This window comes from Photobacterium minamisatsumaniensis (genome assembly GCF_050336695.1).
In the GTDB taxonomy this organism is placed as follows: domain Bacteria; phylum Pseudomonadota; class Gammaproteobacteria; order Enterobacterales; family Vibrionaceae; genus Photobacterium; species Photobacterium minamisatsumaniensis.
The window spans coordinates 1-57671 of sequence record NZ_JAKJSI010000044.1; the positions used below are offsets into that span (position 1 = coordinate 1).

The 57671-nt window shown below is 42.1% G+C and carries 52 protein-coding genes and 3 pseudogenes (1 of these 55 running past the window's edge); 19 read left to right on the forward strand and 36 right to left on the reverse strand.

Annotated elements, in window-relative coordinates:
- Positions 1–132 precede the first annotated feature (132 nt).
- The 11 genes and pseudogenes from L4D78_RS21750 to L4D78_RS21800 form a co-directional block, all read right to left on the reverse strand.
- A complete protein-coding gene (locus L4D78_RS21750) occupies positions 133–636 on the reverse strand; it encodes a GNAT family N-acetyltransferase (protein WP_428468860.1) in 504 nt (167 codons plus the stop codon).
- Positions 637–736: 100 nt separating this feature from the next.
- A complete protein-coding gene (locus tag L4D78_RS21755; protein ID WP_428468861.1) occupies positions 737–1267 on the reverse strand; it encodes a GNAT family N-acetyltransferase in 531 nt (176 codons plus the stop codon).
- Positions 1268–1296: 29 nt separating this feature from the next.
- The gene (locus L4D78_RS21760) at positions 1297–1767 is read right to left on the reverse strand and encodes a GNAT family N-acetyltransferase (RefSeq protein ID WP_428468862.1); all 471 of its coding nucleotides are present in this window, start codon (positions 1765–1767) and stop codon (positions 1297–1299) included.
- A 252-nt stretch (positions 1768–2019) separates the two neighbouring features.
- Positions 2020–2646, reverse strand: coding sequence for a LysE family translocator (locus L4D78_RS21765; RefSeq protein ID WP_428468863.1), 627 nt, complete (start codon positions 2644–2646; stop codon positions 2020–2022).
- A 751-nt stretch (positions 2647–3397) separates the two neighbouring features.
- Positions 3398–3625, reverse strand: coding sequence for a DUF1330 domain-containing protein (locus tag L4D78_RS21770; RefSeq protein WP_428468864.1), 228 nt, complete (start codon positions 3623–3625; stop codon positions 3398–3400).
- A gap of 216 nt (positions 3626–3841) precedes the next feature.
- A complete protein-coding gene (locus L4D78_RS21775; protein WP_428468865.1) occupies positions 3842–4126 on the reverse strand; it encodes a carboxymuconolactone decarboxylase family protein in 285 nt (94 codons plus the stop codon).
- Between the two features lie 113 nt (positions 4127–4239).
- Positions 4240–4377, reverse strand: a pseudogene (locus tag L4D78_RS21780) (LysE family translocator); the annotation flags it as partial.
- A gap of 164 nt (positions 4378–4541) precedes the next feature.
- The gene (locus L4D78_RS21785) at positions 4542–5093 is read right to left on the reverse strand and encodes a P-loop NTPase family protein (protein WP_428468866.1); all 552 of its coding nucleotides are present in this window, start codon (positions 5091–5093) and stop codon (positions 4542–4544) included.
- A 248-nt stretch (positions 5094–5341) separates the two neighbouring features.
- Positions 5342–5839, reverse strand: coding sequence for a GNAT family N-acetyltransferase (locus tag L4D78_RS21790; RefSeq protein ID WP_428468914.1), 498 nt, complete (start codon positions 5837–5839; stop codon positions 5342–5344).
- A 370-nt stretch (positions 5840–6209) separates the two neighbouring features.
- Positions 6210–7256, reverse strand: coding sequence for a DUF2955 domain-containing protein (locus tag L4D78_RS21795; RefSeq protein ID WP_428468867.1), 1047 nt, complete (start codon positions 7254–7256; stop codon positions 6210–6212).
- A gap of 40 nt (positions 7257–7296) precedes the next feature.
- Positions 7297–8442 (reverse strand): HlyD family secretion protein, encoded by a 1146-nt coding sequence (locus tag L4D78_RS21800; RefSeq protein ID WP_428468868.1) that lies wholly within the window; start codon positions 8440–8442, stop codon positions 7297–7299.
- A 224-nt stretch (positions 8443–8666) separates the two neighbouring features.
- Between L4D78_RS21800 and L4D78_RS21805 the strand changes: the two genes are divergently transcribed.
- Entirely contained in the window at positions 8667–9866 is a 1200-nt protein-coding gene (locus L4D78_RS21805) for a cation:proton antiporter (RefSeq protein WP_428468869.1), read from the forward strand.
- Between the two features lie 29 nt (positions 9867–9895).
- Here L4D78_RS21805 and L4D78_RS21810 read toward each other — a convergent pair whose 3' ends face one another.
- The 4 genes from L4D78_RS21810 to L4D78_RS21825 form a co-directional block, all read right to left on the reverse strand.
- The gene (locus L4D78_RS21810; protein WP_428468870.1) at positions 9896–10264 is read right to left on the reverse strand and encodes a carboxymuconolactone decarboxylase family protein; all 369 of its coding nucleotides are present in this window, start codon (positions 10262–10264) and stop codon (positions 9896–9898) included.
- Between the two features lie 183 nt (positions 10265–10447).
- Positions 10448–10915 carry an OsmC family protein gene (locus L4D78_RS21815; protein WP_428468871.1) on the reverse strand — a complete coding sequence of 156 codons (468 nt, stop codon included), beginning with the start codon at positions 10913–10915 and terminating at the stop codon, positions 10448–10450.
- A gap of 166 nt (positions 10916–11081) precedes the next feature.
- Positions 11082–11414, reverse strand: a complete 333-nt coding sequence (locus tag L4D78_RS21820; protein ID WP_428468872.1) for a YnfA family protein — start codon at positions 11412–11414, stop codon at positions 11082–11084.
- Complete coding sequence (locus L4D78_RS21825; protein ID WP_428468873.1) at positions 11408–12019, reverse strand: DJ-1/PfpI family protein; 612 nt, start codon at positions 12017–12019, stop codon at positions 11408–11410. The genes L4D78_RS21820 and L4D78_RS21825 overlap by 7 nt, the downstream gene beginning before the upstream one ends.
- A 236-nt stretch (positions 12020–12255) precedes the next feature.
- Here L4D78_RS21825 and L4D78_RS21830 point away from each other — a divergent pair, with 236 nt between their 5' ends.
- A complete protein-coding gene (locus L4D78_RS21830) occupies positions 12256–12438 on the forward strand; it encodes a hypothetical protein (protein WP_428468874.1) in 183 nt (60 codons plus the stop codon).
- A gap of 61 nt (positions 12439–12499) precedes the next feature.
- Here the strand turns inward: L4D78_RS21830 and L4D78_RS21835 are convergent, their stop codons facing one another.
- The 3 genes from L4D78_RS21835 to L4D78_RS21845 all read right to left on the reverse strand — a co-directional run bounded on the left by L4D78_RS21835 (position 12500) and on the right by L4D78_RS21845 (position 14564).
- Positions 12500–12820 (reverse strand): DOPA 4,5-dioxygenase family protein, encoded by a 321-nt coding sequence (locus L4D78_RS21835; RefSeq protein ID WP_428468875.1) that lies wholly within the window; start codon positions 12818–12820, stop codon positions 12500–12502.
- A gap of 289 nt (positions 12821–13109) precedes the next feature.
- Positions 13110–13442: a Fis family transcriptional regulator gene (locus tag L4D78_RS21840; protein WP_428468876.1), complete on the reverse strand. Its 333-nt coding sequence runs from the start codon at positions 13440–13442 to the stop codon at positions 13110–13112.
- Positions 13443–13901: 459 nt separating this feature from the next.
- Positions 13902–14564: a chromosome segregation ATPase gene (locus L4D78_RS21845; protein WP_428468877.1), complete on the reverse strand. Its 663-nt coding sequence runs from the start codon at positions 14562–14564 to the stop codon at positions 13902–13904.
- A gap of 448 nt (positions 14565–15012) precedes the next feature.
- Here L4D78_RS21845 and L4D78_RS21850 point away from each other — a divergent pair, with 448 nt between their 5' ends.
- Positions 15013–15912, forward strand: a complete 900-nt coding sequence (locus L4D78_RS21850) for a DNA ligase (protein WP_428468878.1) — start codon at positions 15013–15015, stop codon at positions 15910–15912.
- 101 nt (positions 15913–16013) lie between these two features.
- Here L4D78_RS21850 and L4D78_RS21855 read toward each other — a convergent pair whose 3' ends face one another.
- The gene (locus L4D78_RS21855) at positions 16014–17903 is read right to left on the reverse strand and encodes a methyl-accepting chemotaxis protein (RefSeq protein WP_428468879.1); all 1890 of its coding nucleotides are present in this window, start codon (positions 17901–17903) and stop codon (positions 16014–16016) included.
- A 161-nt stretch (positions 17904–18064) separates the two neighbouring features.
- On the opposite strand from L4D78_RS21855, the gene L4D78_RS21860 reads away from it, so the two are divergent.
- Genes L4D78_RS21860 through L4D78_RS21870 form a run of 3 tightly spaced genes read left to right on the forward strand, consistent with a single transcriptional unit; the run spans position 18065 to position 20398 of the window.
- Positions 18065–18415, forward strand: a complete 351-nt coding sequence (locus L4D78_RS21860; RefSeq protein WP_428468880.1) for a PepSY domain-containing protein — start codon at positions 18065–18067, stop codon at positions 18413–18415.
- Complete coding sequence (locus tag L4D78_RS21865; protein ID WP_428468881.1) at positions 18412–19071, forward strand: response regulator transcription factor; 660 nt, start codon at positions 18412–18414, stop codon at positions 19069–19071. Before L4D78_RS21860 ends, L4D78_RS21865 begins: the two co-directional genes overlap by 4 nt.
- Positions 19061–20398: an ATP-binding protein gene (locus L4D78_RS21870; protein ID WP_428468882.1), complete on the forward strand. Its 1338-nt coding sequence runs from the start codon at positions 19061–19063 to the stop codon at positions 20396–20398. The genes L4D78_RS21865 and L4D78_RS21870 overlap by 11 nt, the downstream gene beginning before the upstream one ends.
- 79 nt (positions 20399–20477) lie before the next feature.
- Here the strand turns inward: L4D78_RS21870 and L4D78_RS21875 are convergent, their stop codons facing one another.
- On the reverse strand, positions 20478–20717 hold the full coding sequence (locus L4D78_RS21875) for a hypothetical protein (RefSeq protein ID WP_428468883.1): 240 nt from the start codon (positions 20715–20717) through the stop codon (positions 20478–20480).
- 221 nt (positions 20718–20938) lie between these two features.
- Between L4D78_RS21875 and L4D78_RS21880 the strand changes: the two genes are divergently transcribed.
- Positions 20939–22588, forward strand: coding sequence for a P-loop domain-containing protein (locus L4D78_RS21880; RefSeq protein ID WP_428468884.1), 1650 nt, complete (start codon positions 20939–20941; stop codon positions 22586–22588).
- 103 nt (positions 22589–22691) lie between these two features.
- On the opposite strand, the gene L4D78_RS21885 is transcribed toward L4D78_RS21880, so the two are convergent.
- From L4D78_RS21885 to L4D78_RS21900, 4 genes are all read right to left on the reverse strand, one after another.
- Positions 22692–23666, reverse strand: coding sequence for a patatin-like phospholipase family protein (locus L4D78_RS21885; RefSeq protein WP_428468885.1), 975 nt, complete (start codon positions 23664–23666; stop codon positions 22692–22694).
- The gene (locus L4D78_RS21890; protein WP_428468886.1) at positions 23659–24855 is read right to left on the reverse strand and encodes a DUF4056 domain-containing protein; all 1197 of its coding nucleotides are present in this window, start codon (positions 24853–24855) and stop codon (positions 23659–23661) included. Before L4D78_RS21890 ends, L4D78_RS21885 begins: the two co-directional genes overlap by 8 nt.
- 71 nt (positions 24856–24926) lie before the next feature.
- Entirely contained in the window at positions 24927–26084 is a 1158-nt protein-coding gene (locus L4D78_RS21895; protein WP_428468887.1) for a BamA/TamA family outer membrane protein, read from the reverse strand.
- A gap of 13 nt (positions 26085–26097) precedes the next feature.
- On the reverse strand, positions 26098–26997 hold the full coding sequence (locus L4D78_RS21900; protein ID WP_428468888.1) for a hypothetical protein: 900 nt from the start codon (positions 26995–26997) through the stop codon (positions 26098–26100).
- A gap of 591 nt (positions 26998–27588) precedes the next feature.
- On the opposite strand from L4D78_RS21900, the gene L4D78_RS21905 reads away from it, so the two are divergent.
- Complete coding sequence (locus L4D78_RS21905; RefSeq protein WP_489686023.1) at positions 27589–28749, forward strand: glycosyltransferase; 1161 nt, start codon at positions 27589–27591, stop codon at positions 28747–28749.
- Entirely contained in the window at positions 28749–29411 is a 663-nt protein-coding gene (locus tag L4D78_RS21910; RefSeq protein ID WP_428468890.1) for an START domain-containing protein, read from the forward strand. The genes L4D78_RS21905 and L4D78_RS21910 overlap by 1 nt, the downstream gene beginning before the upstream one ends.
- A gap of 133 nt (positions 29412–29544) precedes the next feature.
- Here L4D78_RS21910 and glgB read toward each other — a convergent pair whose 3' ends face one another.
- The 3 genes and pseudogenes from glgB to L4D78_RS21925 all read right to left on the reverse strand — a co-directional run bounded on the left by glgB (position 29545) and on the right by L4D78_RS21925 (position 36515).
- Positions 29545–31689, reverse strand: coding sequence for a 1,4-alpha-glucan branching protein GlgB (gene glgB, locus L4D78_RS21915; protein WP_428468915.1), 2145 nt, complete (start codon positions 31687–31689; stop codon positions 29545–29547).
- A gap of 55 nt (positions 31690–31744) precedes the next feature.
- A complete protein-coding gene (gene malQ, locus L4D78_RS21920) occupies positions 31745–33928 on the reverse strand; it encodes a 4-alpha-glucanotransferase (protein WP_428468891.1) in 2184 nt (727 codons plus the stop codon).
- Between the two features lie 127 nt (positions 33929–34055).
- Positions 34056–36515, reverse strand: a pseudogene (locus L4D78_RS21925) (glycogen/starch/alpha-glucan phosphorylase).
- Between the two features lie 491 nt (positions 36516–37006).
- On the opposite strand from L4D78_RS21925, the gene malT reads away from it, so the two are divergent.
- The 5 genes from malT to L4D78_RS21950 all read left to right on the forward strand — a co-directional run bounded on the left by malT (position 37007) and on the right by L4D78_RS21950 (position 43136).
- Positions 37007–39715 (forward strand): HTH-type transcriptional regulator MalT, encoded by a 2709-nt coding sequence (gene malT, locus L4D78_RS21930; RefSeq protein ID WP_428468892.1) that lies wholly within the window; start codon positions 37007–37009, stop codon positions 39713–39715.
- Positions 39716–39748: 33 nt separating this feature from the next.
- The gene (locus L4D78_RS21935; RefSeq protein ID WP_428468893.1) at positions 39749–40429 is read left to right on the forward strand and encodes a DUF4336 domain-containing protein; all 681 of its coding nucleotides are present in this window, start codon (positions 39749–39751) and stop codon (positions 40427–40429) included.
- A gap of 145 nt (positions 40430–40574) precedes the next feature.
- Positions 40575–40841 carry a D-fructose-6-phosphate amidotransferase gene (locus L4D78_RS21940; protein ID WP_428468894.1) on the forward strand — a complete coding sequence of 89 codons (267 nt, stop codon included), beginning with the start codon at positions 40575–40577 and terminating at the stop codon, positions 40839–40841.
- A 276-nt stretch (positions 40842–41117) separates the two neighbouring features.
- A complete protein-coding gene (locus tag L4D78_RS21945) occupies positions 41118–41849 on the forward strand; it encodes a glycosyltransferase (RefSeq protein WP_428468895.1) in 732 nt (243 codons plus the stop codon).
- Between the two features lie 3 nt (positions 41850–41852).
- Positions 41853–43136 carry an LssY C-terminal domain-containing protein gene (locus L4D78_RS21950; protein ID WP_428468896.1) on the forward strand — a complete coding sequence of 428 codons (1284 nt, stop codon included), beginning with the start codon at positions 41853–41855 and terminating at the stop codon, positions 43134–43136.
- Positions 43137–43200: 64 nt separating this feature from the next.
- On the opposite strand, the gene L4D78_RS21955 is transcribed toward L4D78_RS21950, so the two are convergent.
- Positions 43201–43833 (reverse strand): CAP domain-containing protein, encoded by a 633-nt coding sequence (locus L4D78_RS21955; RefSeq protein WP_428468897.1) that lies wholly within the window; start codon positions 43831–43833, stop codon positions 43201–43203.
- Positions 43834–44577: 744 nt separating this feature from the next.
- On the opposite strand from L4D78_RS21955, the gene L4D78_RS21960 reads away from it, so the two are divergent.
- Positions 44578–46488, forward strand: a complete 1911-nt coding sequence (locus L4D78_RS21960) for a bifunctional metallophosphatase/5'-nucleotidase (RefSeq protein WP_428468898.1) — start codon at positions 44578–44580, stop codon at positions 46486–46488.
- 58 nt (positions 46489–46546) lie between these two features.
- Here L4D78_RS21960 and modC read toward each other — a convergent pair whose 3' ends face one another.
- The 5 genes from modC to L4D78_RS21985 form a co-directional block, all read right to left on the reverse strand.
- The gene (gene modC, locus L4D78_RS21965; RefSeq protein WP_428468899.1) at positions 46547–47626 is read right to left on the reverse strand and encodes a molybdenum ABC transporter ATP-binding protein ModC; all 1080 of its coding nucleotides are present in this window, start codon (positions 47624–47626) and stop codon (positions 46547–46549) included.
- The gene (gene modB, locus L4D78_RS21970) at positions 47623–48312 is read right to left on the reverse strand and encodes a molybdate ABC transporter permease subunit (RefSeq protein WP_428468900.1); all 690 of its coding nucleotides are present in this window, start codon (positions 48310–48312) and stop codon (positions 47623–47625) included. Before modB ends, modC begins: the two co-directional genes overlap by 4 nt.
- A complete protein-coding gene (gene modA / locus L4D78_RS21975) occupies positions 48312–49079 on the reverse strand; it encodes a molybdate ABC transporter substrate-binding protein (RefSeq protein WP_428468901.1) in 768 nt (255 codons plus the stop codon). Before modA ends, modB begins: the two co-directional genes overlap by 1 nt.
- A 160-nt stretch (positions 49080–49239) precedes the next feature.
- Positions 49240–49761, reverse strand: a complete 522-nt coding sequence (locus tag L4D78_RS21980) for a YqhA family protein (protein ID WP_428468902.1) — start codon at positions 49759–49761, stop codon at positions 49240–49242.
- 196 nt (positions 49762–49957) lie between these two features.
- Positions 49958–51055, reverse strand: a complete 1098-nt coding sequence (locus tag L4D78_RS21985; protein WP_428468903.1) for an alcohol dehydrogenase family protein — start codon at positions 51053–51055, stop codon at positions 49958–49960.
- A 127-nt stretch (positions 51056–51182) separates the two neighbouring features.
- Here L4D78_RS21985 and L4D78_RS21990 point away from each other — a divergent pair, with 127 nt between their 5' ends.
- A complete protein-coding gene (locus L4D78_RS21990) occupies positions 51183–52076 on the forward strand; it encodes a LysR family transcriptional regulator (protein WP_428468904.1) in 894 nt (297 codons plus the stop codon).
- A 64-nt stretch (positions 52077–52140) separates the two neighbouring features.
- Here L4D78_RS21990 and L4D78_RS21995 read toward each other — a convergent pair whose 3' ends face one another.
- Positions 52141–52755: a glutathione S-transferase family protein gene (locus tag L4D78_RS21995; RefSeq protein WP_428468905.1), complete on the reverse strand. Its 615-nt coding sequence runs from the start codon at positions 52753–52755 to the stop codon at positions 52141–52143.
- Positions 52756–52914: 159 nt separating this feature from the next.
- On the opposite strand from L4D78_RS21995, the gene L4D78_RS22000 reads away from it, so the two are divergent.
- Together L4D78_RS22000 and L4D78_RS22005 are read left to right on the forward strand one after the other, a co-directional pair.
- On the forward strand, positions 52915–53505 hold the full coding sequence (locus L4D78_RS22000) for a TetR/AcrR family transcriptional regulator (RefSeq protein ID WP_428468906.1): 591 nt from the start codon (positions 52915–52917) through the stop codon (positions 53503–53505).
- Positions 53506–53623: 118 nt separating this feature from the next.
- On the forward strand, positions 53624–54970 hold the full coding sequence (locus L4D78_RS22005; protein WP_428468907.1) for a DEAD/DEAH box helicase: 1347 nt from the start codon (positions 53624–53626) through the stop codon (positions 54968–54970).
- Positions 54971–55163: 193 nt separating this feature from the next.
- On the opposite strand, the pseudogene L4D78_RS22010 reads toward L4D78_RS22005, so the two are convergent.
- Positions 55164–55310 (reverse strand): annotated as a pseudogene (locus L4D78_RS22010) (LysR family transcriptional regulator); the annotation flags it as partial.
- Between the two features lie 693 nt (positions 55311–56003).
- Between L4D78_RS22010 and L4D78_RS22015 the strand changes: the two are divergent.
- Positions 56004–56471, forward strand: coding sequence for a DUF302 domain-containing protein (locus L4D78_RS22015; RefSeq protein ID WP_428468908.1), 468 nt, complete (start codon positions 56004–56006; stop codon positions 56469–56471).
- A gap of 72 nt (positions 56472–56543) precedes the next feature.
- On the opposite strand, the gene L4D78_RS22020 is transcribed toward L4D78_RS22015, so the two are convergent.
- Positions 56544–57671 carry the 3' portion of a peptidase U32 family protein gene (locus L4D78_RS22020; protein WP_428468909.1) on the reverse strand. It continues 1119 nt past the right edge of the window, so the window shows 1128 of its 2247 coding nt (coding positions 1120–2247); its start codon lies off the right edge, out of view; its stop codon occupies positions 56544–56546.

A 57671-nucleotide genomic window follows, 5' to 3' on the forward strand; every position in this document is an offset into this window, starting at 1 on the left:
CTGCTGTAATGTAAGTAAAAATGTCCAATTATTGATAATCAAAATGACTAAAAGAGAAACATAACGCCTTCATGATATGTGCTCCGTAAAACCAACAGAGCACTTTATTATACGAATTTGTCAACGACGTTTTTATAACTCTAACTCCATTTTGTAATCATCCATGACATATCCATTACCGATATCAGCACAGACTTCACTAACAATTTTAAATCCCATTTTTTCATACGCAGCAATAGTTCCAGTATTTTCCTTATTAACAGTAAGGTAGATTAGGTTTTTATTGTTAATTTTAGCTAGTTGTATCATAAATCCTATTGCTTTCTTTCCTGCTCCTTTACCTCTTTCGCTTGATAAGACATATAATTTACTCAGAAATAGGGCATTATTTTCTAATCGTACGCCCGAATAACCAACTAAATTCCCACCACGCTCAATCACGTAATAATGTACTTTATTGTTTTTTAATTCATCTTTTAAAGCAGTATATGATTGAAATTTACCCAGCATATACTCAACCTGAGCAGAGCCAATTATGGGCGTATAGTGCTCCCCCCAAATAATACTCGCCAGTTCCACTATAGATTCTAATTGTCCATTGGTTTTTACTTCATCAAAGCTAATTTCTTCTGCCATCTAGTCAATCCTATCTGTTTCGTTAATCGCCTAACTAATGACATGTCCTCTCTCTCAATCGAATATAGAGAGGAAGACCAAGGTCAACCCACATCAATTGCTATAAGACAGTTTTCGCGTAAACCACCGTATTACTTAAATCACCAGATGGCATTCTGCGCTCATTGAGTAATGTACCTTCAAATGAATACCCACATCGCTCAGCTACAGCCCTACTTTTTGTATTTCCTTCAGCTGCTCTGATTTCTACACGATTTGCTTTAAGTTCTGTAAACGCATAGTTTTCAATAACGCTCACCGCTTCAGCTATATACCCAAAACCAACGCAAGTACTCCGTAACCAATAGCCAATTTCAAAATATGGTACATCTTTATCACGAATGATAAGACCTATTGCCCCAACAAATATGCCAGAGTTCTTATCAACTAGTGAGTAACGTAACTCACCTTCGAACGCCTCAAAATTTGATATTGCTTGCTTCATATTTTCGATTGATTCTTCTTCAGTCAAAGAAAACGGAACCCAAGGAAGAAACTCACTAAGCTCAGCCTCACTTTCCCTTATCGCTTCCAGCATTAAGGACTGAATCTCCATGGTAGGTGGTACTAATTGAAGTCTATCTGTTTCCATATATGCTGATCCCCTACTAAATACTTCTGTTATGAGGTTAAGCCCCATACCATTATCGTTGTTGTGATCTCAAGGTGACTTGCTTGGTGTAACTCTTTAAAACCATGTTTTTTATAAAGAGCTACATTGTGGCTTTCACATTGTAGATACAGCTGCTTAATGCCTAAGCTCACGGCTTTACTTTTAGCTTCTGAAACCAACAAGCTTGATATTCCACGACCTCTGTTCGAGGGGCTAACAAAAACGCCACCTAGCCAATGTTCATATTCTGGATAATTCCTGTTTTCACGATATTTAAGCTCTACAACTCCAACAAGTTCACTATTGTCATGAATAACTATTGCCAAAGGAATTTCATTACGATTAATCGACTTTTCAACAACCTTTTCACGCACTATTTCTTCAGTAACATTTGGGGCTATGTGAGCCCACTCATTGTAGTACCACTGAGCTATTTTATTTGCTTCATGCGGATGATCCGCAAGTAGAGTAACTTCCATATTTCCTCGCTGCCTAATAGCGTAATCCACCATGATATAATCAATTTATAGCATTGATTTAGGTAATGAAAGGTAAGATTCGGCCCTTTTTCGGGAAAGCCTGATACTGCGTGGGACGATAAAAACCGTCTAACAAATGAGGACCATGAATGACTAGTGTTCGTGATACCACCATGGTATGGCCACAAAACCATTAAACAGCCCGAAGTAGATAGGCTGCTCTAGAGGTAATTTGATGGCCTTATACATCCTTCACCGTTGTTTCATAAACGCAACGGCTAACCCCGATGTCACAAATGTAAACCCTGCACCAATGTTTAAACCAGAAACTATTTTTGGCTTACTCTTTAACCAGCTTGAAAGTTTTGAGGCGAAAACACCCATTAAACTAAAACCGACTGCTGTAAGTAATGCAAACCAAACACCATAAGCTAACATTTGGATTGAGACCGAGCCTAAACTTGGATTAACAAATTGAGGAATAAAAGCGAGAACAAACATACCCGGCTTCGGATTTAATGCTGCAGATAAAAAACCAGTAGAGAATATTGTTTTCAATGATTGTTTTTTAGCGGGTTCCAACGAAAATAAATTTCTAGACCTGAGAACTTTAACGCCAAGCCAAATCAAATAAGCAGCACCAATAAATTTAACAACATAAAATGCAACGGTTGATGTTTGAAGCAATAAGGTAAGCCCAAACGTTGCAGCTAGAACATGAAATAAGATTCCCGCCCCTGAAGATACACCCGATACAACTGCAGCCAACTTTCCTTGGCTGAGGCCACGGCCTACCGCGAGTAAATTATCTGGCCCCGGTGAGATAACCAACAGTAAACATGCAATGCTATAAGCTAACCAAACTTCTAATGGGAACATCATCCCTCCTTGTAAGGGTTAGAGCTACGCTACCGCCTAACCTAAATAATACACCGTGAACACGAAACCCAGCCTTGAACTTAAAATGCCGAGCATTGAGGTTCGCTCTTAAATATCTCGTTAGTTTACTAATACCCACTGACTTCCTAGTTCAAAACAATGATTGTCGTAATCTATGTATGGCAACAAGGAAGTGCTATTGTTGCCGCCTATTGTAAGCATGATGCAACGAACACTAAGGGCACAAATAAGCCAATTCATATCGAAATATCAATAACTTAAACCCCCTCACCCCCTTATTATAGTTTTTAGCTTCCTACTCTGGATAGTCCTTAACAAGCATTACATAAACTGTTAAGAAAAATGACAAAATAAACGTAATTTGCCAAAGTCCTCCGCTATAAAACGACATTTGATTGTCAGACCAAAACCTGAGTGCAAAGTTAAATAGCTCGCCTTTTATTCCAAGTACAAGAACCGTTGCACAATAGTATTTCATAAACTCCAAAAGTAGGTTCCTAGCTTGTAATAAATGGCCTGCACTCATACCTCACCCTTATGATTAAATTCAGCGAGTTAAACTTAAATTTGGACATAGACTTAATTCAATTTCAAGAATAAATATAAAAATTACAGCGGAGTTAAAATCTTTGATTAAACCCTATTAATTTAATCAAAGATTAATTAGAACCATGAACTTATGATAATTGACATAACGCTCAATTAAGTAGCTAACAGCACTACCCAAACACTAAGGTATCTTAGTTTCTATGTTCAACTGCCCTTCAAGACCTGCTTCACGGTGAACAGCTAGAGCTTTAAATTCTTCAGAGGACGTCATTTCAAGCAGTGCTTTACGAGATGGATATTTAACAATTACAAATGCATCCCAAAGTTCACCTACCTGACCAAGGATCAGACCAGTAACTTCAGAATAGAAAACAACTTCTGCACCGTACGTTTCGAGTACTTTGAGCATTGGTTGACCGTACAACTCATATGCATCTTTACCCGTTAAGTCCGACTCCCGACCATCAGCATAGACCGCTTTATCACGGAATTTAAAAAAGGTTTAGCAGATGAACCTCGCCCGAATCAGGTGAAGATTTTAGCCTCTCCATCTGTTCATGCGATGGGTGTAGCTTATTTAGAACTTCCATATTCACTCCTGCAGCATAGTATCGACATAACACACCTAATAGTTATCTATGTCGATTTTATATTTAGATAGTACTTCTTGCATTTGAAGTTTCTTTTGGCCTGCGGCTACAGCCATTACTTTAGCTGTGACATCAGATATTTCACCTTTAGTTATACCTGCCTTTTTAGATTCTTGTAAATAATATCGAATGCATGGTAAACAATTCATTGCCATTGCGGCAGATAAACCAACTAATAATTCAGTTCGAGTATCCAAGTGTTCATTGGTATGAGTTGAATGGTAAAACTCTTCATATGGTTTTTGATGCTTTCCTAGCATAAAATATCCTTATAAGTTATTTGGTGAATTCCATATTGTTGATGCAACAGTCGACTCCACATTACGCTGTCACCATAATGACTCTACGTAATAACGCTTTGCTAACGGGCGACAACGCAGATACCAGCAAGAAGAGGCAATGTTTTCTTCACAACAAAATTAACACCTGATGTCATTACCATAATATTATTTGGTCCAGGTGTAACTGAGGAGGAAACTGCAAACAAAGTAACTGCAAAAAGGTATTCCATATTATAACATCCATATCAAACCAATCCCTTATGGTTTCATAATGACGAATAATGCATTTTTATTCAAGAATGATTTGTAGCCTTCCAAACAACGAAAGAAATAAGTCACCATCATTGCACGTGTAAGAAAGATGGCGTTATGTGAAATAAGAATATCGCTAAAATTAGTTATTAACGCCATAGTCATTTGTTTTAGACGTGTTACTTACATGCTCTAAAACAAAATTATTCAGTTCAGTTACGGTTTTAATTACGTGAACATCTTTGCTATCAGATTTTTCTATTAACTTAGACATGAAATCATCATTCCAGAACTTTGGGCACAGTTTGAGCGTCTTATAGCTCGCCAGCGTACCTTTGAGTACTAAGCTTCCATCAGGCCAACCTTCTGGCTTTATAAACACCCCTTTTAAAAAGCGTTTCGTCACAAACCAATAGCTGACTGGATACGGGAGATCTATATAAACTAGGGTATCCGCAGCTTCTAAACGTTTATTGAATGAGCTGATAGGTCCGAACCCATCAATTATCCAGCTATCTGTGCACAATATATTGTCATGTGCTTTATCAAATACTTCTCGAGCTACAAGCTCACCGTTGGGCTTATAAACAATCGAGTCTAACTGATGAAGCGGCGTCCCTGTAGATAAAGCTAATGCTTTGCTTACAGTCGATTTTCCGCTACCTGGTTTGCCAAAAACTGCTACCTTTTTCATGTAACCTCCTCAAAGAGAATGTTTCCCCATAAGGTAGATATAGAAAACCCACCTTTACGGGTGGGTTCAATAATCTAAAGCCTATCAAAAATCCCACCATTCTTATGGAGTGATGATAATTCGTTTCGTAAGTTGCTTTAGATTCATTTTCATACAACCAGCATCATATAACGGAAGTAACTTGTCAATTGGATTTATGCGTAAATCAGCACAATCACAAAACCCAACCAAACTAAAATCGCCAAGTGCTAGCTGTAGATTTGAACTCTTTGTGAGGCGATTATATCCCAACGAAAATATGGTCGCCTGCCATCCATACGCTCAACTTCCGCACCAATCCTTTTATAGAACTGTTGGGCCTTATTGTTATGAGGGCTAGCTGTCCATGAAATATGAGAAACCAATGATTTTTGAGCCTGTTCTTTCAAAGCTTTCATAAGCTCTACACCATAACCTTTTGACCTTTGCCCCCCAATAACCAAGAGGTCATCAAGCCAGATTGATGGTTCTCCACTAAACGATGAATAACGATAATGATATAGAGCAAACCCGTATGATTCATTGTTAGACTCTAACAATAAAGCATGTGCAAATGGGTTATCACCAAATAACGTACGTTCTATTTTCTCTATTGATGTCGAGATTTCACCGTGAAATGCTTTCATGCTGCGGTCAAACTCAGCTTTGCGTTCAATAAGTTCTAGTAACTTACTTGAATCATGTTTTGTCGCACTCCTTACGAACATTCGTCCTCTCCATAGTTGAAATACTTGTTGGTGGCTAACGCCCGTTCCTACTAATCCCCACAAAAGACCTTTGTAGTTCAACAAGTAGACACGCACCTCACCTTCTGATCTAATGAATTCAGTACAAGCATTGTATTAAGCGCATTGGCCGTTTATTCGGCAAAAACCACCAAAAATACGTAAAGACCGACCAAAAGGTCGAGGTGTTTATCCGCTTAAGCCGTCTATAATAAGTCAGCAGAAGAGTCTTAGTTACTGGTGGTTTGGAGTTATTACAGAGCATAACGGTTGGCATCGCCATGTTCTGCCATTCATCAGGCTTGGAAAAGAAGTCTTCCGGCGACTGGAATACCACACCAGCTAATCAACACTATGGTTTTTTAGATAGTTTGAGTGAAAGACGTAACCAATAATAACGACACATATCGGTCACCTTAAACATAGCCCACACATACAGGCCAGCCAGAAAAATTTGCATCACACGCTTTAATAGGCTGACTCCAACATCACTGTCTACGTAGTACATCGCCCCACCAATAAGTACTAGAAACCCATTGATACCCGATGACCAATACAATGATGTTTTAGTCATTCTGAATATTTTCCCGCCCCAGAACAAAAGAAAACACATAGCGAATAACCCTAAGAATACCGGGTGAGGAAACATAACAATGAGCTCATAGAAAATTACCGCTCCGAACCCGGCCACAAACATATTGGCGACCACGCCAACTCGACCTTCACGGTATGCTCCAACACTACTCAGTTCCATCGCAAAAAATGTGGCCAAAATAGGTATCAGTAAATCGGTGACAGTAAAGGTAATAACAAAAGCAACAAGTGGCATCATGGTAACTGCCATTGTTAACGCTATCGAAGTGGTATCTCCCTCCGGGCCATGATGGCTATGGCTATCGCCTAACTCACCATTGTATTTCGGGGGTAAGGCCTTAAAAGCCAGTTGAGAGATAAGCAAAGCAACCAAGAAATTAAGCCAAAGGCCATTAGCCACTTTCCAAGCGGTGATAGGGTCTATCGTCACCACAACAGGAATCGCCGTTAAGCTTATTACCCCTGCAGCTAAAGCAAGGCCATGCACATCGCTTTCCAGTGCCCAACGGTAAAACCAGTACAATGCCAAACACACGTAAACAAGAAACAATATCGGGTACGGTGACAAAATAAAAAAAACGAGGCACTGACTGAATAGTAATACCGTCACCCACAGCATGATGGCAAAGGCTTGATACAGGGTTTGTGCTTTCGAGTCCTGCAATAAGATCGCTGTAATCAACGGGCAGACATAACCAAGCTTCCAATGCACGAATTGAGATATGAGCAATGCTAACGTCGTCCCCAAAGCTAGGCGCTTGGCTCTACGAGGCCAATACTCCGTCGATGGAACTATGCCTGCCATGCTCTGTTACCTGTCATAAATAAGCTGCCATAAAATCATGCTAATAGGCAAAAGACAACATGCTCATCAGGCGTAGCCAAAGATGTGCAAGTGAATTGAGGATTGAGCTATCACTGGTATAAACGACCACATCGGCTTGACCGTTATGGCGCAAGTTAACCAGCTGATCTTCTGGTAACTGATAATCTTTCAGCGATATGATGACTGAGAAAAATTGTGGACTACGCAGCCATCCCGTGGACTTAGGTGCAGCACTGAGTGCTCCCTGTGAATAAGGCTTTCCCGTCGATACCGCCACAGCTAGGCTTTTGACTTTGCCTTTAAAAATTCTACCGGGATAAGCGTCCAGTGAGATATCTACCGGATTACCCACACGTATATTGCCCAAATTGTTTTCTGACATATACGCTTCTATCCATAAATCCGTGGTAGAAATAAAACTCATGATCGGCTGACCGGCTGTCACATAATTACCGCGGTCCAGTTTAATCGAACCAATATAGCCGTCTGATGCTGTTCGTAATTCGGTACGGGACAAATTGAGCAAAGCTTGCTCTAGCCGAGTTTCGGCAAGCCGCAGTTTGGGATTGTTTTGCCCCTTATTACCCAGCTCCTGCCTCGCCCTTTCTAGTTGGGATTCGGCCGCTTTAACTTGTGATCGGAGCGCTTTTACTCTCGCTCTAGCCGAGTCCCCTTCCGCTTTGGGGTAGATCCCTTTTTTTTCCAATGCATAAACGCGAGCCGCTTGGGTTCTGGCTTCATCCAGCATGGTGTTAGCTTCACTCACCTTGGCTGCTGCCTCGGCAACCACCGCAGTATCTGAGCCAATTTTTTGCCCAGCAATGGCAAGCTGAGCCTTGGCCTCTTCAACTGCGAAGATAAAACGACGTTGCTCAATCTTAAAAAACATATCGCCAGCCTTCACTGCTTGGTTCTTTTTGACATAAACCGTATCGATATAGCCCGACACATCCGGTATCACCGGCACTTCATAGGCTTGAACACGAGCATTTGTTGTATAAGGGGTAAAGCGATCCGATATTAGGTAATAGATCATGAAAAGCATAGTAACCAGCACCACAATTAACGTGGCCTTATGGCCATGTTTAGGTTCCCCATGACTACTATTGTCATGGTGTGTTTCTATTGATTCTGAATCCGCATCTTCGCTTTCATTCTCTTGCATCGCGATCACTCAATTTACTGTTTAATGAACATCAGATTCTCATGCTGTCTAGGCCAACACAGTAAAAAACGGTTATGGTGATATAAAACCGTGGGCACTTTCCTGTCTAGCTATTTTAGTGAGGTGTCCGGATAACTGTTTTCTCAGCAATAGGACATTGGATAGTTCCTACGAGCTAAAATGATTGATAATCCATCGCCCCTCTCTGACATTCGTGGTTTCGTATGTACTACAACCTTGCTGTTCTTGCGTTATTCGCCTTCCTTTTTAGTGCCGTTGCCGGGCGTATTGAAAGAAGTATCATTTCTGGACCGATGATTTTCATTGGCTTTGGCCTCATCAGCGGGCCGATGATATTGGGCGTTTTGAATATTAAGGTTGATGCCGTCCAGCTCCGTATCATTGCCGATTTAGCGCTTGCCTTAGTTTTATTTATCGATGCCGCCAATGCGGATCTCTCGTTACTTCGAAAATTTTCCCATATTCCCAGCCGCATGCTGCTTATCGGTTTACCTTTAACAATTACGCTTGGCGTCATTATTGGTTGGTTGTTCTTTCCGCAGATACCGCTTTTCGAGCTTTGCATTTTATCGACCATGCTTGCCGCGACAGACGCTGCTCTGGGAAAAGGCGTAGTGAACAATAAAGCCGTTCCTGCCCGTCTTCGAGAAGGGCTCAATGCGGAAAGTGGCCTCAACGATGGGCTCTGTGTTCCTGTTCTATTCTTATTTATCGCCTTAGCGGTAAATAGCCAAACAGAAGGAACCACTTTGGCATTAACGCTTTTTGTCAAAGAGATTGGTATCGGCGCGCTTGTCGGGTTGATTTTAACGGGGGTTGGCGCCGCTATTATGCAGTTTTGTTATTCTAGGGGCTGGTTTACCCATATATGGCTGCAGATCCCTGTCATCGCGCTGGCATTCAGCTGCTTTGCCGTCGCGCAGACACTGCATGGCAGCGGTTATATCGCAGCTTTCGCGGGTGGACTGCTATTTGGTAGGTTAGCCAAGAAAGACACGCACGAGTTAGTCCTTGCCAGTGAAGGGATTGCAGAGCTAATCGTTATGCTAACTTGGGTGACATTTGGTGTCGCGGTTGTTGGCCAAGTCTGGCTTGGTATATCACTCAATGTATTACTCTATTCGCTGTTAAGCCTGACAGTTATTCGCATTATCCCCATCATTATATCTCTGCACGGCACTGATGAAAGCTGGGAGCATAAACTCTTTTTAGGCTGGTTCGGCCCAAGGGGGCTCGCCAGCATCGTGTTTCTACTCATCGCTATTAGCAACCCACTTCAAAGTAAATCAATCTTAATCGATGTTGTGGTCTGTACTGTTACCCTTTGCGTGATCACCCATGGGATCAGTGCCAATCTCTGGGCAAAGAGATTGGCACAACGATCACAGGGCAACAATATATAGCCATTAAAGGCAAAGGAAACCTTTGCTTTTTATCGCTCTTCAAATACTTCTTTGGCTATATTCATTCCGTTGATTGCAGCGGGAAAACCAGCATAAACTGACATTTGTAAGATGATCTCGGTGATTTCTTTTTGCGTGCAGCCAATATTGATTGCGCCTTTTATGTGCCCTTTGAGCTGAGGCTGGCAATTACCCATCGCAGTTAGCGCTGCAATCGTGGCCAATTCCCGGGTCTTGAAGTCTAATCCTTCTCGTTGTAGCACATCGCCAAACGGGTATTCGATGGTGTATCTGGCAAGATCTGGGCAAACCTCACTGAAGTGTTCTGTCATCGCTCCAACAGCATCAGGATCAAGTTCATTCAGTTTGTCCACGCCACTTAAATATCTGTTATTCATGTTCTTTATTTCGAGATAATGTTTATATTTTGATCAAATAAATCAATGTAATAGGTAAGCTTACATTAGCAATTCATGCAACTCAACTGCACAATTCTGTCAACAACGACAGTAAGCATAGAAATACTGACACAAGGGGTCACTTCACAATATAATCACTTGGGGCTTTCTTCAAGCTTGATACTAAGCAATTATCTCAGTCGTCACCTCTGTTTTGACTGAATTTGCTATAAAACAGTTCCTGTGGGACATATGATGCATTTTCTCTAGTTGCTCATAAGTTGGCTGTCGTTCACCGGAAAATACGATGTGAGGTCGTAAAGTTACTTTTGTTACTGATGTTTTTCCATCAGTATCTTCTTCCATTAAACCAAGAGCATTGTCGACATATTCTTCAATTACATACTTACGTTTGGCTGCAATTGAGAGAAATACCAACATGTGACAACTAGACAAGGCCGCTATAAAAGCTTCTTCTGGATCGACGTTGGCTTCAACTGAATATGGTAATGGAACAACATGAGGTGAAGATGATGCTAAAACAGTTGCACCACCATCAAACTCCCAAATATGACCGCGACTATATTGATTGTCGATAAAAATTTCATCTTTACTACGATTCCATCGAATTTCAGCAGTATATTCAGACATCGTTTTTCCTTACTGTCCATTTTCATGAATTGCCTAACGCCTGCCACTTAAGAATCCCCACAAAATACCTTTGTAGTTCAATAAGTAGACACGCACCTTACCTTAATCACTTAAATCAACGCATAGTAAAAATGCCACGCGTTTCGAACCCCTCTTGAGCAGTTTGTTATATGGTTCTGGGCGCGAACATTATGATTGCCATTCCTAACAGTGCAACTGATACGCCGACTACGTCCCATAAAGTAGGACGAATACCATCAACTACCCATAACCAAAGTATTGCTACAAAAATATAGACACCACCGTACGCGGCATAAACCCTACCCGCAGCAGTAGGATGAAGAGATAGCAGCCATGCAAATAGTACCAGGAAGAATGCTGCTGGTAGTAAAAGCCAAACCGACTTATCCTCTTTTAACCAGAGATAAGGTAAGTAACAACCCAATATTTCTGCGATTGCCGTGACAAAGAACAATCCGATTGTTTTCAATTCTAGCAACTGTTTTTATCCCGTTTAAGCAACTTGTATATGCATTTTTGCCAATGATATTCCATTTGATTGGCAGTCTTTTCAGCTAAATCTAAGTTAGCAAGCTTTGATACTAAATCCAGACTCATGTCTATTCCAGCTGAGATTCCACCTGAGGTGATATATTTTCCATCAGAAACCCAACGATGGTTAGTAACAACGTTTAGCGCTGGGTAGTCTGCTTTAAGATCCGCAATATCTTCCCAGTGTGTAGTAACCGTTAAACCATTTAACAAATCAGCTTCAGCTAAAATAAAAGCACCGGTGCAAACTGATAGGACCCTTTGGGATTTACTTGCAACCTGTGAAACCCACGATACTACATTTGAATTTTTCACTTCTTCTGTATGCACGCCACCAACCACGATTAGAACATCAATATCAGGGTGAGAATCAAAAGCAAAATGAGGTTGAACCGGAAACCCTCCGCGGGCTTGGATAATACGACGTTCTTCAGCAACCAAGAATATATTCCAATTATTATCTTCCAATCGCTTTGCTGTGCTTAATACTTCAAATGGTCCTGAAAAATCAAGAACTTCAGCATTATCGTATATATATATTCCAATATTCATATTTCGTACACTCCTTGCACATAACGCCGCGCTCAGCCGCTGGAAGTCGGTTGCAGCGCCTTGTTATGTGTAACGTTCTTGCTATATACGTATTGCAGTAACCTCATTACTTACCAGCATTTCACCCGAAACGCCCAAACCATTTGGTTAAACTTATGTTTCATCTTTAACAGGTGCGCAACCACCGCAAACACACTAATGTTAGTAGCACGTCAATCACGCCGGAATATAAAACTATGAAAGTACTCATCCAATACACTCAGGCAGGCAAATATAGAGACCATGCATGGGAAGCTTTAGCAATGAAAGCAAAAGGTGAAGTTCAAGCAGTCACACCGTCTTATGCAGCACAACTCATCGATCAAGATAAAGCTAGCCTTGTAACTACTGAAGACGGGCAGCTCATTATCCACTCTTAGCCTACTTGATGAGCTCCAATATACGAGCGATTAAACTTAATTTAATCGCTTTGCTAGACTCCTAAAAGCCACTCAAATCTAATTCAACTGAGTCACCCAGCCAGTACGCATATTTTGTATGATCCGCTAAGTCGTCACCTGTTACTCCATGAACAAGCACACTCAAATTTTGTCTACGCGTATCTAACCAAGGAATTAAGTCATCAAAACTTTCATTACCAAATAGAATTTGGCAGCTCCATTTAGTATGTGGACCAACAGCCTTTTGGTGTACTCTGCCCACTTTTAAACCAAATTTTTCACCTGCCTCATTGCATAATTTAGTAGCAACAACCAAAGAATCTTTATCGAAATATACATGGGCATGATACTGGTCATGCATATTGACAGGTCTTTTGGGGATTTTAATTTCACATACTCCTATATGCCAGTTTCATTAAAGCCTACTGTTGGAAGCTACCTAACAAGAAATGGTAACATGAGATATAACAGGCATAAAAGACGACTTAATAACAATTTGTTGAACAGCTTTTTTTATATTCATTAATTCTCTGTTTTTTATCTACAGGGGCAATATAGCGGAATGCTGATACTGCCTGTAGCAAAAAAATTTAGAACCGCAACACCATTCACTGATGCCACAAAGTCAGATAGACACGTACTATATACATTCACCCCAATCTAATAGCCCAGTTCCCATTATTTTCTTTTGTACAGTTTTCTTCTGTATCATATGAGATATGAGCCGCCACACTTTTAAATCTGACACCCATTGTATTCAGTTTGCTCTCAATTAAAAGTGTGAGTGATTTTTCACCACCACCACCCATGAAAGTAGAAAGCTCTTCATTGGTATTAAAAATACAAATAACCCTCAAACTTTTCGGGAAGTTTGAATAATTAGCAAGATGGGTTATCCATTGGAATCCGTCAATTTCTTTTAATGCCGTTTCACAAACATCTGTTAATGTAATTCTTAGTTGGTTATCGATTTTCTTATCCATTTTACGCATACTTTACCCGCTAATCTAACGCCTGCCATCAGTTCCCTCACACAAACCAAAGATTACACTGTAGATACATAAAGCTCAATCATTACAGTAACGTCGCACCTGACGCCAAGGCAATGAAAATGTGAAAATAAACCTCAAACCATTACACCATTACACCATTACACCATTAATGTATGTTTTGATATATATTGAACTAATAGTGCTCCCACCCAGCAGTAATAAACTATATARTCATAGGAGATTAGAAACTTACTAAAAACATTATTAAACATTAATGATCATTGACGAATATATGTTCTTTCATACCGCATAATCACTTTATAACAAAGTTTAGATCAACACTTTCCAGTTATTGCTAAGCGTTCATTAAATTTTCATTGCTTTTTTACTCTAAGAGGCAAAAAACGAGCACGACTTTGCGTCGCACTCATTATTTTCATGTAATACAGGCTATTTTACTTTTGGCACATCAATTTCAATTCTGTTGTTGAGCTCTTCTAACTCTGATTCCAACGCAACAAGTTGGGCTTGTTTTTCTTCAACAACATCTAGCTTCGCTTCATACTTATCGCAGTCAGCCTGCGACACCCAATTCCAGCTAGTGCCCGATTTAAATTCATCGCATGCCTGCTTGAATTCTTTAGCAATACTCTCTGATTCTGTTACTTGCCGTTTCGCGCTTTCAACATCTTTTTGTAATCGGAGTTGTTGTTGATAAAGCTCTTTAGAATTGTCTAAAACGACTTTCTGTTTCTCGGCGGTCGTTTTCAACTCAACCACTTTAGTATCAAGTTTTTTCTTCGTAACGGTTAAGGTTTTTTGTTCTTTTTTCATTGAGCTAAGCTGCTTTTCAAACTCAACTTTTTGCGCATCTAAATCAGCTTGTTTTTGTTCAAGCTTAAGAACAATGGCTTGTAGATCTATCGCTGACTGAGTTTCAAGCTTTTCGTAGCGTTGTTGCTGTACTTGTTTATCTTCAACAAGTTGTGCATTTTTCTGTTTTAAAGCGTCATAATCTTCTTGGCTTGGACCCGGATTTCGATTCCAAACAGCCGTGGCCAATAAGCTACCAACGACTAAACCTGCAACTAATGAAACTTTCCAAGATGTCATATCTATCTATCCACTTAAGTCGGCTGAATTTGTGTAGCAACCAAACAGGTTATAGCCATTCGATAATATGCTACACATTTGCCTTGATACTATGTCATGTTYATATCAAAAATAACCTGAAAACAGTAGTTAGCAACCTAATAAGTTAAAAGAAAAATCGCCAGTATTGATCCAGCCCAAACTTCTTATTGACTAAGTGAGTCCACCGTTAGCAATTCTGGTCGTGTAATATACATTCATACTTAACTTTACAGACAATAAAGCAAACCCATTTTTTCCGGTTAACCGTCATAGATTCCTCTCGCATTTTTTCTTTTTTAATGTGCTCATAATTACATGTTTTGGCGTAACTTCTCGCAATATCATGCTCTCTGCTAGATTGCTTTGTACTCACCGTACTAAACCTGACAGCCTAGGCATAATTACTATCCACAAAGGTATCCAATCTATGTCGTTTATCATTAATGGTGCCCTTCGGCTAAACCGACTCTCTGGCGCATTGGCTTTACTGCTTAGTCCTTTCCATGCTGTTTCAGGATCTACGCCCGATGTCATGCGATCAACCGCCCTATCACCTGCAGACTTAAGCTCTGTTGACATGAAGTTAGAGAATCTTAGCCACTACTTTGTGAGTGAAAAGTTAGATGGGATTCGCGCACAGTGGAATGGTGAAAATCTACAAACTCGTCGTGGAAATCTCATCCATGCACCCGGGTGGTTCACGGCCAACTTCCCAAAAAATCGAAGCTTTGAAGGAGAGCTTTGGCTTGGCAGGGATCAGTTTCAAGCATTGAGTAAAATAGTATTAGATGATGTGCCAAGCGATGAGCTATGGCGGAAAGTAACTTTTCATGTATTCGATTCATCTTCCATAAAAGGGCCATTCAAAATACGCTACCAAGCGCTTTCACAACAAATACCGACTCTAGAATCACCATATATTCATGTTATTTTACAGCAGCAAATAGCCAGCTTAGATGCACTTCTCAAGTTGTTAGATGAGGTTGAAAAGCAAGGTGGTGAAGGTTTAATGCTTCAACATCAGGCTAACGATTACCGTTCAGGTAAAACTGACGGTTTCTTTAAGCTAAAAAACTATCATGATAGCGAAGCTACCGTTATTGGGTATGTAGAAGGGGAAGGTAAATACACAGGAAAGCTTGGGTCGGTTTGGGTGCTAACCGCAAACAATATTAAGTTCAAGATTGGTTCTGGGTTTAGTGATGCGGAACGAGAAAGCCCTCCCCCATTAGGCAGTATTATTCAATTTCGACACAACGGTTTCACCGATAGCGGCATCCCTCGTTTTGCACGTTATATCCGTATGCGGCCAACCCCCGATATTTAGCCATCACCAAATGTATAGACAGGCAAAATAATAAAGCCACCCTTTAAGTTACTCTATATAACCAAGGATGGCTTGGCTTTTCACTCACTAAACAAGGTTACTTATAACTTGTAGCGTTTCACTTCAGATTCAAGCTGATCAGCAAGTGACTTCAAACCTTCAGCTTGCTGGGCTGCTTCTTGAGCTTCCACTGCCATTTGATTTGCTACTTCTTGAACACCTTCAGTATTACGGCTTATTTCTGCCGTTACACTCGATTGCTCTTCTGCAGCTGAAGCAATTTGTGTTGCCATATCACTAATAACATTAATTTCGCTGGCAATATTGTTGATACTGTCACCTGCACCATCGACATCTTGTACGCTGGTTTCAGCCAAGTGGTGACTATCATTCATTACCGAAACAGCTTGCTTGGTTGTTGATTGAAGCGTTTCAATCATGGTCTGAATTTCTTCCGTTGAAGTGTGTGTACGCTGAGACAACACACGAACTTCATCAGCAACAACGGCAAAGCCACGGCCTTGCTCACCTGCTCGTGCTGCTTCAATGGCCGCATTCAATGCAAGTAGGTTCGTTTGCTCTGCGATATCACGAATGGTTGCTAAGATCGTACTGATCTTTAATGCATGTTCATTCAAATCTTCAATGATGCCCACAGCACTATCTACTTCACTGGCAAGGTTACCAATAGATTGCTGACTTTGGCCTACTTGGCTATGCCCTTCTGCAGTAAGTGTTACTGCTTGCTCTGCAGTTTTCGCTGTATTTTCAGCATTACCGGCAATTTCTTGGGTGGCACTCGCCATTTCAGTTACCGCTGTGGCAACCATTGTAATTTCATCCTGCTGATGACGAATATTATGGCTACGTTGAGTCGCAGATGTCGCAGCATCAGCTGCATTACGGTTTAGCTCGACGGTAATATCGCGTAATTTACTCGCCATTATGTGCTGACGAGCAACAAACTGATTAAAGTTATCAGCAAGCTTACCCACCTCATCTTGCGTGTTTACATCAATACGTACTGTTAAGTCACCTTCGCCGTTCGCAATATCTGCCAATGCTAACGAGACCTTATTAAGCTCGCTTAGCTGGCGGTTAACTAGCCAGCTAATAAAGCCACAAACCACAACTAAAATTGCCAAGCCAATTAATAATTGCTCGACCAATGTCTCAACAATCGGCGCTTCAAGGGTTTCGCGATCCATCACCATAACCATGGCCCAGCCCGAGTTAGGGACTTGCTGTACAGCAACGGCACGATCTTTCCCGTCAAAGTCACTAAAGAAGAAGCCATCACCTCGATTGGTTTCATATTCCAGTATTTGTGTTGTTAGCCCCAGCTCGGAAATAGGCTTTAATTGAGATTTTTCGTTCGGGTGAGCGACAATAACTTGATTTTTCATATCAAGCAGCATGGCATAACCATTGCCTAGCACTGGCACATTTAGCACATCTTTCATCAAGTCGCCCAACGCAAGATCAGCGCCGACAACACCGGCCAAAGTACCATTTTGCATAACCGGCTCAGCCAGCGTCACAACCAATGTTTGCATGGTATGGCTGACATATGGTGCAGTTACAACGGCATTACGCGCAGCTTGAGCATCTTGATACCAACCGCGAGTACGAGGGTCATAACCCGCTCGGTTTAATGATGGATCATGACGATACATCTCCCCTTGCTGGTTACCATAGAAGCTAAGACTGAAATTTCCAGAAGTTAATGTTTGCTTCAAATGGTTGACAATATCTGGCTCGGCGCTATTGCGCATTATATCTGCCATACCTGTGATTGCTGCTTGCTTATCACCAAGCCAATCACCAATCCCTTTTGTCACAGCAATGGAAGTATTAGTACTCTCGCTTTGAATTGATTGCCAGGCTTGCGCCTTCATTGATTGATACGAAAATCCACCCAGCGCAATGGCTGTAATTGAAATTGCGGCAAAACTAGAAAGAAGAAGTTTCGACTTTAACGACAGCTGCATAATAATCCTTGGAATACGTCACGTTGGCGCTGATTATAATGTGAAGGTTTAAATCACTTTGTGATCAAGAATAAATTTTATATGTGCTACAGTTCAATCGAGTACTTTATCACCAACAATATTCATTTTCGGTTCACGTACAATGCATTACAATTAATGTCATGAATATATCCAGAAAGTTTCTTACCCTATTCTTATTGGCTTTATTACTTACTTCGAAAGCTTACGCTAGCGTTGAGCTTGAAATTGATGAAGACCATGATGACGTTATGCAGGCTGTCCAGCAGGGGCTAATTCAACCCTATTCAGCACTTCAAGAAGTCGTTAGCAAGCAACTTCGAGGCCGAATTATAAAGGTTGAACTTGAAGAGGACGATGATATCTGGATTTATGAATTAAAACTTATCGACCCGAACAACAACATTGTCAAAGTAGAATATGAAGCCAAAACACTTTCTATTATTGAAATTAAAGGTCGCGCTCTCGAAAATGTCATCAAGGTATCTGAATGAAAATACTTGTCGTTGAAGATGAAGTCACACTTGGCGAACAAATTGTTGCCGGTTTAGAAAGTAACGGTTGGGTGGCGGAATTGTCCCCTGATGGTATTGATGCATTATACCGTGCGACATCTGAACCTTGGGACGGTATTATTCTGGATCTTGGTTTACCAAAATTAGATGGGTTAACCGTACTCAAAGGAATTCGAGACGAAAATGTATCGACACCTGTAATTATTTTGAGTGCTCGAAATGAGCTCACTCAGCGGGTAGAAGGACTCAATGCTGGCGCTGATGATTATTTAACCAAGCCTTTCCAAATGGTGGAACTTGTTGCTCGTCTGCGTGCACAACTTCGCCGTGCGACGGGTAACGCTTCACCGGTTATTCAAGTGGGAGGCCTCAGTTTAGATACCCGCAGCTCTAAGGTTATGCACAATGGCGAATGTATTGAACTGACTGCGCTTGAGTTTAAAGTGATTTCTTACATGATGCATAACGCAGATAAAGTTATCTCACGCACTGAACTCGTCGAGCATATTTATAAGCAAGATTTTGACCGAGACTCAAATACCATTGAAGTGTTTATTGGTCGTATACGCCGTAAAATTGGCAGTGATGTAATAAAAACAGTTCGTGGGCTTGGGTATCGCATAAATGCCGATTAAGCCTACCCTATCAACACAATCTAGCCTTCGCAGCCATCTACTGATTTCCTCATCAGTTTGGCTGCTGCTGATCACTTTTGCTGCTGGTTACATCGTTCCAAGCTTCATTAAAGATTATTTGGTTACACAAGAAAAGCACCAGCTCTACTTATACCTTGATGAGCTAACAGCTCAGGTTGATGTTGATGCAACGGGTAAACTCAGCCTCCCACAAAAAATATCGAATCCTCGCTTTCAACAACCCTATAGCGGCTTGTACTGGAGCCTAAGCGTTAACAATACGCAAATTCGCTCTCGCTCTTTATGGGATACAAAAATAACCGGTGATGAAGAGAGCGGTTATCAGGGCCCAAACGAACAGTCTTTGCTTACCGTAAAGCGTGAGTTTTATTTGCCAGAAGTTGATGAACCCGTTGAGTTAACCATTGCGGCAAACCAAGATCAATTGCTAAAAACACTTCATGAACTGACAAGAAGCTTTTGGGTCATATTGGCGATTATGTCTGGTGGGATTCTTCTGCTTATCACGCTACAGGTTAGTTGGTCGCTATGGCCACTTCTCCGACTGCAGGCGAAATTAAAGCAGGTTCGTAACGGTGAAGAAAAAGAACTGTCAGGTAGCTACCCAAAAGAAATCCGTCCGGTTGTTGATGATCTTAATGCACTACTTTTTCACTATCAAGAGATCCTAGAACGAGCAAGAAACCATGCTGGTAATCTTTCTCATGCTTTAAAAACCCCTATTGCCGTGCTCAATAACGACGTTGAACAATTACCTGAAGCTGCACAATCGAAGTTGCAGCCTACGCTCCAACAATTACAACAACAGATTGAATATCACCTTGGCCGCGCTCGTATGGCGGGGGCTGYGAACATTCTAGCCGCAAAGACAGCCCCTTCTGTACGGGTTGATGCCATCTCCATGGCGATGGATAAAGTTTATGCTCACCGTGGTGTTGTACTTGTGAACGAGCTCGATAGCGAGTTAGTTGTTGCTATAGAAAAGCGAGACCTTGATGAAATCATCGGCAACGTAATCGAAAATGGCTATAAGTGGGCAAATAACCTTGTTCGTATTCACCAAATTGATGGGGATAAAAAGACAATTAAGTTACTGATTGAAGATGATGGCCCGGGCATTGACAGCGCAGCTTATGAATCAGCAATAAAACGTGGCGTTAGGCTAGATGAAACGACACCAGGAACAGGACTTGGCCTTAACATCGTCAGTGAATTGGCACATAGCTACCGAGGAGGCCTTAAACTATCGAAAAGTACGCTTGGTGGCCTGTGTGTCGAGCTGACATTACCACTGCCACGCGAGTAAGCTATCGCCTATCGTTCAACGGTAACTATCGAGCAACAGTAACCTGCCCTGCAACGCTACTGATTGTTTTTAATATGAGCTAAACAGGCCAGAACGTTAAGTTTACAATGCGGATCACCACACCAATGACAAGCAGCGCGATACCTAACCGATAGCTTTTATATTCACCTGAGGTCATTTCGACACGCTTATAAAACATCTTCACTATGCCGCCCCAATCATGAGTGCGTTTCCCATACTGGGCGATGCTGACGGTAACCATTGCTAAACCAACTACCAACAAAGCCATCTGAACAGTAAACATTCCGGTTGCCAACATAAAACGCCCTTACCACTAATATTTAAAGCCTTAATAAACCGTAAAAGCACATGTTGTTCAATTAGACTTAGGTGGAATATCCCCCTCTAACCTAAACATTTATTCATCTTCTTACGAAATACACGCTTTTAGTGCGCCAAAGCACAAACTTTGTATGCTTAATGGGGTGGATTAGTGTAAAATCCGCTCCCCGGAATTTACAATGAAGATATCGAGGCATCATGCAATTACTCGAAGCAAAGTTACATAAAATTGACCGTCACAATTACCGCAGCTACACCAGCCTTCGCGGTGAATATCACTTCGTTGACTTCGATTTTTTCATCGATATCACTCAGGCTGACCCTTATGCGCCAGCATCCCGAGTTCGTGCACGCCGTAAATGGTCTTTAACTGATCTAGAGTGGCTTAAAGATCAATCTGCTGACTACCAGCGTGCGGCTCGTGACTTTATTGCGCGTCAATTTGCTGAACTAGCTCAACAGATTAACGACATTCAAATTGACCGTCCGGGCCAAACGGTTATTGACCGTACTGCTGTCGTATTCGACGATGATGCCCTTGAGCTACGTTTTCGTGTAAACCTGCCAGCAGATGGCAGAACGATTATTGCGAAGAAAACAGCTAATCTGCTTACATTCACAATGCCAAAAATCATTCGCCGTGCAACCATCGCCCGCGAATTGCCAATGGATGAGCTTAAACGCCATTGTGAGACAGTTGAAGATCAAGTTGCACTACGTCGCCAACTTGATGAAAAGAATTTAATGGCTTTCGTTGCTGACGGGAGTGTTTTACCTCGTCTAGCTGGTAACAGTGAATTACCACTAGCCGATGCAGTGCCATTTGTAAGCCCAGATAACCTAGCGGTTGAGCTGGAAGCACCGCATAAAGGTAAAATCCGCGGTATGGGCGTACCGAAAGGCATTACCATGATTGTTGGTGGTGGTTTCCATGGTAAGTCTACGCTGTTAAATGCAATTGAGAACTCTGTCTACGATCATATTCCGGGTGATGGTCGTGAGTACATTGTTGCAGACGAAACTGCCTCGAAAATTCGCGCTGAAGACGGCCGCTGTGTACACAATGTCGACCTTACCCCTTACATCAGCAATCTGCCGATGGGTAAAGATACCAGTATGTTTGCAACCCAAAATGCATCGGGTTCAACATCACAAGCGTCATGGCTACAAGAGTCGATTGAAGCGGGTTCTAATTCGTTGCTTATTGATGAAGATACATCAGCATCAAACTTCATGATCCGTGATGAGCGTATGCAAGCATTAATCGCGAAAAACGATGAGCCAATTACGCCGCTTGTTGACCGAATTTCACTGCTACGTGATCAACTTGGTGTGTCGGTATTACTCGTAATGGGTGGTTCTGGTGACTACCTTGATGTCGCAGATACCGTTATTCAGATGCATAACTATCAAGCTGTTGATGTAACAGCAAAAGCAAAAGAAGTGGTTGCTACTCACCCGACTCGCCGTCAGCTTGAAGGCTCAGAAGTGATCACTCGCCCACGTACTCGCCAGCTTAACCGTGCAGCCCTGAAAACGTTACTTGACGAAGGTAAATTCCGTATTCAGGTTAAAGGCAAAACATCAATGCGCTTTGGCCGTGAGCTTGTCAATTTACAAGCACTTGAGCAAGTTGCTGATTCAAGCCAGTTACACGCAATTGGCTGGCTATGGTTCCAGATGGCACAAATCAAAGGCTGGGAAAAATCACCAAGCAAAGCATTTGAAATGATGCTTTCAAATGATGAATGGTTCCGCTCTATGCCTAACTATGGTGACATTGCAAAACCTCGTACCATTGAGGTTATGGCAGTGCTGAACCGCATGCGCTGTGCTGAATTTAAATAAGATTCACCACACTCAAGCCATATAAAAAAACGATGAGGTGAAAGCCTCATCGTTTTTTTTAACATTGAACTTCAACGTCTCTAATTTAGCGAATAAAGCTTCGCTATTGATACAGTTTCATTAGTTCTGGCAACGCTTTCTTCATTGCCTCATAGCCGACATTCATTGCCGCCTCACGCTCTTTTGTCCCACCAAAGTTAATCAAGCTCGGATCAGGCGAGACTGGCGATAATACAATATCAGCACTTTCGATTTCGTCCTTGGTTGCAATACAGCTCTGAACCCAGAATGTGTTTGCCATGGTATCAACAGCAGTATATTTCAGTGGCGGTGGCAAACTACAGAATACATCAACGCCAATAACGATATCAGCACCGAGCTGACGGGCTGCGTAAACAGGGACTAAAGACAATACACCACCATCAACCAATATATCGCTATTATGATAAATCGGTACGAACACCCCAGGAACACTTGATGAAGTCTGCACCGCTTCACCAATATCACCCGCAGTAAACATAACGGCTTGTTGCTGGGTTAAATTCGTCGCGACAATCCCCGTTGGTATTGGAAGATCGCTGATATCATCATAGCCAGATTGCTTGTTAACCCACTTTGCGAGTGCTTTACCTTTAATTAGCCCCTTACGAGACAAGTTGAAATCAACGATTTGATGTTCAGAGAATTCAAACATCTTCCGTTCAACTTCCTCATAATCATGGCTACTGTATAGCGTCGCAGCAATAGCGCCAACCGATGTACCCGTAACGATATCAGCCTTAATACCAGCTTCTTCAAGTGCTTTCATCACTCCGAGGTGCATCATCCCACGTGAAGCCCCCCCACCAAACGCGATTGCAAGTTTAGGCTTCTCTGCTGAGAATTGCCCCTGCTCTTTCTGTGTCTGGAGATCTTGTTGCGTCTGGAGTCCATGCTGTGATTGAAGCTCTGGCTCTGACACATTAACAACGGTCAGATCATCATATTGATTAACTGTCGAGCAACCAGCTACCCCAAGAAATAATAAGGAAAGAATAACTGGGCGATAGTACTTGTTGTTCAACATTAATTTATTCACCTATAACTCCTAAGACTTTCAGATCAATACGATCTTGTTGCTCTGCGTATTCAGCAATTATTGGAAATTGAGTGTGGTCGATTCTATCTGACCATATCGCCTCTGGGATATGTGAAAATGTAGACGTATAATCAGGCGCAATTTCTAATACCAGTAATGCTATTTTATCAAGCTCCAACCCCTCTACCATTGCAGGCAACGACAATACTGTTGGTGCAGATGTCGCGAGCTTAAACATATCTGAGTTCTGATCATCACCCACCAGCACTTGCGGTAAAAGGTATGGTACTTGCTGATCCCCTAAGCCGTAATGTCGTTTTAGTACCATATACTTATTAGGTATCGCTTCTTGTGATGACCACCATACTCCATCAACCGCCGATAACACGTCTTTAGCCTGTGATTTGTCAACCGCACCTAACTCGCGTAATGATGCATTCAACCACAGTGTTAAATTCTGATTATATTGGATTTCACTTAGCATTTTACGCTGTTGAATCAATGCTAACGTCAACTTTGCACCGAGCATGTTGGAGTACAAATCTTCAATTGAGTATGCCGATATAGTCTCAGGCCACCGGCTAAAGCTACTATAGCCATGCCACTGTGCAATTTCATGTGACTCGGCTTTGAAATAAGCAAGTCTTGCAGCTAAATGCGCTGATAACTGCCATTTTTGTTCATCGCTTAATGTGCTTGTATCAAAGGCTTTCAATTCGATATAGCGAGGCCCAAGCTCTGCGGGTAGTTCAATACGATGGGCTTTACCCAAATTCGCTAAAATTTCAAAAAATAACGCGATTGTATCATCAGCAGTGTCTCGTATATGAGCAAGGTCGATAAACCCACCATGCTTAGCATAGAGCAAACCATTATTTTCCCCACCTGCAATACTTAACGCAGAAGCTGATGACGGTGTGTAATAATAAATACCACTCGCAAATTTATGTGGCCCAAGATCATCAATTTCAATTACATTGTTTAAACGGAAAAAAGGAATTGGAATTGGTCCCAGCTTTACTTTCTGCATGTCGCCAAATGCGCAGCATGGACGCACATTTTGAGGCACGGAAAAATCTGGGTAGCTTGCTTGATCAAGGCGCCAAGTCTGAGGCGAAAGTGGTTTCCCCTTGAGCATACTAGCGACACCTGCCTCATCAGGAATGGCATAAGTAGACCAAGTGTTCATCGTACAACCGTTAATAAATAACGTTACGACGACCATAAGGAATGCTCGTACTAAGACATTTTTCATGATAATTAAAACGCTTCGTTGATGGCAAAATAAAAGCCACTTTGGTCATTACCAAAGCCCATATCTAAACGTAAATTAACTCGCTGTTTGATCTCAAATCGGTAGCCAATACCAACAGAAGTCAACCATTTTTCTTGGCCTAATTCATCAAACTCATCGGCTAAGGTACCCGCGCCTAGCCAATACACCATGCCGTGACGACCAGATAGAGGCTGGCGATACTCTATTTGAGATAACAGCATGTTTTTATCGCGGTAATGTCCTTGCTCGTATCCACGCAATGCTTCAGCACCACCAAGCAATGCCATTTGATCCCAGCTCACATCACCAAAGTTAGACTCAAATCGGGTTTGCCATGCTAATACACCAGGAATAGCCGAAAGTGAGTAGTATTCGCTATAATTCAAGCCTACGCGCTCAAAGTCATTATCTGAGCCAAACGCTGTATTGAAGTTATGATATTCAAGCTGAACTAAACGCCCTTCGGAAGCATTTAGGGCAAAATCACGTGAATCATAAGATACCGTCAGCATCATCCCTGCGTTGTACTGCTTCTCAGGAAAATCAGCAATATCTTGCCCAATCCAGCTATTATCAGACTCTTGCTGCTTTACTTTAGACGCTTCGTTCCGTGAAGCTTCAAATCCCCCGCCAATGTACGTATTCGGTAAAACTTGTACGAGTCCGGTCATTGAAGCCGCGTAAGTACGTCGGTCATAATCAACCCGAGAATTATTCCTGCCAGCTTGTACACCAACACCATAGAAAATATCAGGTGAATCCATTATTTCAGCGTTAACAAAAACCCTGTATTTGTCTTGCTTAAGGTAATTCGAATTACTAACTGCGACCCCGTAAGCACCGTTAATCGAACCGAAACCATTAATCGTTATTGAACTCGGTTGAGAAACAGTGTCATTCAAATCAGGTAGATACAAACCAACAGCTGAAACACCAATACCAAACTCTTTCTCTGGCGTATAAAACGGCCCTGGCATAACACTCCAATCTACCCCTTTATCTGGGTTAAATTGACCATCAGCACCGAGCTCAAGCAGCATATTATTAAGCCACTGTTGATAACGCTGATAAGGCGTTAAATCTTGATCAGCATACACACTCGTAGAAAAGAGCAAAATCGATATAGGAACAATATGTTTCATTATGAATTTCTACTTAGAATCGGCGGCTAACAGCAAAGAATAATGTTTCTCGAGGGCCAAAACCCGCTTCCATTAACACATCCCAGTCGCGATTGAAGGCGTACTGAAAACCTACAACACCGTTCCATTTTTCATCCGCACTTTGACTGACTTCAAACTTACCGTCAGGGGCAAGTTCATCGATAACTCTCTCTAACGCAGAAGGTAAGCCTAAGCTTTTAAGATCGCCCGACAAGTATTGCTGTACATCTTGATACATCGCACCGGTGAAAACTCGAAGTTCACGACCGCCACCATATTCCCAGCGGTACCCCACGCGAGGTGCAGCAACAAAGGTTTTAATGTTGCCATCAATCGCAGAAATGCTGGTATAGGTATAATTCATATCAAGTAATGCAAACCAGTTGCCTACACCACCGGCTAGCGTCGTACCAATACCATAGGTTCCGCCGTCCATATCCAACTCAAACATGGCGGTGTCAGGTAATTCCCCACCAACAGAATCAAGCAAACGACATAGTGCTTTATTACCTAAACCAGGCACAGATGCATGATCACAGCTAACCGAGTTGATTCTTGCCTTACTTGTTCCTTGTGTATAACCAAGAATGCCGTAGACGTTCATGAATGGGAAAACCCAAACATCACCGCGAAACGTGATATTTGACCCCGTAAAATCAGCATGATTCGCATCAACATCGAGGGCTTCCAATACTGGGTGCCCTATCAGGTTGATACTATTCACTGTAATAGGGTTACTCATGTCCATATATGACACAGAGAAACCATAAGGTTTTGGCAGTGTATGACCTAACTTTTCTGCTTCACTTCCCCAAATTGGAAAAAAAGATTCTTGTGCAAAAACCTTTGAAGTAAAGAAAGTGGCAATTAACAGTAAAACTTTTATTTTCAAAATCATATCTCAATTATCGAGTAAGCCACCTTCCTTGGCTACGTTGCGTATGCATAATTGCATTATGAAACTTAACAGGTACTTAATTGCACAGCAGTCAATTATTTTTCAGTACATAATTTCAGCCGCACCATTTGGGCGGTGAATCATATAGATTAAACCGAGGTTTGACCAGTGAGAATTTCTCTATTGCCTACAATGGCGTACTATCATGTACTGGCTACTAAGACGGCCAAGCCTCGAAAAAGACGACAAATTAAAAATGTTATTTGATAAAAAAACAAGTAACTCACCGCATAACTTTATGCTCAATGGGCAACCTTGCCTGTCTGGCTAGCTGTCGCGAGACAAAATGCGGAGAAAGATGATTGTGTGTTTCATGGAGGATAAAAAAGTTCAGCTAGACGCAATGCTGATATTGTCAACGTTAGACCTTAGCTACCTAGTCAACACTGTCTATGTTTCAATACCTTTTTAATTAAACGTTGTACTTTTTTGCATTTAATTAAACACCAGTCAATTGAAGTTCAGCAAAAGTGTTTAATCTTAGCATTCAGGTTGTGAATAATTTATTTTAGACAGGTTTTATTTATGGTTTTACTCGCTTTAACCATCCTTTCGTTAATCGGGGTGGTCATCTTTTTAATCAAGCTTGGTATATTAGCTGGACACCGGGTGCACATAAGACTAGGCGAACATTCTAGAGCTAACTGGCCGAGTGTCACTGTCGTGATTCCTGCGCGTAATGAAGAGCACAACCTTAACGTCTCACTCGGTAGCATTCTTGAGCAGGATTATCCAACAGATAAACTTGAAGTGATTGTTGTCGATGACTTTTCTGAAGATGGTACCCGAAAAGTCGCCGAAACATTGATGTCGAACAGTCAATTCAACGCGCGTTGTATCAGTGGTCGCCCACTGCCTAAAGGCTGGATTGGTAAGAGTAATGCCTGCATGGCGGGTGCTTTACAAGCTACAGGCGACTATATCTTTTTTATTGATGCCGATACAAACTCAGAGAAAGGCATGTTAAAAAGCGTTATGGATTTCGCTTTAACAAAACAGATTGATCTACTTTCGTTCAATCCTCGCCAGCTCATGGTTTCTGCCGCTGAAAAGAACTTGTTACCGGGCCTGTTTTTATCTATCGCCTCTTATATGAAATTTCATGAGTCGAACGATCCAAAAAAAGAAGAAGCGATTGCCAACGGTCAAGCGATGCTGTTTAAAACCAGCGCATACCAAGCTGTGGAAGGGCATACCGTTGTTGCCTCTGAGATCTCTGAAGATCTAGCCTTTGCTAAAGCCATGAAAACCCGTGGGTTTAATATTTTCTGGGCGTTTGCTGATGATCTGATGAGTACACGCATGTATACCAGTGCCGAAGAGATTTGGCACGGTTTCTCGAAGAACATGAACCGAATCGTGGAAACCAATGACTTAACCAGTGTTATTGCATCGGCAGGTAAATCACTCTTCATCGCATGGTCCACCCCTATTCTATTTCTATTGTCATGGTTTGCTTACAATAACGATCCAACGCTATTCGCCCAAATTAGCTTTGGCCTCAACGCTGTCATGTTAGTTGTACTGATCATTACATACGCAGTGCTTGTGGCTCAGTTATTTGTACCTGTGGTCTATGCTGTGTTTGTCCCATTTGGGATCTCTTTACAGGGTTTATTAATCATAAACTCGTACCGCTTAGCAAAACAGAAGTCCATTTCTTGGAAAGGACGCGTGGTCGAATAATGAACAAAATCCTATTTAGCCTCATTACACTGTTTTCTTTTCAAGGCGTATCTGCTCAGGCCTTCACACAAGAAGCCCCGTGGAAAAACGTGCGTGATCGTAATGATATACAAGTATACAACCGCTCCATTGAAGGAAGTGACTTCAAAGAGTTCATGGCACAAACAACAGTAAACGCCGATCTCAGTACTATCATCGCTGTCTTTGAGGATACCAAAGCTGGTATCGATTGGGTTGAGAACGTCGATGAAATGCATACCGAGAAGGTGATAAGTGAGTCAGAGACCATTACCGTAACACTCAGCAAGGCACCATGGCCTGTTGCCGACCGTGATGCCGTTGTACTTAATAAAACGACTCAAAATCCAGATTCTTTAGCCGTTACCCTTAAACAAAAAGGTATTCCAGACTATTTGCCACTAAAGGAAGGCGTTGTAAGGGTAAAGAGTCTTACAAGTCGTTGGGTGTTTACCCCTGTGAGCGATACTGTTACGCACGTTCACTATCAGGTACTTACTGACCCAGGGGGTAAGCTACCCGCGTGGTTAATCAACCTTGTATCAGTCTCTCAGCCATATAACAGCCTGCTGGGGCTAAAAGAGATGGTAAAACAAGAGAAATACCAAAATCGCCACTTCCCGCATATTGTTAACCATCCATAAGCTGATTTACGCTTAAGGTATTATCAACTTATCTCAGGACAGGCCACCGATATAAAAAAAGCCCATCGCTCTCGCTATGGGCTTTTTATCTATCAATTGTCAACGTGCCTTAGGCACGGTACAAGCTGACAAGTTAGCTATTAAAACGCAAAATCATTGTCGACAATGGTGGCAAATCAATCACAAGTGAGTTATCTAAACCGTGAGAGCTTACCTCTTGGGTTTCGACAACGCTTTTCACTGGTGAACCACTACCCCAGTATTTTTCATCGTCACTGTTAATCAGTAACTCATATTCACCGGCTTTTGGCACACCAAAGGTGTAGCCATCACGAGGCACTGGCGTGAAGTTAGATATCACTAACACCTTGTCACCATTTAGTGCTAAGCGCTCGTGAGCAAGAATGCTATTTTCTGCATCGTCTTGTACACGCCACTCGAAGCCAGCAGGATCGCAATCTTGTTCATGCAATGCAGGCACAGACGTATAAAGATGGTTTAGATCTTTGACTAACGCTTGCATGCCGCTGTGACGAGGGTATTGCAGCCAATGCCACTCTAGTTGACCTTCATGTGCCCACTCTGCACTTTGTGCAATCTCAGCGCCCATGAAATTCAACTTTTTACCCGGTTGTCCGTACATGTAACCCATGTAAGCGCGCAGATTGGCTGATTTTTGCCATTCATCACCCGGCATTTTATCCAGCATTGACCCTTTGCCGTACACCACTTCATCATGCGACAGTGATAACACATAGTTTTCACTATAGGCATAAACCATTGGGAAAGTAATGGTATCGTGATGATAGCGGCGGTGGACAGGCTCTTCTTGAATATACGATAAACTATCGTGCATCCAACCCATATTCCACTTAAAGCCAAAACCTAAACCGCCCATATCTGTTGGTTTAGTCACACCAGAGAATGCTGTCGACTCTTCTGCAATGGTCATTGCGTTCGGATATAAACGGTATACTTCTTCGTTCATCCAACGTAATAAACTGACCGCATCAAAGTTTACATTGCCGCCTTCATGATTCGGGATCCACTGGTCATGCTCACGGGAATAATCCAAGTAAAGCATCGACGCAACCGCATCAACACGTAAGCCATCAATGTGGTAATGTTCAAACCAGAACAATGCATTCGAGACTAAGAAACGGCGAACATGATCACGACCGTAGTCGTAGATGTAGCTTTGCCAATCTTGGTGCCAACCGCGACGTGGGTCTGGGTCATTAAATAATGGCGTACCATCAAAATTTGCGAGGCCATGATCATCCGATGGGAAATGAGCAGGAACCCAATCAAGTACGACGCCAATATTGGCCTGATGACACATATCGACGAAATACTTAAAATCATCTGGCGAACCATAACGGCTGCTTGGTGCAAACAAGCCAATTGGCTGATAGCCCCAAGAACCATAAAATGGGTGCTCTGATACCGGCATTAATTCAACATGGGTGTAACCCATATCACTTAAATAAGGGATCAGCTCTTCGGCAAGCTCACGATAATTAAGCAGTTCGCCTTGATCATTGGTTTTCCATGAACCTGCATGTAGCTCATAGAAAGACAATGCCTGCTGGTGTTTTACCGATACAGGACGGTTCTGCCACTGAGTATCTTGCCATTGGTATTGGCTCTGATCATACACTTTTGATGCAAACGACGGGTACTGCTCAGAATGATAACCCCAAGGATCAGCTTTATGAGGAAGCCCTTTTCCTTGGCTGTCTTTCAGTTCAAACTTATACAGCTCATCCGCTTCAAGTTCCGGAACAAATAATCCCCAGATCCCATCATCTAAGCGCTGCATAGGGTGACGACGGCCGTCCCATGCATTAAATTCCCCAATAACGCTAACAGCAGACGCATGCGGTGCAAAAACAAGAAAGCGTACACCTGAAATTGGCTTGCTGCCTCGATTCAAGGTAATAAGTTGAGCACCCATTTCGCTATGCATTTGCGAAGGCGTACTCAATAACTCATTCGATTGAATCAGGTTATGGAATTGGTAAGGGTCATAAATCGTCTGTTCGCCATGTGGCCAGCTAACGACAAGTTGATATAAAGCAGTGGTAAAATCGGTGTCACCCTCAAAAACAAAGCCGCTATCTCCTTCGCGACTAAGGGTAAAACGCGCACCGTTTTCAGTAATTGCAACGACACTATCAGCGCCAGGAAGATAAACGCGCAATGCGACTTCCTTAGACTGATACTGAGGGCCTAAAAATGAAAATGGGTCTGAAAATGCAGCCCTTTCGAGCTGCATGTAATCCTTATCACTGCGGGTCACTTTCAATGTGTCCAACGCATTACTCCTGATATTATGATTTTTGTGATGCTTGTTCTCGTGTTTCCGTTAAACGTTGAGTCAAGTCAACAATGTTCTGACGAGTAAATATGTCATCTAAAGTAGTCGACAACTTACGGCGCCAGTTAGGGTACTCATCAACCGTACCTGGAATGTTGACTGGCTGATCCATTTCTAGCCAATCTTCAAGTTGAAGGCTTAACAGTGCGCTAGCACTTGCTGCTAAATGCAATTGCATTGCTTCACTCAGGTGACGATCCATTGGAACATATGCAGCATTATGCCCAATCCCTTCAGGAAGATAACCATGCCAAGCCAAACTATCAAGGATTTTTTGCTTACTTTCGGCACGAGCATCGAACAAACCTTCAAGCTGCTCTTTGTTAGGGTAGATACCTAACTCTTCACCCATTTTCAAATCATCACAGTGCCAAAAACCACGTAACGTTGGCATATCATGTGTACAAAGGGCTGCCATTGATTGGTCTGCATAATGTTTTGGCGAGTAAAAGCCACCATCTTCTGCAGTTTCGAAGAAAAATACTTTATACGAGTGAATACCTGCTGTGGCGAGTTTTTCAACGATTTCATCAGGCACAGTGCCCAAATCTTCACCAATAACAGTACATTGATGACGATGGCTCTCTAAGGCCAAAATTGCCATCATATCTTCAACGGGGTAGTACATGTACGCCCCATTTTCTGCCGACTCACCCTTTGGTATCCACCATAAGCGTAATAAACCCAGTACATGGTCAATACGCAGTGCGCCACAGCTACGCATATTGGCACGAAGTAGCTGAATAAAGGGTTCATAAGCACGTTCTTTCAGTACTTCAGGGTTTAACGGTGGTAAGCCCCAGTTTTGACCCAGAGGGCCTAAGATATCAGGTGGTGCGCCTACGCTCACATCCTGACAAAGCGCGCCATGATCAGCCCATGTCTCAGAACCTGAATCACAGACACCGACAGCCAGATCACGGTAGAGACCCATTGCCATGCCTTTTTCTTCGGCTAACTCGTTCACTTCAGCCAGCTGAGTATCAGCAATCCACTGAAGGTACATGAATAATTGTACTTTCGAATAATTCTTCTTGATAAAACTCTGAACAGCAGCATTATCGAAATGGCGGTACTCTTCAGGGAAGACAGGCCAGCCCCAAGTATTGTCATCTTGTTTTTTCAGTTCGGCATGCAGCGCATCGAATGCAGCTTGATGAAGCAGGCTTTCGCCACCCTCTTCAACAAAGTGTTGGAACTGCTGAGCACGTACTGAATTTTTTGATAAATGGCGCTCACTGAATGTTGAGAACAATAGCGGTAATACTGCCATTTTCAGACAAGACACTTCACTGTAGTTCACCCAATTAGCATCACGCGCATCACTCAAACGTTGCTGAAACTCAGGGCTACCCACAAGTTGTTGGGCTTCATCACATTGAGCAAACTCACTGACCGAGCTTACATCAATGTACATCAGGTTTAACCAACGACGCGATGAAGGGCTATATGGGCTTGCACCTTCAGGGTTAGCTGGGAATAAAGAGTGGATAGGGTTAAGACCCACAAAGTCGCCACCACGAGCAGCAACATCGGCAACCAATTGTTTTAGATCACCAAAATCACCGATACCCCAGTTATGGTTCGTACGGATTGAATAAAGTTGAACGCTTGTGCCCCACACTTTCTTATCATTAAGCAATGCTTCCTGCTTATAACAAGACACCGGAGTAACAATTAATGTCATTTCAAATGGTGTTTTACGACGTTTACGGAAAACGTCTAACTTGTGGTACCCCAACTCAAGGTCATTTGGCAGAGCAAATAATAAGGTTCCGCCCTCTGCACGGGTGTCTGAAACAAGTTGAGATTGAAGCCAACCTTCTAGTACTTCTCCTTGTTCGGTTTCTAAACGCCAGCTAAAGTCACTAATACGTGCACTTTGACCAAGGTGCATTTCAATATGCATTGCTTCGCCGCTACGAATAACTTTAACTGGTGCCAAGACATCTGGACGCTGCTTTTTATTCGCTGACTCTAGCAGGGTTTCATCATTTTTTGTGTCGTAACCTAGCGCCTTTAATAGGTAACGAATGGTATCGCTTTCAACGTTAGCATCGTCGCCCCAAGCACTTACATAACTATCGGCAATACCAGCCATGTCAGCAACTTGTTTTAATACTTGATTATCTTTCATCGTTCTCTCCGATAGCAGCCTTTCAGCTGCTACGATGTTAGGGTATTGCTGATATCCGTTTAGAGGTGATACCAACCTGAAGTGAGCCAGCCAATTCAGGTTGGTACTCATACGCTTTAAGTGTTAATTAACGCTTTACTGGCTCTAGCTTCCAGATGTTATTGGCGTAGTCACGAATACTACGGTCTGAACTGAATTTGCTCATTAATGCTGTATTTAGAATTGCTTTCCGTGCCCATGTTTTCTGGTCACGTTATTCAGCATCAATTTTCTCTTGTGTTTTCACGTAATCTGCAAAGTCAGCCAGTACTAAGTATGGGTCGCCGCCGTCTAACAGGTTATGGCGAATAGCAGCCAATTGACCTGGTTTACCTGGGGTAAACTCATCCGTTTCCAATAAATCCATCGCTGCGCGCAGTAAGCTATCAGCATGGTAATAACGGTAAGGGTCGTAGCCCTCTTCTTTTAGTTTTTGTACTTCATCAACCAGTAGGCCAAAGATGAAGATATTTTCGTCACCCACTTCTTCACGCATTTCAACGTTCGCACCATCCATCGTACCGACAGTTAATGCACCGTTCATTGCGAACTTCATGTTACCTGTACCCGATGCTTCTTTACCTGCAGTTGATATTTGCTCTGATACATCAGCGGCAGGGAATAGAATTTCAGCAAGACTTACGCGGTAATCAGGAATGAATACAACTTTTAGCTTGCCGCCTAAACGCGGGTCGTCATTCACTTTCTCTGCAACTTTGTTAATTGCGAAGATAATGTCTTTTGCCAATGCATAACCTGGTGCTGCTTTCGCACCAAAGAAGAATACACGTGGGTGCATGTCGAACGTTGGGTCGTTCAGAAGACGGTGGTAAAGTGCCAGGATATTAAGCAAGTTAAGGTGCTGACGCTTGTACTCGTGTAGGCGTTTAATTTGGATATCAAAGATCGCATCAGTATCAAGTTCAATACCCATGTTTTCTTCAACCCAATCAGCTAAACGCTGCTTGTTCTCTTTCTTCACTGCCATGTAACGTTTTTGGAACGCTGCATCGTCAGCAAATTTCTCTAGCCCAGCAATTTTTTCAAGTTTCGCAGGCCAATCGTTACCCACTTTCTCGCTAATTAACGCAGAAAGACCTGGGTTACAATATTTGATCCAGCGACGTGGCGTTACGCCGTTAGTCACGTTTTGAAGGCGACCAGGGAATAGCTCATTAAACTCAGGGAACAGATCGCGCTTAACCAACTCTGAGTGTAATGCTGCTACACCGTTAACGGCATAAGTACTGACTACACACAAGTTAGCCATGCGAACCATACGCTGTGGGCCTTCTTGAATGATAGAAAGCTTGCGCTTCACTTCATTGTTGCTCGGCCAAGTTGCCTCAACCTGCTTCATGAAGCGGTGGTTTATTTCAAAGATAATTTCCATATGACGAGGAAGCATTTGTTGAATAAGTGCTTCACTCCACGTTTCTAGTGCCTCAGGCAATAGTGTGTGGTTTGTATAGGCAAATGTCTTCGACGAAATAGCCCAAGCAGCGTCCCAACCTAATTTGTATTCATCAATCAGAATACGCAATAGCTCTGGAATCGCGATAGTTGGGTGAGTATCGTTAAGCTGAATTGTCTCAAGCTGAGACAGCTCTTCAATTTTGTTACCAGCAGCGAAGTGGCGACGTAGAATATCACCAATTGAACATGCACAATGGAAGTACTGCTGCATTAGACGCAGTGCTTTACCTTGGTCATGGTTATCATTTGGGTACAATACTTTTGTAACGTTACCCGCTTCTAAAGCTGAATATTGTGCACCTACATAGTCGCCATCATTGAAGCGGGCTAGGTTAAATGGTGCATTTGAACGGCATTCCCAAAGACGCAGTGGGTAAACACTGTCGTTATCGTAACCAACGATTGGGAGATCCCAAGCAATACCTTCAACGCTCATTGCAGGAACCCAACGGCGACATTCAACACCATTTTCGTCTGTGTAAGCTTCAACATGGCCGTAAAGGCTAACTTCTTGTGTTAATTCAGGGCGAATAACTTCCCAAGGGTAACCTTCAATACCACGCCATGCATCTGGTGCTTCAACCTGACGACCATCTTCAAATGACTGGCGGAATAAACCGTATTCATAGTGAAGGCCGTAACCGACAGCTGGGTATTCTTGTGCCGCTAACGAATCCATGAAACATGCGGCTAAGCGGCCTAAACCACCATTGCCTAGTGCAGGGTCACGTTCTTCTTCAAGTAAGTCAGTTAAGTTCTGACCCATCTCTTCCATTGCTGATGAAACATTTTCATAAAGGCCCATGCTGATTAGGTTGTTACCTGTCAGACGGCCAATTAAGAATTCAAGAGACAGATAATTAACACTGCGGGCTTTTTCTTCAGCCAACTTCTGCTCAGTCGCTAATAGATTACCTGTGCTAATTTCTGCTAACGCACGACCCATTGCCATATACCAGCTACGTGGTGTCGCCGTTTCAGTTGTGTTTGCGTAAGTTGCACTTAAATGCTTCTCTACAGATGCTTTAAATGCTGCTTTATCAAATTGTTGTGCCTGACCATTTTTTGACATGGTTCAATCTCTCTCTAGGATTATTTCCAACTGGGGACTATGTTGCCTTTATTTATAGGCTAAAACATCCTCCTGACAAATGGAGGAGGAGGGAGGAGGATTAAGGGCGTAGCTACGCCTCTCCCCCCCTTTCTGTGACCATCAGCAAAGAATCGGGGTGTAGAAGCACACAACGACAACATCAAATGCAATCTGATTCACACTTTATGGCTCTAATTTCATGTGCAATTGCAGGCTTAAATRTTTATGAAAGATCTTATATATGTGATCAAACTCATAAATATAGGGATGAGAGAGTAAGAATTGCTGATTTAAACATTTTGAAATGTAAAGTTATGGAGCAGATCAAATGCTGTGTAATGATTTTCATGCAAGATAATCATTACTTGATAGCATAATAGCTCTACTAAAAACGTGATGCCGACTTAGTGGCAAACGATTAAAAACAACAGAGCAAAATCGACTAAACCTTACAATAAGATAGCTAGATTATGTGGATACCATCTAAACTAACTCGCCCAGCACGCCTTCATAACGCGATTATTCGTCCGCGATTGCTGGAAACTCTTGATCAGGCTCCTTTCTATCGCCTTGTGCTATTCCGCTCCCCAGCAGGTTTCGGTAAAACCACAATGGCAGCGCAATGGTTGAACGAGCACCCACATACGGGCTGGTTCAACATTGATGAAAATGATAACGATACATTCCGTTTTGCTAATTACTTATTACAGTCAATTAACAAAGCAACGAACAACACTTGTCCAAAAACACAGGCAATGGCTGAAAGACGCCAATTTGCCTGCCTATCGACTCTATTTAGTGAACTTTTTAGCGAGTTAAGCGAATATCACGAACAAACCTATCTCGTTTTAGACGACTATCATGTTATCAATAACGACGATATTCATGATGGTTTGCGTTTTTTCTTAAAAAATATGCCAGACAACATCACATTGGTTGTCACCAGTCGGACACTACCGCCACTTGGCACTGCAAACCTGCGAATTCGTGATCTTCTCATCGAAGTTGATAACGATCGCCTCGCTTTCGACGAAGAAGAAACTGAACGTTTCTTCAGCAAACGGGTTAATGAAAGCATAGAAACATCGGTACTGCGTAATCTTCACCAACAAGTTGAAGGTTGGCCTTCTGCATTACAGCTTATTGCGCTTCATGCCCAGCAAAGACCAAACACGCTGGTTGAATCAGCTGAATCGATGGCTAACTTTAACCGTGGCCACTTATGGGATTACCTTGCGGAAGAAGTGTTCGACCAGCTTGATCGCGAGACACAGCAATTCCTGTTACAGTGCTCCGTGCTTGATATTTTCAATGCCCAGTTGGTGGCAGAGCTAACTGGCCGAAGTGACGCACTCGCCATGCTCGAATCATTGAACCGCTTCGGTTTATTCTTAAACACCTTGGAAGGTGATAATAACTGGTACCGTTTCCATAACTTGTTTGCCGAATTCCTTCGTCACCAACGTTATTCACAAATTCCACAGCAGCGTGGTGAACTTCACGCCCTTGCAGCACGAGCATGGCTCAAGCAAGATTCACCGCAACAGGCATTACTTCATGCTCAAAAGTGTGAAAATGAAGCTCTGATCATTGAGATCTTGACTGATCACGGATGGGGAATGTACCACCATGGCGAAATCAAGTTGCTTGAAGATTGTCTGGCTTCACTCAAAAATGAACAGTTAATCAGCCATCCTCGCTTAGGATTATTGCGCATGTGGCTAGCTCAAAGCCAACATCGCTACAATGATATTGGTGATATGATCGCTGCCGCAGAAGACGCGATGCTCTGCCGTGATATCGTATTAGATGATGCGATACAAGGTGAATTCAATGCACTTCGCGCGCAAGTAGCCATAAACCAAAGTAAACCCGAAGAGGCGCTGACTTTATCAGAGCAAGCACTTGGGCAACTACCATCAACAACATACCGTAGCCGTATTGTTGCAACCTCGGTTGTGGGTGAAGTACACCATTGCCTAGGAAACCTAAGCCGTGCTTTACCTATGATGCAACAAACTGAAAAAATGGCGCGTCAATACCATGTTTACCATCAGGCTCTCTGGGCATTACTGCAACAAAGTGAGATTTTACTTGCGCAAGGCTATGTGCAAACCGCTTTCGAAGTATTAGACCAAGCCTTCAAGCTCGTTAAAGAACAGCACTTGCAACAAGTTCCTCTTCATGAATTTCTACTTCGTTTACGTGCCCAAATACTCTGGTGCTGGAACCGTCTAGATGAAGCAGAAGAAGCGGCTTTAAAAAGCCTTGAAGTGCTTGCGCCATACGATGAAACTAAATCACTTCACGCATATTCCATGCTCGCTAGAATCGCGATTACTCGTGGGGAACAAGACAAATCGGCTCGCTACCTCGAACTGTGTAATAGCATGATGGATCGCTCTAGTTACCATATTGACTGGCGTGCAAATACCGATTTAGCCAACCTACTCTACTGGCAAAATACGGGGGATATAGAGAATATCCAACAGTGGCTAGCTCAAGCCGAACAGCCAGAAGCTGCTTGTAACCACTTCCAGCAATTACAATGGCGTAATATTGGTCGAGCTTGTATCAATATGGGTAATTATGAGCGTGCTGAAAGTATTTTTTATATGCTCGAAGAGAGCTGTGTTAAGCATAACTTGATCACAGACAAGAACCGCAACCTTGTGGTAAAAGCAATGTTAAGTAAGAAGCAAGGGCACCGTGATGCAGCTCTTTCTGAGCTCCAAGAAGCATTATCTCTTACTAATAGCACTGGCATGGTGGGCATTTTCTTATGTGATGGCAGTGAGATTTGTGACCTGATACAAGAGCTCGTTGACAATAAATCGCTTAATGAACTAGAAATGCACCGAGCAAGACAGTTATTACGCGAAATGACCAGTAAAGAGCGTAACCGCTCAGTACACTTTGACGAGAGCTTTGTAGAAAAGCTACTGAATTTACCTGATATCCCGGAACTGATCCGCACTAGCCCACTTACTCAACGTGAATGGCAAGTACTTGGGCTTATCTATACCGGTTATAGTAATGAACAAATTGCTTCTGAACTCGATGTTGCTTCGACGACAATTAAAACGCACATTCGCAATTTGTACCAAAAACTCAACATTGCTAATCGCCAACAAGCCATTGAAACGGCTGAAAACTTGTTAAAACTCATGGGCTTCTAAATCAAGTAGCTCATCACTGGTTAAGGACGACCAATGATTGAATGGAGCAAAAACAGACTTTGGTATGTGGACATGCCGTTCAAGATGAACGGCATTCCTGTTGGTGCCAGAATGACTATCCTACGGTTGGATAATAACCAGCTATTGATCCACTCTCCTATTCAACTGACCACCAAACTGCAACTAGCACTGAGTAAACTAGGTCAGGTTTACGCCATTGTCACACCCAATATGAATCACCATTTGTTCTTATCTGAATGGTGGCTTGCTTATCCCAATGCGTACTTTTTTGCCCCGCCAGGGCTGCAAAATAAACGCACCGATCTTGTCTTTGACGATGCGCTGGGCGCGAATAGTCCTGTGATTTGGCGTCACCAACTCTATCAAACCCTCTTGCGTGGCAGTGATAAGATGGAAGAAGTTGTCTTTTGCGATCCTCAATCAAAAACACTGATTGTTGGTGACACACTAGCTTGGTTTAAACCGAGTTCTAATCCGTTCACGTTTATCCTCGGGATGCTGAATGGCTGCTATTTAAATCCTGCAATGCCTATCTATTGGCGCCTCACATTTGATGATAAAACGCGATTACGCCAATCCTTACAGGAAATTCTAACATGGCCTTTTGAACGTATTATTTTATCGCATGGACAAGTGATTTCTCATAATGGGAAAGCATGTCTTCACCAAGCTTTTAAATGGGCATTGAGGTAATAAGGCTTTGCCCACTCATTTTTTGCTTAAAATCAATAAAATTTCTTTTTATTTCGAACCTATCACCACGCGTGATCTATTTCACATTCATAGTTATATTTAGGCGTATATTCATAACCACTGTAAACAACTCAAGATAATGGTTATGACAGCATCAAAAGTCTATTTTAGAGATATCCTAGGGATCATTCTCGTTATCTCTGCAGCAATGGTTATGTTAGGTACAATCTTTAGCCTTTTAAGTGTATTAAATTACTACTCTCATGAAGAAGCTTATGCAAGAACTTACATTCATGATGCTATCCCTCTGTTTTTATTTTTCATTCCATGTATTGTACTTGGGAAATACATCAACAGGCCGCAATGGGTGCATGATGTGGAATCTTATTTATTAGAAAAAGCAAAAGGGTGAAATATTATCTTTGTCCATATGGAGAGTAATTAAATGGATTAGCGTGAATATCATCACCTCCCCTTACTCTCCTCATTACCAGCCCTCTAACCTCTAACCTCTAACCTCTAACCTCTAACCTCTAACCTCTAAATGATTAAACCTAATCATTATATTCTTATCAAAATATACGCTCAATTCTCTTTATATGAATTGAATATGAATAACTACCGTCATCAATAGTTCAAACTTGCTTAAGTATGATGGCTACATATTCAAACAAGAAGAGAAAAAATTATGACGCCTATCAGTATTATTGTAATCACACTAAATGAAGAAAAACGTATCGGCCGTCTGCTCGATGATCTCAGTAAACAGAGCCACCAGCAATTTGAGGTTATTGTGGTCGACTCAAATAGCGAAGATAACACCTGCGAAGTCGCTCGTGGCTTCGAACAGGCCCTTCCCTCACTCACGATTCATAAGATGGAACAGCGTGGAACTAGCTTAGGACGAAATACGGGGGCAGAACTCGCAAAACATGAAAGGCTTTTATTCCTTGATGCTGACGTACGTTTATCACCAACATTCTTAACTAATGCCCTACACCATCTACAATCGAAAAAGCTTGAGGTTGCTGGCGCCTATATGGGCGCAGAAAACCTACCTTTGGGCTATAAAGCTGGCTATCTAGCCTTTAATGCAGGGTTATTCGCAACATCGTATTTCTTCCCTACCGCGGTTGGTGCCTGCATGTTTTCAACCAAACGCGTACACAGTGAGATAGGCGGCTTCGACACAGAAATTACACTCTGTGAAGACTGCGATTATGCCAACCGAGCAGCACAAACATGGCGCTATCGAATTCTGCCAATCAGCTTTTGGTTTGATCCTCGCCGCCTAGAGCAAGATGGTTTATTCAGTATGGGCTGGACTTACTTCAAAGCCAATGTGCGACGTTTCCTCTTCGGTGAAATGCGTAAAAACGAAATAGAGTACAAATTTGATCACTACAAGGATGCAAAATAAATTATGTCAGAGCATGCGTGGTGGTGGTTCTTCGGGGGGAGCCTATTAGACGCATTAATCGGTCCTAATTTAGTCGTCCCCGGCGAGCCTTTCCTACTCGCAGCAGGCTATCTTCTGGCAAGCGGTGCACTTTATGGGGTAGTTGCCGTATTTATCGGGGGATTTATTGGTGACCAGCTTAGTTACTTCATCGGTTGCAAGTACGGCAGTCAAGGCTGCCGCTGGCTAGGAAAGCGTATTAAGAAAACACGTCGCCCTATCGCCAAAACACGGCTAATTTTAAAAAAACGTGGGCCTTGGTTTATTGCACTAGCACGACTACTTGGTCCTGTAGCATGGATTATGCCTTTCTTAGCCGGAAGTTATGCTGTCCCTTGGCACATATTCACTTTTTACTCTGCTATTGGCCTTGCCGCTGGCATTGGTCAATTTGTACTCATTGGCTTTCTCGTAGGAAAAGGCATCCATTTACTACCAAGCTGGCATACTGTCTTATTATTCCTTCAAGAACATAGCGTGTTACTGATTGCCATTACACTCGCAACCATTGCTTGTGCCACCCTGTATCGGCTCGATACCAAAAAAAAGTGGTTTAGCATGTCCGTTTGCTGGCTTATTTCTTTAGGTGCTGCGAATTACTACCATTTCTTCCACAGCAACGCATACAGCATTGAGTGGATATCATCAGCCAATGCTAGTGCTACGAATACAGAACAGTTCGTTTCTTTAGAAACTCTGGATTACAAAATCTATCCGGGTCTTGCTCCGGTCTATAAGCCACAGCCAATTAATGTTGTGATAATCGGTGAACATCCAAGCATTTTAATGGCAGATCAAGGCTGGATTGAAAACAAAACATTTTCAAAAGATGACCTTAACTTAAAACAGTACCTCAATTTAGTGACCGATGAATTACCGCCTATTTCCGATCTTTATTGGGCTCAACAGCCACAGCTACTCGCTTATCAACATGAAGGCGATATTGTACAGCGGCGTCATATTCGATGGTGGTATGCAGGTAAAGAGCAAGTAACAAGTAAAGATATATGGATGGGAGCAGTGAGTTATGACAATGCTCTAAAGCTTGCTCACTACAAAGGTATGATCACTGTATTGCATGCCATTGACCCAGATGTCGATCAAGAGCGCGACAGAATGATAGAAACAATAGATAACACTAAATGGTCAGCCAGCTACCGACGTCTGGGTGACCCGAAAGCCTACTCAAAATCAAACCATTACTTTACTGATGGCCAAGTTTTAGTGTTAGAAAAACAGCCTTCATAAATAACTATACCCAAACATCGTCGATGTTTGGGTATAAGTCTAAATTAAACCAATCATTTAATTATTATCTAGGACGGGCGAATACTTGCGTCCAGTAATATCCATAACCAGAACCTTGGTTCTCGACCAGTGATGCACCTAGCTCGGTGACATTCGCGTTCATAATATTGGTACAGTGACCAGGGCTGTTCATCCAAGCGGTCATTACAGCATCAATGCTTTTCTGTCCCGCAGCAACGTTCTCTGCCCATGCGTTGGCTGAATAGCCTGTATCGGCAATACGTTGATCGGGTGAACTACCGTCAGAGCCAGTGTGGCTCATAAAGTTTGCATTGGCCATATCACTCGAGTGGCGATATGCCGCAGCTTCTAGATCATAATCCCACTCAAGCGCAGGCACCGCTGGCATCGTCTGGCTGCCACAAGTTTGTTGTTGCGAGCGAGCTAGGTTTACCGCATATAACATTTGATCTGCAAATTCATCACTTGGTGGTGGTGGTGGAGGCGGCGGTGTTGTTCCTGGAGGGGGTGTCGGTCCTGGAGACGGGGCTGGATCGGTATCGCCACCACTAGAACCATTATCACCATCTGATACGTCAGAGCCATTGTTACCAGAGCTAGATCCGGAATCTGAGCCGCCTGAACCACAGCCAGCCAATAATAATGAAGAAAGAAGAATTAATGGAATTACTCGCATGATATACCTAACCGTTGAATACATTAGATATGTTTTACCCACCTAAAATAGGAAAAGTTAAATTAAATATTCAACTGAATAAAACATGATTAATATTTTCGCTAATCGTCTGTCAGCGATTTCGTGAGACACACTATACTGACTCTAGCCTTAACGCTTCAATATGCAACGGTTACTTTTTGTTCATTCTGACACAATCATAACAAGACTGATAATACCTAAACATACAGAGAGTTACGTTAAGGCATTGATAAGTATAAACTATAAATATAACATTCTTAATTTATTCTGTGCTCGATTATTCAAACGCCAAGATCTAATTAATAAGACACCCATGACATTCTTATGACTTTCAATCTAGTGACAAATATGTTTAAGACAAAAAAGTTATTTTTTATTTTTAACTTTTTTGTTTGATGCTACTTTTTTAACATCGTTATTTTACTATTTTATCCGGTAATTTATTAATACCGTTTAATAAATTACGCTGCCTATAAAGCACACATAAAATGAACCTCTTCTCCTCTAACTTGGATTTTATAATAATTTAAGTCTCGATTTACCGCTGTGTGCCTCTCACTAGCCTCTGTATATGCCCCTTTATCTCCGCTCGCCTCACCGTTTACTTCTCACAAATAATGCAACAATGTTAGCTCGTAGTCGCCATTTAGTGATCGTAATCACCGTAATAAAAATGTAATATTTGTAAGCTTTAAGCGAATTTTCAACTATTTAAGAATCATAATGAAGAAAAATATTTTAGCCTCAACCATTATACTAGCGTTATGTGGCAACGCTTTTGCGTCTGAATCAGAGATGATTGATGTGACCATTCTGGGTACATCAGACATTCATGGCCACTTCATGCCATGGGACTACGCCAGTGATAAACTGAACATGCGTGGTAGCCTCAGCCAAATTGCTACAAAGGTTAAAGGGATCCGCCACGATCAAGACAATGTCATCTTGGTCGATGCCGGTGATACGATTCAAGGTAACTTCGTTGAGACCTTTAAAGACGAACCTGTCGATCCGATGATGCTTGGCTTCAACGAAATGCAATATGACGTCTGGGTACTTGGTAACCACGAATTCGACTTTGGCCTTGATGTTTTAAATCGTTCCCTATCTCAGTTTTCAGGTACATCTTTAGCAGGGAATATTAAACGAGAAGACGGTAACCCGTTTCTGCCTGCTTATAAGGTGATCGAAAAGCAAGGGATCAAAATCGGGATCATCGGCATGGATACCCCAATGACCCAAGTTTTTGCAGAAGGAACAAACCGTCTTGGTGGTATGACATTTACCAATCCTTCTTTAGAAGTTAAAAAAGTCATCAGTCAGATTGATGATGAAGTTGATGCCATTGTTCTTGTTGCTCACATGGGACTGGACAATGAAAATAATATCGAAGCCACCGGCGTAACCGATATCGCCAATGATAACCCAGAAATTGATGCTATTGTTGCTGGCCACATGCATACCCGCATCGACAAAGCAGTTGTGAATGGCGTTATCATTACCGAACCAGATAAATACGGTAGAGCGTTATCACGTATCGATCTTCAGTTTGAAGAAAATGACGGTAAGTTCACACTTGTAAACAAAGACAGTTACACCTACAAAATAGACGGTATTGCATCTAACGAAAAGATGGATGAGCTGTATGCGCCTTATCATAAGCGCCTGCGCGAAAATGCGAACCGCGTTGTCGCTGAACTTACTGGCACCGATCTTGTTCCAGCCGATGAAATTCGCGGTATTCCACAAGTTCATATCCAAGATACTGGGATCAGCACCCTGTTCCAAGAAGCCAGCATGCATTATGCTCCAAAAGCGAATGTTATAGCTCTACAGATCGACAATGACTATGCCAAACTTGATGTTGGTAAGATTAAAGCAAAAGATATTGCCTATAACTATCAGTACGCTGGTGGTGAAATCACTGTCTACGAAATGACAGGTAAAGAGCTTAAGCAATACATGGAATGGTCTGCTGGTTATTTCAACAGCGTTAATACCGGTGATGTAACTTATAGCTTTAACCCTGTACGCCGAGCTTCAAAGTATTCAACCAATGACTTCTTTGCTGGCGTTACCTACACCATTGACTTAACAGAGCCTGCGGGCCAGCGTATTAAGCAACTTCAATTTTCTGATGGCAAGCAAATCACCAATGCCACCCCGATTCGTATTGGTATGAACAGCTACCGTATGGGCCACCTAACAAAAGCAGGTGGTGTACTAGAAGGCCAAGCCTTCCCTGTTCTGTTTGATACAGAAGAAGAATACGGTGAAGAAGCAGGCACAATTCGTAACCTTGCAATACGTTACTTAACAGAGGTTAAGGAAGGAAGCTATACCGGTAAACCAATGAACCGCTGGGCGTTATCAGGGTTAGAAGGCTACGAGCAAGAGCGTGAAATCATTAAAAACCTGATCAATGAAGGGACGATTTCGGTACCGACAAGTGAAGATGGCCGCTATACCAACGTCGCTTCAATTAATGTCAAAGATCTGAAGTTCACTTCACCTGAACTGGCAAAAGCATACATTGCAAAGCAACAAGCACTGCTAAACGCCACTGACGATGCGCATATGAAGGAAGCCATCAAGCGTAATATCATCATTGCACAGTCAATCAATCAAATCTGAGACTAAAAAATAGCTCCCTTAACTGGGAGCTATTTTAAGCATTTTTCAAATTCAGTGATCAAGCAAGATCATCCTGAGTCACACTAACGCCTTTAATCTGAGCATAAACGAGATCACCTATTTGCAGGTTTAGCTCATCGGCAGCCCATAACGTTATATTAGCCCATAATTGCGCTTCACCAACCCGTAATCGTACTTCTACCTTCTGCTGCTCATCAACCGAGTGAATTTTATCGATTCGTGCAGAGATAATATTTCGAATACTAGTCTGCTGTGGCATCACTTTCGTTATCGACACATCGTTGGAGTGAATACGTACACGTACCCATTCACCTCGGGTTCGATTAAGCTTATTCACCCACAAGAACGAGTCATGATTCAGCATAACCTGTGTGAGAGCATACCGTGCATGATCGTAATTAACCCGTGCACTTAGCAAAGAGCTTTGCTCTTTTGCTGGTAACCACGGTCGCATTTCCGGCGCGCCCCAAACACTGTTCACATGACCTGAAACCACGACTTCACCTTGATTTATCATCACCATATGATCAGCCAAACGAAGGATCTCATCCAAACTATGTGTCACATAAATAATAGGGATCTTAACTTCTTTAGCCAGTTTCTCGAGATATGGCATAAGTTCTTGTTTACGCGGTAAATCGAGCGAGGCAAGTGGCTCGTCCATCAATAACATATCGGGGTTAGACAGCAATGCCCGACCTATAGCGACCCGTTGCTTTTCACCGCCAGATAACGAAGCTGGGTAACGCTCCAGCAGGTGTACTATCCCTAACATTTCAACAATGGCGGTAAATTGCAGAGGATCTTCCTGCTTGCTGCCATAGCGTAAATTTCCTGCGACGGTATAGTGTGGGAATAGACGAGCATCTTGAAATACGTAACCGATATTACGCTTTTCAGGTGGTAGATTGAGCCCGCGATCGCTATTAAACAATTCATGCTCACCAATAGCAATCGCACCACTATCGGGCTTACTTAGCCCACTTAAAATATTGATTAGTGATGTTTTACCCGCACCAGAGCGACCAAATATTGCGGTAATGCCCTGCATCGGTAACGCTAGCTGCATATCCAGTTTCAGATCACCCAGTGTTTTTTTGACATTAATAGTGATCATTGAGCATTCAGCCTTTTGCGTGCCTTACGTGTTAACCATTCCGAAGCAAGTAATGAGGATAATGCAATCACAATTGCAATGACACAAAGACGGGCAGCTTGCTGCTCTGCTCCTGGTGTCTGGATGAATGAAAACATTGCCAATGGAATAGTTTGAGTCTCACCGGGAATATTCGAAACAAAGGTGATAGTCGCACCAAACTCACCGAGTGCTCGGGCAAACGCTAAGATCGCGCCAGTTAAAATACCCGGTATCGTTAAAGGTAAGGTGATAGTAAAGAAGACTTTAAGCGGACTTGCGCCAAGCGTCCTAGCCGCTTGTTCTAATTTGCTATCAACACTTTCTAACGCCAATCGAATAGATCGTACCATCAATGGAAATGAAACAACGGCAACGGCAATAACTGCCCCACGCCAACTGAAGCTGAATGTAAGACCAAACCATTCATATAAGGCTTTACCGATAACACCTTGTCGCCCGAGTAAAACCAATAGCAAATAGCCAATAACAACAGGAGGTAGCACCAACGGTAAATGCACTAGCCCATCGAGTAACGACTTACCAATAAATTTCCCCCTTGCAAGTAACCATGCACAAGCGACACCAAAAGGTAAACTGACTAACACCGCAACACTGGATATTTTCAAACTCAGCAACAGTGCTTGAAGCTCGTATTCCGTCAACACTACTTCACGTCCCCAAAGCCATAATGCGCAAAAATAGCAGTGGCTTCATCTGATAATAAATAACTGTAGAAGCCTTGCACCTTACTATTTGATTTATCTTTAACAATAGCAACTGGGTACGAAATTGGGGTATGACTTTCTGGTGGTAATTCAGCGACAATTTTTACATTATTTGAAATCAGCGCATCGGTTTTATATACGATCCCTAACATGGCTTCTTGCCTTTCCACCAGCAAGAGTGCTGAACGCACATTGCTAGCACTAGCCATTAAACGCAAGGCTTGAGGCCAGAGACCGAAATATTGTAGCGATTCTTTGGTATATAATCCTGCAGGTACATGGTTTGGGTCACCGACAGCTAATCGGGTACCTTTTAGAGCTTCTGCAATATCCCACGATGCCGAAATTGTGACTTCATCTTGAGGATAGTCATTAGGAGCGACAACAACCAAACTATTTTGCAGCAATGCCTTACGGCTTTCAGGTTCAACCGCTTGCTGCTGCTCAACATAATCCATCCATCTTTCATTTGCTGAGATATAAATATCTGCAGGCGCACCTTGTGATATCTGGCGGGCTAGTGCTGAAGATGAGGCATACGAAAGCGTTGTTTTAATGCCTGTTTTTTCTTTGTAGGCATCTGCAATATCATTTAATGCATTAGTTAGCGATGCTGCAGCAAAAACAGTTACGCGCTCACCTGCTTGAATGGTACTTGAAAAACAGAGTGCTCCCACTAGAGCTCCGTATGCCCATAACCGCTTCATTGTTATCGCCTTAGGTAAAAACAAACACCGTTATATACTAAAGTATATAACGGTTGATAGGAATACCTACTTAGTGAGAGTTTTATGGGTTACCTAAGTCGCTCTAGATTGCTCCCCCTCATTAGGTAGACTTTAGTAAAACGATAGCAGTAAAGCGGGATCATTCACTCTGGTTCTCATCTTGGCCAAGACCCAGAAACTTAAGCCCTAAGCTCAGTAATAGAATAGACACAGGCAAGATCAATACATTCCAACTTAAGTTATTAAAGTTAATCAATACCAATTCCAGAAATTTCACAAACAGGATGACAATGATTACTTCGGCTAGAATATTCTTTAAGTGGCCGATGTTTGGGGTCTTGATCCACTTCAACACTTCAGTTGTTTGATCTTCTCCTGCATTTTTATTCCAGATAAACAGCGTAAAAATACCGTGGGCAAAAATAAATAGCACCAAAGCAACAAGGAAGGTATCAAGTGATTTAATTAAATAACTAATCGCAATATCTGCAGTATCAAGGTGTGCAAGTTCAGCTGGCGGCATAGCGTTAAAAATAAACACATCAAATGCTGAATAAGCTTTATACGCGCCAATGATGATCAGTAACATTGAACCAAGCATCGAACACAAAATTGCAATCCAGCTGATGTAGCGGAAATAGTTAAATACCTTCTTTTTCATTATTATTCCTCTGGCTAAAACGACTACACCGTCCATTGTAGAGACTAGTGAAACAGGCGATGGCTGTCACAATTGGCCTGTAATATTGGTATATCTATCTGATAGCCACCATTATACTTGTTACCTGTACAATGATAATAATGAGAATATAAAATCAATATTACATGTGAGTAATAATAGGCGCTTCTATACCACGCTATGGCAGAAGCACTAACTTACCGACAAATTTTTTCGCCATAAACTCTTGCTGTGCAAGTTGTATATCTTCAAACGAATACTCTTTTGATACCAAAGGCTGAATTTCACCCCGTTCAATATAATTGACTAAGTTTTCAAAGATCTGTCTCGGCTGGAAGGTACAACCGAAGAAAGTCAGATCTTTTAAATATAATGTTCTTACGTCTAACTCTACCATTGGCCCTGCAATCGCCCCTGCTACGCTATATCTCCCACCACGACGTAGTACGGTCAGTAGCTTTCCCCATTCACTACCAGCCACAAGATCGATCACAACTTCAACGCTTTCATTACCCAATACCGTAAGTAAATTTTGCTCACGGCTAATGACTTCATCAGCACCTATCGCAAGAATTTGCTCACGTTTGCTATCGCTACAAATAGCAATGACTTTTGCACCACGTCGCTTTGCCAACTGTATTGCAGCAGATCCAACGCCACCCGACGCACCTGTAATCAGCACTGTGTCGCTTGCTGCAATGTTAGCGCGTTCAATCATGCCTTCCGCAGTAGAATACGAACAAGGAAATGATGCTAATTCACTATCAGTTAATTTACTTTCAACCGCGAATGCCTCTTTTGATAACGCTTTTGTATATTCAGCAAAACTACCATTACACTCTGAGCCAAATGTTTGGCAAATATAATCTGCACTTTCGCCAACTTGCTGAATCGATCTGACCAGTACTCGCTCACCAATGCGCTTTTGGTCAACATTTGCGCCGACAGCAACAATAATACCGCAACAATCAGCGCCTTGGATCAATGGAAAATGAAGCGCATCGCCCGACCAGCTCGCATCAGAATCATTAACACCTTCAAAACCATTCAGTGCCCCCGTATCAGTCTGTTCCGATACAGATTTGGAATACCAGCCAATGCGAGTATTGATATCGGTATTATTCACAGCAGCTGCGCCAACCCTGATCACGACCTCGTCTTGCGCTGGGGTTGGAACAACAAGATCAGTACGATATTCCAGCTTATCAAGACCACCGTGACCCGTCAGTACTACACCCGACATGCTCTTCGGTAAGGCCTGTTTGTTTTGTTCCATATAATGTCCTCAGAAATTTCAAGTTACGTTCTATATATCATGGTAAAAAATAACTACAATTCATCCAAACGAATAATAGTGAACTATCAATTCACTTTTTCTAAATCATTAGTTTTTAGGTGATCGTATGGAAGTATCAGAAAAGGCCTTAAAGAAAGAGCGCTTATTAGATCTTGATCTATTACGTACCTTTGCCGTAGTGGCTGAAACCGGCGAACTCAAAAAAGCAGCTGATGTTATTTGTCGGTCACAAGCCGCTGTCAGCATGCAAATAAAAAAGCTGGAAAATTTGGTTGGAAGTTCATTGATGGAGCGAAGTAATCGCGGTATTCAGTTAACTGACATAGGTAAAACCTTACTTGCCTATAGCGAACAGTTTCTACAACTTAATAACTTAGCATTATCAGCACTCAATGAAGACACGATAGCTGGACACTTTAACTTCGGTGTACCCACCGATTATACCCAGTGTTTTCTAACGCATTTCATGCCACTACTACGCAAAGAGATTCCCAACTTAGAAACGACAATAACTTGTGATAGAAGCCGAGAACTCAGAAAAAAAGTGGCCACCGGCGAACTCGATATCGCCATTGTTTCAGGTGAGACTCAATACGAAAATGAATTGACGTTATGGAGTGAAAGGCTATTTTGGGTCGCAGCCAATCACCACAACTTGGATCAACTAGCCAGTTTACCGATTGCGATATACCAAGATAACTGCATATTACGCGACTTATGTGAGCAAGGATTACAACAAGCTCATTTTACCTATCACGAGGTATTAACCAGTACATTGCTGGAAAACATAGCGACAGCAGTAAATACCGGTTATGCCATTGCACTGTTACCAGATTCGCTTATTAATACTGATCTTGTCAGCCCTTTGCCATCGTCCCTCATCGAAAGCACGCAAACCCTCACCATGAATATGATCCACTCCCCTCACCTTGAAGACCAAACCATTGAAAAAGTTGCCCAATGCTTTCAGCTAGCTGGTCGTAAACAAAACTATCGATAACAGTTTCAACTTAAGCGCATAAAAAAGGCGCCTGGAAGAGCGCCAAAAGAGAATAAATATAAAATTAAGACATACTTTGAATGGCAGGTCGTTCAGCAATACGTGATTTCCACGCTTGAAGATTTGGGTAGTCATCAGTAGCCACTTCAAGTGCTGCCAGCATCCCCATTAATACAAAAGCAGTAATATCTGCCACACTGTATTTATCTCCTGCTATGTATTCATTACTCGCCAACTGCTTTTCAAGCGTTGGCACAAAATCTATCACGCGTTGACGTGATTCTTGTCCCCATGCCTCAATGCATGTTTCACGGTCACTATAAATTGCAGTGATATTGCGAAAAGCCTGAAAGGCAACAAATAAGCCTTGTAGCTCTACGATTCGCTGCCACATTTCTATTTGTGCTTTTTCTAGCGCAGTTTCACCAAATAAAGCAGCCTTCTCTGGGTGCAATTCTTCAAAGTAACGGCAAATCGCTATCGATTCACAAATTGTTGTACCATCATCGAGTTCCAACACAGGAATACGGCCATTCACACTTAATGCTTGAAACGCTTCAGTCAAGTTCTCCCCTTCACGAACGTTAATGCTCTCGCGTTCAACGTCAATTCCTTTTTCAGCTAGAAAAAAACTCACGCGTTTAGCACTTGGGGTTGGTGCAAGCTCATAGATTTTCATGTTACTTCCTTTTTACTGAACGATCGTTTAGATTAGAATCTATTCATATCTGAACGATTGGTCAAGAAAGAATGTTACTTTTCTGAATGATTGTTCTGAATCAGGGTGTAATTGTTGTATCTTTAATAGCTAAGTAGCTGAGGCATGGTGATAACAGTAATGGCAAGAAGCAAAAATTTTGAACGGGAAGAAAAACTCATTCAAGCAATGGAGTTGTTCTGGCAAAAAGGCTACGCCGAAACATCGATGGCAGATCTTGTTGCTCACTTAGGGATCAATCGATTTAGTATTTACAATAGCTATATAGATAAAGAATCCCTTTACCAAGAAGCACTGGCCTATTACTTAAACAATGTTTCTCTGCCCGCACTAACCGCTTTAAGAAGCGAACAAGCAGGTGCAAAAGAAGTCATTCACTTCCTTAGCCAGTTCGCCCAACTTCAACATGAACAAACCTGTGGTTGTTTCTTACAAAACGCGTTACTTGAACGTGCCTATGACAATAAGCCGATACGAGATAAAGCCAATGATCTTTTTCTCGCTTTAGAGCAAGCATTTCTTAATGCGCTGACTAACGACCAACAAAAAGGCTTGATAACACCAGCCGCCGATATTTCGCAACTCAGTCGATTTTTAGTTATGCAAATGCAGGGAATTCGCGTACTAGGCAAAGCAAGGCAGTATGATGTTATCCAGGATGCACTTGCCATCGTCAGTACCACCTTAAACAGTTATCGAATAATTGAATAAGCAACAAATACCGCGACGATGCACACCACCTACTGACTTCATGTTAGAATAGTCTTATCAATTAACGGCTATTGCTAAGGCAGTAGCCGTATGTATTTTATTTTACCTGAGATTCCACATGCCATTCTCCAAGCTTGGATTAAGCGATTCAATTTTAAAAGCAGTCAATGAACTTGGCTACAAAGCCCCTACCCCAATTCAAGAGAAGGCGATCCCTGCTGTTTTAACAGGACGTAACCTCATCGCGGCAGCACAAACCGGAACAGGTAAAACAGCCAGCTTTGTACTGCCTATTTTGCAAATGCTGAATGAAGCAGAACGTCCAGTGCGTCCAAAGCGTATTCACGCACTCATTTTGACGCCAACCCGTGAACTGGCGATTCAAGTTGAACAGAATATTGCTCAGTACAGTAAACACCTGCCACTGAAGTCACTGGCAATGTACGGCGGTGTTGATTATAAACTGCAGAAACAAAAGCTTATTGAAGGCGTAGACATATTAGTGGCAACACCCGGTCGCCTGCTAGATATGTACACCCAGCGCGCAGTCCATTTTGACGAGTTAGAAATCTTAGTACTTGATGAAGCCGACCGCATGCTGGATATGGGTTTCATCGAAGATATCAATAAAGTCATTGAACGTGTGCCTGAAAACACTCAAAGCTTGCTGTTTTCGGCAACACTATCTAAGCAGGTACGTGCTTTAGCGAAAACCGCAGTTAGCAACCCTGTCGAAATCTCAATCACCCCAGATAGCAACAATGAGCCACAGATTGATCAGTGGCTCATCACTGTTGATAAAGACAAAAAGTCAGCGCTACTAAGCCACTTGATCACGGAGAATAAGTGGGATCAGGCGCTGATCTTTATCGAAACCAAACACGGCGCAGCAAAACTTGTTGGCCAACTAGAGAAACGTGGTATTGCCGCAGAATCTTTCCATAGTGGCCGAAGCCAAGCGATTCGTGAGCAACTACTAGAAGATTTTAAAGTAGGAAAAATCCAGCTTCTTGTTGCGACTGGCGTGGCGTCTCGTGGTATTGATATCACTGAACTTAAACGCGTTGTTAACTACGATCTTCCTTATCCACCAGAAGATTATGTTCACCGCATCGGCCGTACCGGTCGTGCAGGCGCATCAGGTGAGGCTATCTCATTCGTATCAAGAGATAACTTTAAAAACCTTTGCATGATTGAAAGCCGCTTAGGACATTTGATCACCCGTAAAGAAATTGAAGGCTTTGTACCGACTAAAGAAGTCCCTGTTTCAATTTTGAATTACAAGCCAAAAAACATACGTAGCGGTAAAAAGGAATCAAATGACGATAAGGAAAAACGCCCTACCAATCGTCGTCAACCATTTAACGCTGGTAGTGAAAAATCTGACACAAAAACAGGCGCGAAACCAAATAAAAATCGCCGCCGCTCAGACAATCGAAAGCCAGCACCTAAGCGTGATGCGTAAACATTAGTTTCTTTTCATGCTTTAGTAGCAAAGACAGCAAAGCGAGCCACCTTGGCTCGCTTTTATTTATCCGTTTTATCTGATTCAACCATAAGTACTTATTCTGCTGCTGAGTAATCAATATCGCGCTACACGTAATATCAACTCGAGTGACTTAAAGTGTTAGTTGGGGTTTGATAAAGTCAATAAAGGCCTAAATTCGCCGAGCAACATTCGATGATTTATAATACACAGCGTTGACCTGCTCTCGGCCAGTATTCAATAGCTTATGACTTTCTAGTAGTGATACCAAACGGCCAGCAGCAATGTCTTTTTTCACCATAAATCCAGACAGGCAGGCAGGCACTGATGTAGATTTTAATTTTTCAGCTAGTTACACAATTCAAATAACTAATAAATGTTACTTCGCGCACACTTTCACTTTTTAAACATTTATCTAATCATTCAAGCAGATCCAGTAACTACCCCCGCATTAATGCACATTAACAATTAATGCCACTAGCGAATCATCATAAATCAGGCTAAGAGTCTAAAAATAACAACTTAACATCGAATTATAATCAAAAGCGGCACTTCACATAGGTAACAAGTTGACTATAGTTAATGTGTGCATAATAAAATGATATGTAATTAAAAATCGTATCTATTTTGTATGGCATCAAAGCTAACCATCCGTTATCGGGCTTGAGTTAGCCGTTAGACAAAGATTTATATTTTTGACAAGGAGTTCATTTATGGCTAGACGTGTATCTAATAAGCGCATCAAAGAAATTCTAGATAATGCAAAATCTAAAAAATAACTCTTAAGAGCCTCCCTCGGAGGCTTTATTCATCTCTTACATCCTTCATATATAAAGTTATAAATTAACTCTCCTACCTACCAAAATTTCTTCATTCTTTTTAAGTAGTTAATCTACGTGCTATACGGCCATTAACTTACCCTTACGGGTATTAGTACACTATAGTTATACCCATCAAATCAGCTGCTTCGATTTAAATATTGACGAAAAATATAACCCTGTGAGGCATCATCATGAAAAGAACATGCATAGTAGCCCTACTCTTCTTTAGCTTCCCACTACTCAGCAGTACAAATCCAGCTGATGTAGAAGGCCTCGAAATGGTTAGTAGTCCTTATACTGTCAGCCAAACAGCTGAGAACCTAGTAACGGTACTTGAACAGAATAATATGCAGGTTTTTAGCCGCATTAATCATTCACAAGCAGCAAAGGATGTAGGTATTGCGTTGAGGCCTACGGAATTAGTGATCTTTGGAAACCCTGAGGTAGGTTCAAAATTGATGCAATGCCAGCAAAGTATGGGCATTGACCTACCACTAAAAGCCTTAATCATCGAAGATGAAGATGGGAAGGTTTGGCTAAGTTATAACGCTCCTAGCTATCTAGAAAAGCGTCATAAGTTAGTTGGCTGTAATGCGCTAGGAGAGAAGATAGCCACTAGCCTTGCTAAATTTTCAGCCTTAGCAACAAAGCAAGAATAAACCAGTTTATTGATAGGTTCAGATAGGTGCTAAACGGATTTTAAAACACATTTAGCACCCTCTTTTTGATGATTAAAGTCCCTTTTCGTACTGTGCTTTCGTCGTCGGTGTCACAATGTCTACAAGTGGGCTTTCAATATCATCCATAGATGCTATTTGTTGTTTAAATGCAGCAAGTAGCGTGGTTTTATCAACAGTAACCTGAGTTTCGGTTTTAATATCACGTAAATCAACGAAAGCACCATCAAACAAGTCTGGTAATTCTTTCAACACATCGACGTTTAAATAGTTCTGCTGGCTATATAAAGCATTATGATCACCGCGTTGCTTATCAACAACAAATGACGCATCTTTCATGCTCATGATAGACGCTGTTTTATCGCATTTTCTCAAACACTTATCATCGAAGCGCTTTTTCTTACAGCCTACCGTTTGATGGAACAAGCACTGACGGCTGGTCAACAGCATAATTGGGTGGTAGATACTATAAAACAATGAAAAGCTCTCAGGCTTCACAATGTGTCTCATTTGTTTTTGGTTTATCTCGTTAGAAATAAACGCGCCAATACAATTGAACTCTTCTTTCATACATTTAAGGCTGTATGAGTTCATCACATTCATTTGCGGCCCAGCAATCCACGGAATACCCAATTGGTAGGCAGCAAATCCGACACCATTGTTATTAGTGACAATTTGCTTAGGCTTCACATTTTTTAAAAACTCAATGGCAGCCTGATAGTTTTCCCCAATAAGAATGGCTGGGAACCAAGGAATCAACGCATCATTGCTATTGAAGGTAGAAATCATCGCCTTAAGGTTACAGTGTAATGCCTCTGGCAGTTGATAATACACATTGATTGCTGAATCATTGGCTAGAGCTATATCTGCTTCTGATGAAATCAGCACATTCAAGCTTGGTGTAACCGCTTGTTGAGATGCCACAGGTGTTAATTTGGGCAATTCAACCGGGCGAACTGGTATTTTAGAGCCATTCAATACGTAAGCAATGTGGTCTTTCATTGCTGCTTTTTCTTTAAAAGGAATGCATAAGCCATCGTGCAGTTGTGAATGGTCAATAGACCCCACATGATACTCAGCATTGCTAAAGCTGTTTACCCACTTTTTAATGGTTGGTGTATCAAAACTATGTTTTGCCGCTTTGGTCAATGCCGATGTTGAAGACACACTAAAAGGCCCATT

Coding starts and splice junctions, on each gene's coding strand:
- L4D78_RS21960 (WP_428468898.1), top strand. CDS start 44,578: ATGAAGAAAAATATTTTAGCCTCAACCATTATACTAGCGTTATGTGGC.
- L4D78_RS22005 (WP_428468907.1), top strand. CDS start 53,624: ATGCCATTCTCCAAGCTTGGATTAAGCGATTCAATTTTAAAAGCAGTC.
- L4D78_RS21790 (WP_428468914.1), bottom strand. CDS start 5,839: ATGTTCGTAAGGAGTGCGACAAAACATGATTCAAGTAAGTTACTAGAA.
- modA (WP_428468901.1), bottom strand. CDS start 49,079: ATGAAGCGGTTATGGGCATACGGAGCTCTAGTGGGAGCACTCTGTTTT.
- L4D78_RS21905 (WP_489686023.1), top strand. CDS start 27,589: ATGGTTTTACTCGCTTTAACCATCCTTTCGTTAATCGGGGTGGTCATC.
- modC (WP_428468899.1), bottom strand. CDS start 47,626: ATGATCACTATTAATGTCAAAAAAACACTGGGTGATCTGAAACTGGAT.
- L4D78_RS21755 (WP_428468861.1), bottom strand. CDS start 1,267: ATGGAAACAGATAGACTTCAATTAGTACCACCTACCATGGAGATTCAG.
- L4D78_RS21750 (WP_428468860.1), bottom strand. CDS start 636: ATGGCAGAAGAAATTAGCTTTGATGAAGTAAAAACCAATGGACAATTA.
- L4D78_RS21805 (WP_428468869.1), top strand. CDS start 8,667: ATGTACTACAACCTTGCTGTTCTTGCGTTATTCGCCTTCCTTTTTAGT.
- L4D78_RS21980 (WP_428468902.1), bottom strand. CDS start 49,761: ATGAAAAAGAAGGTATTTAACTATTTCCGCTACATCAGCTGGATTGCA.
- L4D78_RS21890 (WP_428468886.1), bottom strand. CDS start 24,855: ATGAACACTTGGTCTACTTATGCCATTCCTGATGAGGCAGGTGTCGCT.
- glgB (WP_428468915.1), bottom strand. CDS start 31,689: ATGCAGCTCGAAAGGGCTGCATTTTCAGACCCATTTTCATTTTTAGGC.
- L4D78_RS21995 (WP_428468905.1), bottom strand. CDS start 52,755: ATGAAAATCTATGAGCTTGCACCAACCCCAAGTGCTAAACGCGTGAGT.
- L4D78_RS21880 (WP_428468884.1), top strand. CDS start 20,939: ATGCAATTACTCGAAGCAAAGTTACATAAAATTGACCGTCACAATTAC.
- L4D78_RS21765 (WP_428468863.1), bottom strand. CDS start 2,646: ATGTTCCCATTAGAAGTTTGGTTAGCTTATAGCATTGCATGTTTACTG.
- L4D78_RS21825 (WP_428468873.1), bottom strand. CDS start 12,019: ATGAATATTGGAATATATATATACGATAATGCTGAAGTTCTTGATTTT.
- L4D78_RS21855 (WP_428468879.1), bottom strand. CDS start 17,903: ATGCAGCTGTCGTTAAAGTCGAAACTTCTTCTTTCTAGTTTTGCCGCA.
- L4D78_RS21865 (WP_428468881.1), top strand. CDS start 18,412: ATGAAAATACTTGTCGTTGAAGATGAAGTCACACTTGGCGAACAAATT.
- L4D78_RS21835 (WP_428468875.1), bottom strand. CDS start 12,820: ATGCATGACCAGTATCATGCCCATGTATATTTCGATAAAGATTCTTTG.
- L4D78_RS21815 (WP_428468871.1), bottom strand. CDS start 10,915: ATGTCTGAATATACTGCTGAAATTCGATGGAATCGTAGTAAAGATGAA.
- L4D78_RS21850 (WP_428468878.1), top strand. CDS start 15,013: ATGTCGTTTATCATTAATGGTGCCCTTCGGCTAAACCGACTCTCTGGC.
- L4D78_RS21800 (WP_428468868.1), bottom strand. CDS start 8,442: ATGCAAGAGAATGAAAGCGAAGATGCGGATTCAGAATCAATAGAAACA.
- L4D78_RS21845 (WP_428468877.1), bottom strand. CDS start 14,564: ATGACATCTTGGAAAGTTTCATTAGTTGCAGGTTTAGTCGTTGGTAGC.
- L4D78_RS22000 (WP_428468906.1), top strand. CDS start 52,915: ATGGCAAGAAGCAAAAATTTTGAACGGGAAGAAAAACTCATTCAAGCA.
- L4D78_RS21770 (WP_428468864.1), bottom strand. CDS start 3,625: ATGCTCAAAGTACTCGAAACGTACGGTGCAGAAGTTGTTTTCTATTCT.
- L4D78_RS21985 (WP_428468903.1), bottom strand. CDS start 51,055: ATGGAACAAAACAAACAGGCCTTACCGAAGAGCATGTCGGGTGTAGTA.
- L4D78_RS21895 (WP_428468887.1), bottom strand. CDS start 26,084: ATGAAACATATTGTTCCTATATCGATTTTGCTCTTTTCTACGAGTGTG.
- L4D78_RS21875 (WP_428468883.1), bottom strand. CDS start 20,717: ATGTTGGCAACCGGAATGTTTACTGTTCAGATGGCTTTGTTGGTAGTT.
- L4D78_RS21940 (WP_428468894.1), top strand. CDS start 40,575: ATGACAGCATCAAAAGTCTATTTTAGAGATATCCTAGGGATCATTCTC.
- L4D78_RS21840 (WP_428468876.1), bottom strand. CDS start 13,442: ATGGATAAGAAAATCGATAACCAACTAAGAATTACATTAACAGATGTT.
- L4D78_RS21950 (WP_428468896.1), top strand. CDS start 41,853: ATGTCAGAGCATGCGTGGTGGTGGTTCTTCGGGGGGAGCCTATTAGAC.
- L4D78_RS21910 (WP_428468890.1), top strand. CDS start 28,749: ATGAACAAAATCCTATTTAGCCTCATTACACTGTTTTCTTTTCAAGGC.
- L4D78_RS21990 (WP_428468904.1), top strand. CDS start 51,183: ATGGAAGTATCAGAAAAGGCCTTAAAGAAAGAGCGCTTATTAGATCTT.
- L4D78_RS22015 (WP_428468908.1), top strand. CDS start 56,004: ATGAAAAGAACATGCATAGTAGCCCTACTCTTCTTTAGCTTCCCACTA.
- L4D78_RS21955 (WP_428468897.1), bottom strand. CDS start 43,833: ATGCGAGTAATTCCATTAATTCTTCTTTCTTCATTATTATTGGCTGGC.
- L4D78_RS21810 (WP_428468870.1), bottom strand. CDS start 10,264: ATGAATAACAGATATTTAAGTGGCGTGGACAAACTGAATGAACTTGAT.
- L4D78_RS21775 (WP_428468865.1), bottom strand. CDS start 4,126: ATGCTAGGAAAGCATCAAAAACCATATGAAGAGTTTTACCATTCAACT.
- L4D78_RS21795 (WP_428468867.1), bottom strand. CDS start 7,256: ATGGCAGGCATAGTTCCATCGACGGAGTATTGGCCTCGTAGAGCCAAG.
- malT (WP_428468892.1), top strand. CDS start 37,007: ATGTGGATACCATCTAAACTAACTCGCCCAGCACGCCTTCATAACGCG.
- L4D78_RS21945 (WP_428468895.1), top strand. CDS start 41,118: ATGACGCCTATCAGTATTATTGTAATCACACTAAATGAAGAAAAACGT.
- L4D78_RS21830 (WP_428468874.1), top strand. CDS start 12,256: ATGAAAGTACTCATCCAATACACTCAGGCAGGCAAATATAGAGACCAT.
- L4D78_RS21760 (WP_428468862.1), bottom strand. CDS start 1,767: ATGGAAGTTACTCTACTTGCGGATCATCCGCATGAAGCAAATAAAATA.
- L4D78_RS21785 (WP_428468866.1), bottom strand. CDS start 5,093: ATGAAAAAGGTAGCAGTTTTTGGCAAACCAGGTAGCGGAAAATCGACT.
- L4D78_RS21860 (WP_428468880.1), top strand. CDS start 18,065: ATGAATATATCCAGAAAGTTTCTTACCCTATTCTTATTGGCTTTATTA.
- malQ (WP_428468891.1), bottom strand. CDS start 33,928: ATGAAAGATAATCAAGTATTAAAACAAGTTGCTGACATGGCTGGTATT.
- L4D78_RS21935 (WP_428468893.1), top strand. CDS start 39,749: ATGATTGAATGGAGCAAAAACAGACTTTGGTATGTGGACATGCCGTTC.